The organism is Streptomyces tropicalis, from assembly GCF_029269835.1.
Taxonomy (GTDB): Bacteria; Actinomycetota; Actinomycetes; order Streptomycetales; family Streptomycetaceae; genus Streptomyces; species Streptomyces tropicalis.
Map to the genome: position 1 here is coordinate 1 of NZ_JARJBB010000017.1, position 57,671 is coordinate 57,671.

Annotated in this window: 44 protein-coding genes, 1 tRNA gene and 3 pseudogenes (1 of these 48 running past the window's edge); 22 read left to right on the forward strand and 26 right to left on the reverse strand. The window is 74.0% G+C overall.

Annotated elements, in window-relative coordinates:
- Positions 1–249: 249 nt before the first annotated feature.
- Entirely contained in the window at positions 250–2,760 is a 2,511-nt protein-coding gene (gene pepN, locus P3H78_RS25590; protein WP_276111511.1) for an aminopeptidase N, read from the forward strand.
- Between the two features lie 593 nt (positions 2,761–3,353).
- On the opposite strand, the gene P3H78_RS25595 is transcribed toward pepN, so the two are convergent.
- Positions 3,354–3,971, reverse strand: a complete 618-nt coding sequence (locus P3H78_RS25595) for a GNAT family N-acetyltransferase (RefSeq protein ID WP_276111512.1) — start codon at positions 3,969–3,971, stop codon at positions 3,354–3,356.
- Between the two features lie 165 nt (positions 3,972–4,136).
- Between P3H78_RS25595 and P3H78_RS25600 the strand changes: the two genes are divergently transcribed.
- The 3 genes from P3H78_RS25600 to pyk all read left to right on the forward strand — a co-directional run bounded on the left by P3H78_RS25600 (position 4,137) and on the right by pyk (position 8,791).
- Complete coding sequence (locus P3H78_RS25600; RefSeq protein WP_276111513.1) at positions 4,137–5,501, forward strand: pyridoxal phosphate-dependent decarboxylase family protein; 1,365 nt, start codon at positions 4,137–4,139, stop codon at positions 5,499–5,501.
- Positions 5,498–6,925, forward strand: coding sequence for a lysine N(6)-hydroxylase/L-ornithine N(5)-oxygenase family protein (locus P3H78_RS25605; protein WP_276111514.1), 1,428 nt, complete (start codon positions 5,498–5,500; stop codon positions 6,923–6,925). The genes P3H78_RS25600 and P3H78_RS25605 overlap by 4 nt, the downstream gene beginning before the upstream one ends.
- Positions 6,926–7,354: 429 nt before the next feature.
- The gene (pyk, locus tag P3H78_RS25610; protein WP_276111515.1) at positions 7,355–8,791 is read left to right on the forward strand and encodes a pyruvate kinase; all 1,437 of its coding nucleotides are present in this window, start codon (positions 7,355–7,357) and stop codon (positions 8,789–8,791) included.
- Positions 8,792–8,801: 10 nt separating this feature from the next.
- Here pyk and P3H78_RS25615 read toward each other — a convergent pair whose 3' ends face one another.
- Both P3H78_RS25615 and P3H78_RS25620 read right to left on the reverse strand, forming a co-directional pair.
- Positions 8,802–9,575: a transcriptional regulator gene (locus tag P3H78_RS25615; protein ID WP_276111516.1), complete on the reverse strand. Its 774-nt coding sequence runs from the start codon at positions 9,573–9,575 to the stop codon at positions 8,802–8,804.
- Positions 9,576–9,681: 106 nt separating this feature from the next.
- Positions 9,682–9,756, reverse strand: a tRNA-Leu gene (locus tag P3H78_RS25620).
- 107 nt (positions 9,757–9,863) lie between these two features.
- Between P3H78_RS25620 and P3H78_RS25625 the strand changes: the two genes are divergently transcribed.
- Positions 9,864–10,535: an ANTAR domain-containing response regulator gene (locus P3H78_RS25625; protein WP_276111517.1), complete on the forward strand. Its 672-nt coding sequence runs from the start codon at positions 9,864–9,866 to the stop codon at positions 10,533–10,535.
- Between the two features lie 76 nt (positions 10,536–10,611).
- On the opposite strand, the gene P3H78_RS25630 is transcribed toward P3H78_RS25625, so the two are convergent.
- From P3H78_RS25630 to P3H78_RS25660, 7 genes are all read right to left on the reverse strand, one after another.
- On the reverse strand, positions 10,612–11,328 hold the full coding sequence (locus tag P3H78_RS25630; RefSeq protein WP_276111518.1) for an ABC transporter ATP-binding protein: 717 nt from the start codon (positions 11,326–11,328) through the stop codon (positions 10,612–10,614).
- Positions 11,325–12,275 (reverse strand): ABC transporter ATP-binding protein, encoded by a 951-nt coding sequence (locus tag P3H78_RS25635; protein ID WP_276111519.1) that lies wholly within the window; start codon positions 12,273–12,275, stop codon positions 11,325–11,327. The genes P3H78_RS25630 and P3H78_RS25635 overlap by 4 nt, the downstream gene beginning before the upstream one ends.
- Before the next feature lie 6 nt (positions 12,276–12,281).
- Positions 12,282–14,180, reverse strand: coding sequence for a branched-chain amino acid ABC transporter permease (locus tag P3H78_RS25640; protein ID WP_276111520.1), 1,899 nt, complete (start codon positions 14,178–14,180; stop codon positions 12,282–12,284).
- Positions 14,181–14,184: 4 nt separating this feature from the next.
- Positions 14,185–15,114: a branched-chain amino acid ABC transporter permease gene (locus P3H78_RS25645; protein ID WP_276111521.1), complete on the reverse strand. Its 930-nt coding sequence runs from the start codon at positions 15,112–15,114 to the stop codon at positions 14,185–14,187.
- A gap of 126 nt (positions 15,115–15,240) precedes the next feature.
- Positions 15,241–16,464: a branched-chain amino acid ABC transporter substrate-binding protein gene (locus P3H78_RS25650; protein ID WP_276111600.1), complete on the reverse strand. Its 1,224-nt coding sequence runs from the start codon at positions 16,462–16,464 to the stop codon at positions 15,241–15,243.
- Between the two features lie 708 nt (positions 16,465–17,172).
- Entirely contained in the window at positions 17,173–17,661 is a 489-nt protein-coding gene (locus P3H78_RS25655) for a PaaI family thioesterase (protein WP_276111522.1), read from the reverse strand.
- A 47-nt stretch (positions 17,662–17,708) separates the two neighbouring features.
- A complete protein-coding gene (locus P3H78_RS25660; protein WP_276111523.1) occupies positions 17,709–19,988 on the reverse strand; it encodes an FdhF/YdeP family oxidoreductase in 2,280 nt (759 codons plus the stop codon).
- A gap of 176 nt (positions 19,989–20,164) precedes the next feature.
- Between P3H78_RS25660 and polA the strand changes: the two genes are divergently transcribed.
- Positions 20,165–22,891 (forward strand): DNA polymerase I, encoded by a 2,727-nt coding sequence (gene polA, locus P3H78_RS25665; protein WP_276111524.1) that lies wholly within the window; start codon positions 20,165–20,167, stop codon positions 22,889–22,891.
- A 619-nt stretch (positions 22,892–23,510) separates the two neighbouring features.
- Positions 23,511–23,954: a hypothetical protein gene (locus tag P3H78_RS25670; protein ID WP_276111525.1), complete on the forward strand. Its 444-nt coding sequence runs from the start codon at positions 23,511–23,513 to the stop codon at positions 23,952–23,954.
- Here P3H78_RS25670 and P3H78_RS25675 read toward each other — a convergent pair.
- A pseudogene (locus P3H78_RS25675) lies at positions 23,842–24,728 on the reverse strand (DUF4184 family protein). The gene P3H78_RS25670 and the pseudogene P3H78_RS25675 overlap by 113 nt on opposite strands.
- A gap of 341 nt (positions 24,729–25,069) precedes the next feature.
- Between P3H78_RS25675 and P3H78_RS25680 the strand changes: the two are divergent.
- On the forward strand, positions 25,070–26,842 hold the full coding sequence (locus P3H78_RS25680; protein WP_276111526.1) for a lytic transglycosylase domain-containing protein: 1,773 nt from the start codon (positions 25,070–25,072) through the stop codon (positions 26,840–26,842).
- 58 nt (positions 26,843–26,900) lie between these two features.
- Here the strand turns inward: P3H78_RS25680 and hrpB are convergent, their stop codons facing one another.
- Together hrpB and P3H78_RS25690 are read right to left on the reverse strand one after the other, a co-directional pair.
- Positions 26,901–29,492 (reverse strand): ATP-dependent helicase HrpB, encoded by a 2,592-nt coding sequence (hrpB, locus tag P3H78_RS25685; RefSeq protein ID WP_276111527.1) that lies wholly within the window; start codon positions 29,490–29,492, stop codon positions 26,901–26,903.
- A 399-nt stretch (positions 29,493–29,891) separates the two neighbouring features.
- Positions 29,892–30,722, reverse strand: a complete 831-nt coding sequence (locus tag P3H78_RS25690) for a class I SAM-dependent methyltransferase (RefSeq protein WP_276111601.1) — start codon at positions 30,720–30,722, stop codon at positions 29,892–29,894.
- Positions 30,723–31,086: 364 nt separating this feature from the next.
- On the opposite strand from P3H78_RS25690, the gene rpsA reads away from it, so the two are divergent.
- The 4 genes from rpsA to P3H78_RS25710 all read left to right on the forward strand — a co-directional run bounded on the left by rpsA (position 31,087) and on the right by P3H78_RS25710 (position 34,896).
- Positions 31,087–32,577 carry a 30S ribosomal protein S1 gene (gene rpsA / locus P3H78_RS25695; protein WP_276111528.1) on the forward strand — a complete coding sequence of 497 codons (1,491 nt, stop codon included), beginning with the start codon at positions 31,087–31,089 and terminating at the stop codon, positions 32,575–32,577.
- A gap of 204 nt (positions 32,578–32,781) precedes the next feature.
- Positions 32,782–33,720: a PAC2 family protein gene (locus P3H78_RS25700; RefSeq protein WP_276111529.1), complete on the forward strand. Its 939-nt coding sequence runs from the start codon at positions 32,782–32,784 to the stop codon at positions 33,718–33,720.
- A 109-nt stretch (positions 33,721–33,829) separates the two neighbouring features.
- Positions 33,830–34,465: a dephospho-CoA kinase gene (coaE, locus tag P3H78_RS25705; RefSeq protein WP_276111530.1), complete on the forward strand. Its 636-nt coding sequence runs from the start codon at positions 33,830–33,832 to the stop codon at positions 34,463–34,465.
- A gap of 50 nt (positions 34,466–34,515) precedes the next feature.
- Positions 34,516–34,896, forward strand: a complete 381-nt coding sequence (locus P3H78_RS25710) for a tetratricopeptide repeat protein (protein WP_276111531.1) — start codon at positions 34,516–34,518, stop codon at positions 34,894–34,896.
- A gap of 71 nt (positions 34,897–34,967) precedes the next feature.
- On the opposite strand, the gene P3H78_RS25715 is transcribed toward P3H78_RS25710, so the two are convergent.
- Complete coding sequence (locus P3H78_RS25715) at positions 34,968–35,234, reverse strand: DUF6343 family protein (RefSeq protein WP_276111532.1); 267 nt, start codon at positions 35,232–35,234, stop codon at positions 34,968–34,970.
- A 104-nt stretch (positions 35,235–35,338) separates the two neighbouring features.
- Positions 35,339–35,956, reverse strand: a complete 618-nt coding sequence (locus P3H78_RS25720) for an RNA-binding S4 domain-containing protein (RefSeq protein ID WP_276111533.1) — start codon at positions 35,954–35,956, stop codon at positions 35,339–35,341.
- Positions 35,957–36,194: 238 nt separating this feature from the next.
- Between P3H78_RS25720 and P3H78_RS25725 the strand changes: the two genes are divergently transcribed.
- Positions 36,195–36,974: a uracil-DNA glycosylase gene (locus tag P3H78_RS25725; RefSeq protein WP_276111534.1), complete on the forward strand. Its 780-nt coding sequence runs from the start codon at positions 36,195–36,197 to the stop codon at positions 36,972–36,974.
- Positions 36,975–36,981: 7 nt separating this feature from the next.
- Here the strand turns inward: P3H78_RS25725 and P3H78_RS25730 are convergent, their stop codons facing one another.
- Complete coding sequence (locus P3H78_RS25730) at positions 36,982–37,452, reverse strand: GNAT family N-acetyltransferase (RefSeq protein ID WP_276111535.1); 471 nt, start codon at positions 37,450–37,452, stop codon at positions 36,982–36,984.
- Between the two features lie 397 nt (positions 37,453–37,849).
- Between P3H78_RS25730 and P3H78_RS25735 the strand changes: the two genes are divergently transcribed.
- Entirely contained in the window at positions 37,850–38,626 is a 777-nt protein-coding gene (locus P3H78_RS25735; protein WP_276111536.1) for a nucleotidyltransferase domain-containing protein, read from the forward strand.
- 7 nt (positions 38,627–38,633) lie between these two features.
- Here the strand turns inward: P3H78_RS25735 and P3H78_RS25740 are convergent, their stop codons facing one another.
- The 5 genes from P3H78_RS25740 to P3H78_RS25760 all read right to left on the reverse strand — a co-directional run bounded on the left by P3H78_RS25740 (position 38,634) and on the right by P3H78_RS25760 (position 46,507).
- The gene (locus tag P3H78_RS25740) at positions 38,634–39,893 is read right to left on the reverse strand and encodes a type 2 periplasmic-binding domain-containing protein (protein WP_276111537.1); all 1,260 of its coding nucleotides are present in this window, start codon (positions 39,891–39,893) and stop codon (positions 38,634–38,636) included.
- Positions 39,890–40,849 carry a hypothetical protein gene (locus P3H78_RS25745; RefSeq protein WP_276111538.1) on the reverse strand — a complete coding sequence of 320 codons (960 nt, stop codon included), beginning with the start codon at positions 40,847–40,849 and terminating at the stop codon, positions 39,890–39,892. The genes P3H78_RS25740 and P3H78_RS25745 overlap by 4 nt, the downstream gene beginning before the upstream one ends.
- Complete coding sequence (locus tag P3H78_RS25750; protein WP_276111539.1) at positions 40,846–42,558, reverse strand: VWA domain-containing protein; 1,713 nt, start codon at positions 42,556–42,558, stop codon at positions 40,846–40,848. Before P3H78_RS25750 ends, P3H78_RS25745 begins: the two co-directional genes overlap by 4 nt.
- A gap of 111 nt (positions 42,559–42,669) precedes the next feature.
- The gene (locus P3H78_RS25755; protein ID WP_276111540.1) at positions 42,670–44,799 is read right to left on the reverse strand and encodes a tetratricopeptide repeat protein; all 2,130 of its coding nucleotides are present in this window, start codon (positions 44,797–44,799) and stop codon (positions 42,670–42,672) included.
- A gap of 7 nt (positions 44,800–44,806) precedes the next feature.
- Complete coding sequence (locus tag P3H78_RS25760) at positions 44,807–46,507, reverse strand: trypsin-like serine peptidase (RefSeq protein ID WP_276111541.1); 1,701 nt, start codon at positions 46,505–46,507, stop codon at positions 44,807–44,809.
- A 422-nt stretch (positions 46,508–46,929) separates the two neighbouring features.
- Between P3H78_RS25760 and P3H78_RS25765 the strand changes: the two are divergent.
- The 3 genes and pseudogenes from P3H78_RS25765 to P3H78_RS33675 all read left to right on the forward strand — a co-directional run.
- Positions 46,930–47,185, forward strand: a pseudogene (locus P3H78_RS25765) (FUSC family protein); the annotation flags it as partial.
- Between the two features lie 244 nt (positions 47,186–47,429).
- Positions 47,430–48,116 (forward strand): DUF899 domain-containing protein, encoded by a 687-nt coding sequence (locus P3H78_RS25770; RefSeq protein ID WP_276111542.1) that lies wholly within the window; start codon positions 47,430–47,432, stop codon positions 48,114–48,116.
- Positions 48,117–48,300: 184 nt separating this feature from the next.
- Positions 48,301–48,456 (forward strand): annotated as a pseudogene (locus P3H78_RS33675) (DUF8839 family protein); the annotation flags it as partial.
- Positions 48,457–48,650: 194 nt separating this feature from the next.
- Here the strand turns inward: P3H78_RS33675 and P3H78_RS25780 are convergent.
- Both P3H78_RS25780 and P3H78_RS25785 read right to left on the reverse strand, forming a co-directional pair.
- Entirely contained in the window at positions 48,651–49,109 is a 459-nt protein-coding gene (locus P3H78_RS25780) for a hypothetical protein (protein ID WP_276111543.1), read from the reverse strand.
- A complete protein-coding gene (locus P3H78_RS25785; protein ID WP_276111544.1) occupies positions 49,100–49,726 on the reverse strand; it encodes an ATP-binding protein in 627 nt (208 codons plus the stop codon). Before P3H78_RS25785 ends, P3H78_RS25780 begins: the two co-directional genes overlap by 10 nt.
- A gap of 201 nt (positions 49,727–49,927) precedes the next feature.
- On the opposite strand from P3H78_RS25785, the gene P3H78_RS25790 reads away from it, so the two are divergent.
- Together P3H78_RS25790 and P3H78_RS25795 are read left to right on the forward strand one after the other, a co-directional pair.
- The gene (locus P3H78_RS25790; RefSeq protein ID WP_276111545.1) at positions 49,928–50,788 is read left to right on the forward strand and encodes a Sco1979 family transcriptional regulator; all 861 of its coding nucleotides are present in this window, start codon (positions 49,928–49,930) and stop codon (positions 50,786–50,788) included.
- Positions 50,789–51,064, forward strand: coding sequence for a DUF397 domain-containing protein (locus tag P3H78_RS25795; protein ID WP_276111546.1), 276 nt, complete (start codon positions 50,789–50,791; stop codon positions 51,062–51,064). It abuts the gene before it with no gap.
- A 282-nt stretch (positions 51,065–51,346) separates the two neighbouring features.
- Here P3H78_RS25795 and P3H78_RS25800 read toward each other — a convergent pair whose 3' ends face one another.
- Both P3H78_RS25800 and P3H78_RS25805 read right to left on the reverse strand, forming a co-directional pair.
- Complete coding sequence (locus tag P3H78_RS25800; RefSeq protein WP_276111547.1) at positions 51,347–52,834, reverse strand: glutamate synthase subunit beta; 1,488 nt, start codon at positions 52,832–52,834, stop codon at positions 51,347–51,349.
- A 617-nt stretch (positions 52,835–53,451) separates the two neighbouring features.
- Positions 53,452–54,171 (reverse strand): DUF2293 domain-containing protein, encoded by a 720-nt coding sequence (locus P3H78_RS25805; protein WP_276111548.1) that lies wholly within the window; start codon positions 54,169–54,171, stop codon positions 53,452–53,454.
- A 91-nt stretch (positions 54,172–54,262) separates the two neighbouring features.
- On the opposite strand from P3H78_RS25805, the gene P3H78_RS25810 reads away from it, so the two are divergent.
- The gene (locus P3H78_RS25810; protein ID WP_276111549.1) at positions 54,263–54,910 is read left to right on the forward strand and encodes a nucleoside/nucleotide kinase family protein; all 648 of its coding nucleotides are present in this window, start codon (positions 54,263–54,265) and stop codon (positions 54,908–54,910) included.
- A gap of 86 nt (positions 54,911–54,996) precedes the next feature.
- Here the strand turns inward: P3H78_RS25810 and P3H78_RS25815 are convergent, their stop codons facing one another.
- Positions 54,997–56,124, reverse strand: coding sequence for a magnesium and cobalt transport protein CorA (locus P3H78_RS25815; RefSeq protein ID WP_276111550.1), 1,128 nt, complete (start codon positions 56,122–56,124; stop codon positions 54,997–54,999).
- 445 nt (positions 56,125–56,569) lie between these two features.
- Between P3H78_RS25815 and P3H78_RS25820 the strand changes: the two genes are divergently transcribed.
- Positions 56,570–57,457 carry an MBL fold metallo-hydrolase gene (locus tag P3H78_RS25820; RefSeq protein WP_276111551.1) on the forward strand — a complete coding sequence of 296 codons (888 nt, stop codon included), beginning with the start codon at positions 56,570–56,572 and terminating at the stop codon, positions 57,455–57,457.
- A 34-nt stretch (positions 57,458–57,491) separates the two neighbouring features.
- A protein-coding gene (locus P3H78_RS25825; RefSeq protein ID WP_276111552.1) for a methyltransferase domain-containing protein crosses the window boundary here: on the forward strand, positions 57,492–57,671 show its start. 615 nt of this gene lie beyond the right edge of the window; 180 of the gene's 795 nt are visible here — the first part of the coding sequence; the start codon lies at positions 57,492–57,494; the stop codon falls past the right edge of the window.

Sequence of the window (57,671 nt, forward strand, 5' to 3'; positions counted from 1 at the left end):
GGCACCCCGCACCCCGCCCCCGGCGTCCCCCCGCCCCGCGACGGCCACCGGTCCGCGTCCGCCTAGGCGTATTGACCTGAAGCGTCGTGTATGGACCCGCAGCGTCGTTCGCCCGCAGGGCGGGCGGCGCGACGCAGACGCGACGTTGCGGACATGCCCCGGGTCCCGGCGCCGCGGAGCGGACGGGACTCCGACGACAGGACCCGGCTCCCGATACCCCCTCGTCCCGCCGCGGGGACATCGGGCAGCATGGCGTCCATGTCCGTTCTCACGCGCGACGAAGCGCAGACCCGTGCCCAGCTCCTCGACGTCCACCGCTACACGATCGACCTCGACCTGACCACCGGGGACGAGACGTTCGACTCCGTGACCGTGATCCGGTTCGACGTGCGCCCCGGACTGGACGCCACGGACACCTTCGTCGAGCTCAAGCCCGCCGAACTGCGCTCCGCCACCCTCGACGGACAACCCCTCGACCCCGAGAGCCTGGCCGAGGGCCGACTGCCCCTGAAGAACCTGGCACCGGGCGGGCACGAACTGCGCGTCGACGCCGCCATGCGCTACTCCCGCACCGGCGAGGGCATGCACCGCTTCACCGACCCCACCGACGGCGAGACCTACGTCTACACCCAGATGTTCATGGACGACGTGCAGCGCGTCTTCGCCGCCTTCGACCAGCCCGACCTCAAATCCGTCTTCGAGCTGACCGTCACGGCCCCCGACGGCTGGAGCGTCCTCGCCAACGGCGTCACCGAACACCTCGGCGGCGGACGCTGGACGGCCGCCCCCACCCCGCCGATCTCCACCTACCTCGTCGCCGTCGCCGCCGGCCCCTGGCACTCCGTGCGGACCGAACACGCCGGCCTGCCCTTCGGCATCCACTGCCGCCGCTCCCTCGCCCCCCACCTCGACGCCGACGCCGACGAAATCCTCGACATCACCCGCGCCTGCTTCGACCGCTACCACGAGAAGTTCGAGGAGCCCTACCCCTTCGACTCCTACGACCAGGCCTTCGTCCCCGAGTTCAACGCCGGCGCCATGGAGAACCCGGGCCTGGTCACCTTCCGCGACGAGTTCGTCTACCGCTCCGCCGTCACCGACACCGAACGCCAGACCCGCGCCATGGTCGTCGCCCACGAGATGGCCCACATGTGGTTCGGCGACCTCGTCACCCTGCGCTGGTGGGACGACATCTGGCTCAACGAGTCCTTCGCCGAGTACATGGGCTACCAGACCCTCACCGAGGCGACCCGCTTCACCGACACCTGGACCGACTTCGCCGTCGCCCGCAAGAGCTGGGGCTACGACGCCGACCAGCGCCCCTCCACCCACCCCGTCGCCCCGGACGCCGTCCACGACACCGCCTCCGCCCTGCTCAACTTCGACGGCATCTCCTACGCCAAGGGCGCCTCCGCGCTGCGCCAACTCGTCGCCTGGCTCGGCGAGAAGGACTTCCTGGCCGGCATCAACACCCACTTCGCCCGCCACCGCTTCGGCAACGCCGGCCTCACCGACTTCCTCGACTCCCTCGCCCACCGCACCGACCGCGACGTGCACTCCTGGGCCGAGTCCTGGCTGCGCACCACCGGCGTCGACACCCTCACCGCCGCCGTCGACGCACGCGCCGGCGAATGGACCCTCACCCTCGGCCACGACGGGAGCCGCCCGCACCGCGTCACCGTCGGCGTCTACGACCGCGACCTCAGCGACGGCCGCACCCTCGTCCTGCGCGAACGCTACGAGGCCGACGTCCCGCAGACCGGCACCGCCCCGCGCCCCGGCGCCCGGCCCGCCCTCATCGTGCCCAACGACCTCGACCTCACGTACGCCAAGCTCCGCCTCGACGAGGCATCCCTGGAGACCGCGCTGCGCGGCATGTCCGGCATCCCCGACGGCCTCACCCGCGCCGTCGTCTGGAACACCCTGCGCGACATGGTCCGCGACGGCGACCTCGCCCCCGCCGACTACCTGGCGACCGCCACCGCCCACCTCACCGAGGAGCGGGACCTCGCCGTCGTCCAGGGCGTGCTCGCCTTCGCCTCCGGGCACGTCGCCGACCGGCTGCTGCCCCCCGGCGAGCGGCCCGCCGCCCTCGACGCCCTCACCGACCTGTGCCGCGACCTCATCCGCCGCACCGAGGACGGCGACCACCCCGGCCTGCGACTGACCGCCGTCCGCCACCTCGTCTCCACCGCCACCCGCCCCGGCACCCTCGCCGCCTGGCTCAGCGAGGGCACGGTCTCCGGCGGCCCCGAACTCGACCCCGAACTGCGCTGGCGCATCCTGGCCCGGCTCGCCGTGCTCGGCGCCACCGACGAGGACGCCATCGCCGCCGAACTCGAACGCGACCCGAGCGCCACCGGCCAGGAGGGCGCCGCCCGCTGCCGCGCCGCGCTCCCCGACCCCGGCGCCAAGCAGCGGGCCTGGGACGCGATGTTCGCCGCCGACGAGCGGACCGACCTGTCCAACTACCTGTTCACCGCGACCGCCCAGGGCTTCTGGCAGCCCGAGCAGGCCGACCTCGTCAGCGCGTACGTACCCCGCTACTACGACGAGGCCGTCGCCGTCGCCGCCCGCCGCGGACCCGCCATCGCCGACGCGGCCGGCCGCTGGGCCTTCCCCGCGTACGCCGTGGACGCCGACACCCTCCGCCTCGGCGAGACCTGCCTCCGCGAGTCCGACCCGACCCCGGCCCTGCGCCGCAAGCTCGTCGACCAACTCGACGACCTGTCACGCGCACTGCGCGTCCGCGAAGGCTGACCACCACGCGGCCGCACGTGAGCGGCCCCCGGACGGGACCCGGCCCCCGGACGGGACCCGGCCCCCGGACGGCGGCGCTCGGACGGTGGCGCGCGCCCGGTGGCGCTCGCCCGGCCTCCGCCCCGAGACCGGACGGAGGCCGCCCGGGGCCGTCCGGCCCCGGGCACGTGGCAGGGCCGGCCCCGGGCACACCGCCGGGCGCGGCCGCGCGCCTGTCCGGACGGGCATCACGCCGGCCCCCGGGCCGCCGCGGGCCCCGCCGCCGGACGACGCCTTCGGGCGGTCCCGAGGCGGGTCCCCGGCCCCGGGCGTGCCCCCGCAGGGCTCCCCGGCACCGCCCGAAGGCGTCACGCCGGGACGACGAGAGGCGCGTCCCGGGGACGGCCCGCCCACATCCGGGCGGCCGAAGGCCCCGCCGCTCGGGAGACGCCCCCGAGGCGGCAGCGGGCCCCTCTCCGCCCGGGCGGCACGCATGCCGTCCGGGCGGCACGGAACCGCCTCCCGGGTGGTGCCCGGACGAGCCGCCGGACCCCCACCGCAGGGCCGCGCCGGAGGACGGCCGCCCGCGTCGCACGCCAGGACAGCCCCCTGCATCACCCCGTCCCGCCCTCCCGGAGCAGCTCGGCACGGCGGGGGGCCGTCTCACGGGGACCCGGGCGGCGGTTGCCGGACCGAGGGCCCAGGTCCGACGGGGCGTGCAGAGTGAAACCCAGGCGCTCCAGGAACCGCTCACCGGGACGCCAGCCCGGCGGCACACTCGCCGTCACCCGGGTCACCCCCTCCGCCCGCGCCAGCAGCGCCTCCGCCACCGCCCGGCCCAGACCCCGCCCCCGCGCCCACGGCGCCAGCAGGAACAACCCCACCGCGACGGCCCCCGGCACCGGGTGGTCGCACACCGCGTCCACCACACCCGCCACCACACCGTCCCGCTCCACCACCAGCAGCACCTTGTCCTGCGGACCCGCCCCCTCCGGCAGCGCGTAGTACAGGCTCTGCACGTCACCCGGAGCCGACGGCAGCCCCGTCGCCGCCTCGAACCAGTCCTCGCACTCCTCGAACAGCGTGAGCAGCGCCCCCTCGTCCGCCGGCTCCGGCTCCCGGACCAGCACCCGTTCCCCGGGCACGTCGACCGGCCACCCCGGCCCGCCGGCACCTCCCCGCAACCCGGCCCGTCCCGCAGCGCTCCCACCCGCACCCACCTCGACGTCCATCCGGCACTCCCTTCCGCTCACGTTCGCCGCTCACCACACCCGGTCCCCGCGGAACCCCGCGGAGCAGTACCCACTTTCGGTTCCGATCGTTGGACTTTCCGGGCACGCCGCATCCCATGCCTCCACCCTGGAAGTCCGCGTGCCCAGCGCCCCGGAGGACCGCCGATGAGTACGCCACCCCTCGCCTCGGGCCCCCAGGGCCCCGCCGCCCTGAGACCCCTGCTCGACACCGTGCTCGACGCCCTCGACGGCGGCCGCACCGCCCGCGGGGGACCACTGCCCGCCGGCGGCCCGGCCGCCGTCGCCGCGCGCATGCGCGACGCCCTCGGAGAGACACTCCCCGACGAGGGCGACCCCCACGCCCTCCACACCCTCGTCCACGCCCTCGCCGAAGGATCCGCCGACCCCGCCGACCCGCTCTGCACCGCCCACCTGCACTGCCCGCCGCTCGCCGTGGCCGCCGCCGCCGACCTCGCCGCGAGCGCCCTCAACCCCTCCCTCGACTCCTGGGACCAGGCACCCGCCGCCTCCGCCCTCGAAGCCCTCGTCACCCGCGACCTCGCCCGGGAGGCCGGCCTCGCCGACGCCGTCGTCACCACCGGCGGCACCGAGTCCAACCAGCTCGCCCTCCTCCTCGCCCGCGAGACCCACCCAGGACTCCGCCTCGTCTGCGGCGCCAACGCCCACCACTCCCTGCCCCGCGCCGCCTGGCTGCTCGGCCTGCCCGACCCCGTCGTCGTCCCCGCACCCACCGGCACCCTCGACCCCGCCGCCCTGCACACCGCCCTCACCGGACTCGGCGGCCCCCGCGGCTCCGTCCTCGTCGCCGCGACCGCGGGCACCACCGACGCCGGCCTCATCGACCCCCTCCCCGAGATCGCCGGCCTGTGCGCCGCCCACGGCGCCCGGCTGCACATCGACGCCGCCCACGGCGGAAGCCTCCTGTTCAGCGACCGGCACCGGGACAAGCTCACCGGCCTCGAAGCCGCCCACACCGTCACCCTCGACCTGCACAAACTCGGCTGGCAGCCGCTCGCCGCCGGCATCCTCGCCGTCCGCCACCCCCGCGACCTCGCCGTCCTCGACCGGCGCGCCGACTACCTCAACGCCGACGACGACACCGAAGCCGGCCTGCCCGACCTCCTCGGCCGCTCCCTGCGCACCAGCCGCCGCCCCGACATCCTCAAGATCGCCGTCACCCTCAGAACCCTCGGCCGCCGCGGCCTCGCCACCCTCGTGGACCAGGTCTGCGCCCGCGCCCGCGAGTTCGCCGACCTGATCCACCACCACCCCGGCTTCGACCTGCACGACCGGCCCACCATCAGCACCGTCCTGTTCCGGCCGTCCGGCGCGTGCGACGAGGCCGTCGCCGCCGCACGCCGCACGCTCCTCACCGGCGGCCGCGCCGTCCTCGGCCGCGCCCGCCTCGGCGACCGCCTCTGGCTGAAAGCCACCCTCCTCAACCCCGCCGTCCGGCCCGACGACCTGGCCGCCCTCCTGAAACTGGTGGAAGGAAGCACCCCCCGATGAACCCGATCCCGCACCCCCCGCTGCACGCCCCCGAGACACCCCGCGACCTGGTCGGCATCGGCATCGGACCGTTCAACCTCTCCCTCGCCGCCCTGGCCCACCCCCTCGCCGAGGTCGACGCCGCCTTCTACGACCAGCGGCCCGCCTTCGAATGGCACCCCGGCCTGCTCATCGAGGGCGCCCGCATCCAAGTGCCGTTCCTCGCCGACCTGGTCACCCTCGCCGACCCCGCCAGCCCCTGGTCCTTCCTCAACCACCTCAGACTCCAGGACCGGCTCTTCCCCTTCTACTTCGCCGAGCGCTTCCACATCCAGCGCGCCGAATACGACGCCTACTGCCGCTGGGTGGCCGAGAGCCTGCCCGCACTGCACTTCGGCCACCAGGTCGACGCCGTCCGCTGGAACCCCGAACGCGACGTCTTCGAAGTCGACTTCACCCGGCTCGACGCCGACGGCGAGATCGAGGCCCTCGGCCGCACCTACACCCGCAACGTCGTCCTCGGCATCGGCACCGAACCCCACGTGCCCGAACCGCTCCGCCCCCTCGCCGACGCCCCCGGCGTCCCCGTCGTGCACGCCGCCGACTACCTCGACCACCGCGACGCCCTGCTCGCCGCCCGACACGTCACCGTCGTCGGCTCCGGACAGTCCGGCGCCGAGATCTTCCTCGACCTGCTGCGCCGCCGCCCCGCCGGCCGGGAACAACTCCACTGGATCGGCCGCACCGCCGCCTTCGCCCCCATGGAGTACTCCAAGCTCGGCCTGGAACACTTCACCCCCGACTACACCCGCTACTTCCACGCCCTGACCGAACCGGTCCGCGACCAGCTCGTCACCTCCCAGTGGCAGCTCCACAAGGGCATCGACGCGGACACCCTCGCCGCCATCCACGACGAGCTCTACCGCCGCACCCTGTACGGCGGCTGGCCGGACGCGGTCCTCACCCCGGGCGTCCGCGTCCGCACCGCCGGCCGCGTCGCCGCCACCCAGGTCGAACTGCACCTCGAACACGTCGAGCAGGGCACCCGGTCCCGCCTCACCACCGACGCCGTCGTCCTCGCCACCGGTTACCGCGAACGCCCCCTCGACGGCGTCCTCGCCGGCCTCGACCCCTACCTGCGCCGCGACAGCAGCGAACGACCCCGCGTCGACGAACGCTTCCGCCTCGTCCTCGACCCGTCCGTCACCGCCACCGGATGCCAGATCTACGTCCAGAACGCCGAACTGCACACCCACGGCGTCGGCGCCCCCGACCTCGGCCTCGCCGCCTGGCGCAGCGCGACCATCCTCAACGCCGTCACCGGCAAGGAGCCCTACCCGCTCCCCACCCGCACCGCCTACACCACCTTCGGCCTCGCCCCCCAGCACCGGATCCCGCCCCCCGGCCGCCCCGCGACCGTCACCCCCCTCGTCGATCGCCGCTGACCCGCCCCGGCCGGAAACGGGCCGGCGGCAGGGACACCCACGCCGGGAAGCCCGGAGTGCCGGCCCGCGTCAGCCGCCGCCCCACCGACGCCAAGCCCTCCGGCTTCAGCACCCCCGTCGCGAGCATCCCTGCGCGACCCGGCCGGGTACGCGATGCCGAATGCCGATGCCGCAGACCGGACACCCCGCAGGTTGCGATCCGGTGACCGACCGGTCAAAAAACGCGCCAACGGTGACAGAGTGGGGCGTATGACCTCAGCACCCCGTCGCAGCACACGACCCCCCGCCGCAGCACACGACCCCCCGCACCCACCCGGCGCAGCACACCCGAGCACACTTCAATACTTGTCAACAACACGTCACTCAAAGGTTGTTGAGTAGTCACGCAGCACCGGACTCCTACCAACCGGTAAGGCCTAGGCTCACCTCATGCGCCGAGCAAAGATCGTCTGCACTCTGGGGCCCGCCACCGACACGTACGACCAGATCAAGGCACTGGTCACGGCCGGAATGGACGTCGCCCGACTCAACCTCAGCCACGGCAGCCACGCCGAACACGAGGAGCGCTACCAGCACGTCCGCACGGCCGCCGACGAGACCGGCCACAGCGTCGGCCTCCTCGCCGACCTTCAGGGCCCGAAGATCCGCCTCGGCCGCTTCCGCGAAGGACCCGTACTCCTTGAACGCGGCGACCCCTTCACCATCACCGTCGAGGACGGCGCCGAAGGCGACCGCCACGGCTGCGGCACCACCTACGCCGGCCTCGCCGCCGACGTCACCCCCGGCGAACGCATCCTCGTCGACGACGGCAAGGTCGGCCTCCAGGTCACCGCCGTCGACGGCGACCTGATCCACACCCGGGTCGTCGAGGGCGGCATCGTCTCCGACCACAAGGGCCTCAACCTGCCCGGCGTCGCCGTCTCCGTCCCCGCCCTCTCCAAGAAGGACGAGGACGACCTGCGCTGGGCGCTGCGCACCGGCTTCGACGTCGTCGCCCTCTCCTTCGTCCGCAGCGGACGCGACATCAAGGACGTCCACCGCATCATGGACGAGGAGGGCCGCCGCCTCCCCGTCATCGCCAAGATCGAGAAACCCCAGGCGGTCGAGGCCGTCGACGACATCGTCGCCGCCTTCGACGGCATCATGGTCGCCCGCGGCGACCTCGGCGTCGAAATGCCCCTCGAACAGGTGCCCATCGTGCAGAAGCGGGCGATCACACTCGCCCGGCGCAACGCCAAACCGGTCATCGTCGCCACCCAGATGCTCGACTCCATGATCGAGAACTCCCGCCCCACCCGCGCCGAGGCCAGCGACGTCGCCAACGCCGTCCTCGACGGCACCGACGCCGTGATGCTCTCCGGCGAGACCAGCGTCGGCAAGCACCCCGTCGAGACCGTCCGCACCATGTCCCGCATCGTCGAGGCCGCCGAGGAGGACCTCCTCGCGGGCGGCCTGCCGCCGCTGACCGAGAGCAACAAGCCCCGCACCCAGGGCGGCGCCGTCGCCCGCGCCGCGGCGGAGATGGGTGACTTCCTCGGAGCCAGGTTCCTCGTCGCCTTCACCCAGTCGGGCGACACCGCCCGCCGGCTCTCGCGCTACCGCTCGCCCATCCCGCTCCTCGCCTTCACCCCCGAGCCCTCGACCCGCTCCCAGCTCAGCGCCAGTTGGGGAGTCGAGACCTTCCTCGGACCGCACGTCGACTCCACCGACGCGATGGTCGACCAGGTGGACGACCTGCTCCTGAAGTACGGCCGCTGCCGGAAGGGCGACGTGGTCGTGATCACGGCGGGTTCGCCTCCCGGCGTCTCCGGCTCCACGAACATGGTCCGCGTCCACCACATCGGCGAGGACGACAGCCCGAAGTAGACCGGCGGGATCAGTGCTTCGGGCCGACGTGGAGGTCCATCAGCGCGACGGAGGCTCTGCGGGCGACGGAGATGTTGAACGGGATCCCACCCCGGGTGCACCGCGTCCAGGTGACGCCGAGCCTGTCGAGCGTGTCCGTGTAGAGCCGCCTGATGTCGGCCGAGACATTCGTGAAGAAGTACCGCGGGTACGTGTAGCGCCTCTGTTCCCCGCCGACGAGACGCGTCGTCCGGTTGGTCACGCGGCAGCCGTCGGAGTGGATCAGTCCGCGGACGAATTCCCACGGGTGGGCGTCCACGATGTCCTGCTGCCAGGATTCCAGGGCGATACGGCGCTCGTGCTTCCGGCCCGGACCGTGCTCCGGAAAGAGAAGGGGCCAGTGCCGGGAATAGCTGGTCACCATCGTGCAGCCCTGTTTCCGCGCGCCGTAGACGCCCACCCCCGGAATGACGCTCACGATCGCCTCCCGGCACTCCCGGATGAGTCCGGGCCACGCGTCGGCGCACGCGATCCTGAGGTAGTGGCCGGAGCGCGGGTGTGCGCTGATGCAGCCGTCGCCCAGGTAGAGGCCCAGCAGATAGGCGTAGGACCCGCCGGCGGCGTGCGGATCCGGGTCCGGGGTGGCCGAACGGGGCAGAGGGTGGAGGCGGTGCCGAGGGTGGAGGCGGTGCCGCCGGGAGCGGATGGCGGCGCGGGAGATGCCCGTCTCCCGGCTCACGGAGTTGAGGCTGCGGCCCTGCGCCAGGAGCGCGAGTGCTCGTTCACGCGCGCTGAGGTCGTACATGCGATCACTCTCGGCGCGTTGCTCCGGCGGCACGCAGCAAAAAGCGGAGGTTCACGAGAATGTGGACATCCGCTTTTCGGGTCTGACCTTGGAAATTTAGGAAAAGTGCCCCGGGTCGGATTCGAACCGACACTGTATGGGTTTTGAATCCATTGCCTGCTGCCAATTGGGCTACCGGGGCCCAACGAATCGAAGGTTACCTCTGACCCGCTGCCCGACCACCCTACCGCAGCTGGGTAGGCTCTTGGGAGCAGTAACTGTGCCTGCCCCGGAACAAGGAGCGCCCCCGTGACCGCCGAGTCGCCCCAGCCCGTAGACGTGTCCGACGACGACAAGTCGCACGTGCCTCCGCTGACGACCCGCGTGGTCATCGCCGAGGACGAGGCGCTGATCCGGCTGGATCTGCGGGAGATGCTGGAGGAGGAGGGCTACACGGTCGTCGGGGAGGCCGGGGACGGCGAGCGGGCCGTGGAACTGGCCCGGGAGCACCGGCCCGATCTGGTGATCCTGGACGTGAAGATGCCCAAGCTGGACGGGATCTCGGCGGCGGAGCGGATCGCCGAGGAGCGGATCGCGCCGGTCCTGATGCTGACCGCGTTCTCGCAGCGCGACCTGGTGGAGCGGGCGAGGGACGCGGGTGCGATGGCGTATCTCGTGAAGCCGTTCAGCAAGAGCGACGTGGTGCCGGCGATCGAGATGGCGGTGTCGCGGTTCACGGAGCTGAAGGAGCTGGAGAAGGAGGTCGCCGACCTCACGCTGCGTCTGGAGACCCGGAAGCTGGTCGACCGGGCGAAGTCGATCCTCCAGACCGAGTACGGCCTGACCGAGCCGGCCGCCTTCCGCTGGATCCAGAAGACGTCGATGGACCGGCGCATGTCGATGCAGCAGGTGGCCGAGGCGGTCATCCTGGACAGTGACGAGAAGAAGGCGGGGAAGGGCGGCACGGCCGACAAGGGCTGAGCCCGGCACCCCGTGACGACGAGGCCCGCACCCCGGTGGGGGTGCGGGCCTCGTGCGCTGTGTTCGGTGCGGGGCGTCAGTCCTCGCCGAGGTAGGCCTTGCGGACCGACTCGTCGTGGAGCAGGTGCTGCCCGGTGCCGGACAGGACGATGCTGCCGACCTCCATGACGTGGCCCTGGTCGGCGAGGGAGAGCGCGGCCTGGGCGTTCTGCTCGACGAGCAGGATGGTGGTGCCCTGCGACTTCAGTTCGGCGATGGTCGCCATGATCTTCTGCATCATGATCGGGGACAGGCCCATCGAGGGCTCGTCCAGCATGAGCAGTTTGGGCTGGGACATGAGGGCCCGGCCCATGGCCAGCATCTGCTGTTCGCCGCCGGAGAGGGTGCCGGCCGCCTGCTTGCGCCGTTCCCCGAGGATGGGGAAGAGGTCGTAGGCGCGCTGGATGTCCTTCTCGATGCCCGCCTTGTCCTTGCGGAGGAAGGCGCCGAGCTGCAGGTTCTCGGCGATGGTGAGGCGGGGGAAGATGTGCCGGCCCTCGGGGGAGTGGGCGAGTCCCAGGGCGACGATCTTGTGTGCGGCGACGCCGGTGAGCGGCCGGCCGTCGAACAGGATCTTTCCGGAGGTGGGCTTCAGGAGGCCGGAGAGGGTACGCAGGGTCGTCGTCTTGCCGGCGCCGTTGGTGCCGATGAGGGTGACGACCTGGCCGGCCTCGACGGTGAAGGAGATGCCCTTGACGGCCTCGATCTTGCCGTAGGCGACCCTGAGGTCCTCGACCTCGAGCAGTGCGGTCACGGGGTGTCTCCCTTGGTGCTGGCGGTGCTCTGCGGGCCGGTGCCGTCGGGTTCGGCGGTGTCCGGTCCGGTGTCCTCGCCGGCGGCCGGTGTCTCCGGCGGTGCCGGGGCGGCGTCGGTCTCGTCGGCGGTGTCGGTCTCTTCGGCGGTGGCTGCGGTGCCGGTGTCGTCGGCGGGTTCGCCTTCGAAGGGTTCGCCGAGGTAGGCGGCGACGACGCGTTCGTCGGCCTGGACGACCTCGGAGGTGCCTTCGACCAGCTTCTCGCCCTGGACGAGGACGGCGACGCGGTCGCACAGGTTGAAGATGAACCGCATGTCGTGCTCGATGACGAGGACGGCGATGCCCTGGTCGCGGATGGCGAAGACGAGTTCCTCGGTGGCGCGGGTCTCCTGGGGGTTCATGCCGGCGGTGGGCTCGTCGAGGAGCAGCAGTCCGGGTTCGCTGGCCAGGGCGCGGGCGATCTCCAGCTTGCGCTGCTCGCCGTAGGGGAGGTTGCGGGCGAGGTGGTCGCGCTTGTGGGCGAGGCCGATGAACTCGAGGAGTTCCATGGCGCGTTCCTCGCTGGCGCGTTCGGCCTTCTTGAAGCCGGGGCCGCGCAGCAGGGCGGACCAGAGTCCTTCCTTGGTGCGGGTGTGGCGGCCGACGAGGACGTTCTCCAGGACGGTCATGTTGGCGAAGAGCCGGATGTTCTGGAAGGTGCGGGCGACGCCGGCCTTGGTGACGAGGTGCGGCTTGGGCGGCAGCACCTTGCCCTGGTAGGAGACGGTGCCCTCGGTGGGGACGTAGAGCCCGGTGAGGCAGTTGAAGAAGGTGGTCTTGCCGGCGCCGTTGGGGCCGATGAGGCCGACGATCTCGCCGCTGTTGACGGTGAAGTCGACGGAGCGGACGGCGGTGAGGCCGCCGAAACGCATGGTGACGTCGCGGGCTTCGAGCACGGGTGTGGTCATGGTGGGTTACGCCCCCGCCTTGGTGACGGCCGGTTCGTCGGTCAGCGTCGTCTGTTGTGGTACGTCGAGTTGGCCGGTCTCGTGGAATTCGAGCTGGCGGCGGCGGTTGGCGATGATGCCCTCGGGGCGGAAGCGCATCAGCAGGATGAGTGCGACGCCGAAGGCGAGGAGCGACTTGTCCTGGAGGAAGACGAGCTTCTCGGGGAGGAGGTAGAGCAGGGCGGCGCCGAGGAGGGGGCCGGCCACGGTGCCCATGCCGCCGAGGACGACGGCGGCGAGCAGGAAGGCGGAGTTGGGGGGTGCGGCGCCGGCGAACTGGTAGGGGTTGGGCACGACGCTGTAGGTGACGTGGGCGCTGACGGTGCCGGCGAGGCCGGCGAGGGTGGCGCCGAGGGCGAAGGCGATGAGCTTGACGCGGAAGCCGTTGATGCCCATGGCGGTGGCGGCGGTCTCGTCCTCGCGGATGGCGATCCAGGAGCGGCCGATGCGGGAGTCGGCGGCGCGGGTGTAGACGAGGACGACGATGGCCATGATGAGGACCATCAGCAGGTAGTAGTTGGCGAACCGGCCGATGGTGAAGCCGCCGAGGTCGTGTGCGGTGCCGAAGTTGAAGCCGAAGAAGCTCAGGTCGGGGATGGACGGGATGCCGTTGGGGCCGTTGGTGATGTCGGGGCCTGAGACGCCGTCCATGTTGTTGACGGCGATGCGGAAGATCTCTCCGAAGCCGAGGGTGACGATGGCGAGGTAGTCGCCGCGCAGCCGGAGGGTGGGGGCGCCGATGAGGACGCCGAAGACGAGGGAGGCGGCTGCTCCGGTGAGGGCGGCGGCCCAGAAGGGGAACTGGACGCCGGAGAACTTGGAGAATTCGGAGCCGGAGACGAGGGCCGCGGTGTAGGCGCCGACGCCGAGGAAGGCGACGTAGCCGAGGTCGAGGAGGCCGGCGAGGCCGACGACGATGTTGAGGCCGAGGGCGACGGTGCCGAAGATGAGGATGTTGACGCCGATGTTGGCGTAGTGGTCGTCGGTCTGGGTGAAGGGGAAGAGGATGGCCGCGACGAAGCCCATGGCGAGGGCGAAGCCGCGGTGGGCGGCGACGAGGCGGGAGAACCGGTCGAGGAGGCCGGCGGTGTGCAGGGCCCAGACCGCGAAGACGATCACGACGAGGTAGCCGATGAAGGTCTCGCCCTCTTCGGAGGGGATGTCGATGCCGTAGGAGAAGATTCCGAGGCCGGCCATGGTGACGGCGGTGACGGCGAGCCGCTGGAGCCATCCCGGCACGGTCTGCGGGGCGGCGATGTGGTCGGGCTTGCCGATGTAGGCGTTGAGGAACTTGACGCCGGCGATGGCGAGTCGGAGCCGGGAACGGCCGTGGGCCTTCAGGTAGGCGGTGAACGCTTCCTTCGCCCTGCGGGTCTCGTCGGCGCCGGCCGGCAGGCCGAAGGCACCGATGACCGTGGTGAGGGAGGCGACGGCCGCCACGTAGCCGCCTGGTTCGAGGTTGACGAGTCCGCCGAGTTCCACCGCGATTGCGATGACGGTGTACCAGGTGACGCCGAGAGCACCCAGCGCGGTCAGGACGGCGGGGCCGGTGGGCCCGGCGGGGGCGAGCCATCCGAGGCCGCGGACGCCGTAGCCGGCGAGGGCGAAGAGGGCCACCAGAGCGCCGCCCACCAACGTGAGCCACTGCAGGCCGCCAGGGTATCCGTAGACGGTCAGGTCGCCGGGGAAATCGGCGGTCCAGGTCCAGGCGAGGAACGTTGAGGCAACGGTGGCGATGCCGCCGACGAGAGTGAGGGCGCGGGCCGCAGCGGCCGGAAGTGGGATGAGGCCCTGGCGGTCGGGCGCGATCACGGCGTCCGCTGACGGGGTGCCAGGAGTGTCGGGGGTCTTGGTCGTCTCGGTCATGTGATCACGCCCTGTCCGCGACGCGCTCGCCGAGCAGGCCCTGGGGCCTGAGCAGGAGCACGAGGATGAGGAGACAGAAGGCCCAGACGTTGGCCCAGCTCTGGCCGCCGAGCTGCTGCATGCCGGGGATGTTGTTGATGTAGGTGGCGGCCATGGTCTCGGCGATGCCGAGGACGAGGCCGCCGAGCATGGCGCCGTAGATGTTGCCGATGCCGCCGAGGACGGCGGCGGTGAAGGCCTTGAGGCCCATGAGGAAGCCCATGCGGTAGTCGATGTTGCCGTACTTGAGGCCGTAGGAGACGGCGGCGACGGCGGCGAAGAAGCCGCCGATGGCGAAGGCGACGACGATGATGCGGTTGGTGTCGATGCCCATCAGCTGCGCGGTGTCCGGGTCCTGGGCGGTGGCCTGCATGGCGCGGCCGGTGCGGCTCTTGCGGACGAACCAGGCGAGGGCGGACATGCACACGGCGGCGGCGACGATGAGGAAGATGTCGGCGTCCTTGATGGTGACGGAGCCGAGGTCGTGCGTGGTGTCGAGGCTGGGGAAGGCGCGGGCCTTGTCGGCGCCGGGGTAGAAGTTGCGGACGACTTCCTGGAGTGCCAGCGAGAGGCCGATGGCCGTGATCAGCGGGGCCAGTCGTGGGGCCTGTCGCAGCGGCCGGTAGGCGAATCGTTCCGCTCCGACGGCGACGAGGATGGCGACGATGCCTCCGCCGACCAGCATCAGGGGCACGGCGGCCCACATCGAGGTCCCGCCGGGCAGGATGTAGAAGTAGACCGTGAGGGCGCCGAAGGCCCCGGTCATGAATATCTCGCCGTGGGCGAAGTTGATGAGCTGGACGATGCCGTACACCATCGTGTAGCCGATGGCGATCAGCCCGTACATCGAGCCGAGGAGCAGCCCGTTGGCCAGCTGCTGCGGCAGGGTGTTCACCGCATGGCCTCCATGTCGCTGGTGGTCGTGTGCACTGGTGGAGTGCGGGGTCTGGGTGTGGAAAGGGCCGCGCGGTCGGGGTCCTCCTTCCGCGCGGCCCGTGCAGCGGTGTGCTGGTGGCCGGGATCAGCCGTTGAAGGTGCCGGTCTTCACAGCCTTCCACTTGCCGTTCTCGACCTGGTAGACCGTCAGCTGCTTGTTCTGGGTGTCGCCGTACTGGTCGAAGGAGACCTTTCCGGTGATGCCCTCGAAGTTCGCCTTCTGAACCCCGTCGACGACCTTGGCGCGCAGGCCGTTCTTGATGTCGCTGGGCAGCTTGCCGCCGTTGGCGTCCACGGCGGCCTTCACCGCCTTGATGATGGCGGTGGCGGCGTCGTAGGCGTAGGCGCCGTAGGCCGCGTAGTCGCCCTTGTAGCCCTTCGACTTGTACGTCTGGATGAACTGCTTGGCCGCGGGCAGGGTGTCCGCGGGGACGCCGACGGAGGTGGCGAGGTCGCCCTCGGAGGCCTTGCCGGCGGTCTCGATGTAGGTGGAGGCGAACATTCCGTCGCCGCCGAACAGCGGGATCTTGACGCCGGCGTCCTTGAGCTGCTTGGTGATCAGCGAGGACTCGTCGTACTGGCCGCCGTAGTAGAGGATGTCGGCGCCGGACTTCTTGATCCGGGTGACCAGCGAGCTGAAGTCCTTGTCACCGGTGTTGACGTGGTCCGTGCCGGCGATCTTGCCGCCGAGCTTGGAGAACGAGGCGTTGAAGATCTTCGCCAGGCCGGCGCCGTAGGTCTGCTTGTCGTCGACGACGAACGCCTTCTTCTTCTTGAGACCGTTGTACGCGTAGGTCGCCGCGAATCCGCCCTGGAGGGCGTCGGTGGTGGCGGTGCGGAAGTAGGTCTTGAAGGGGCGCTTCTTGCTGGTCTGCCAGTTCTTGCCCTGGGTCAGCTCGGGGTTGGTGTTCGACGGGGAGATCTCGACCATGTTGGCCGAGGTGAACACCTGCTGCATCGACTGGGCGACGCCGGAGTTCAGCGGGCCGACGGCGCCGATGGTCTTGTCGTCGCCGACCAGGCTGGTGGCGTTGGACTGGCCGGTGGCGGGCTGCGCCTTGTCGTCCAGCGCGTTGACCTTGAATTTCACGCCGGGAACCCAGTTGTTCTTGTTGGCGTCGTCCACGGCGATCTGGACGCCGTACTGGATACCGAGACCGGTGGTGGAGTTCTCGCCGGACAGGGGGGCGTCGACACCGATCGTCAGCGTGTTGCCGGACCCGCTGTCGCCGCTCTTGCCGTTGTCCCGGGAGCCACATGCAGTGAGGGTCAGAGCTCCGGTGGTGAGGACGGAGGTGAGGATCACCAGAGAACGCTGTCGCACAATCAGTCCTTTCCGCGGACCACCCTGTCCCCGTGGGGGACGACGGGCGCCGCGCCGGTACCGAACTCCCGATGGAGCGGTGACTGGCCGTGACTCTAAGCCCGGTATGCGGACATGGGCATCGGCGTGCGAAGGCTTGTGACTTTCTTGTTATGACGTGCTGGGGAATGCGCAGGGGCCACGGAGCCTCTCGGCCGTTTTGGCGGAATTTCCGCTCCGTCCACATTCTGAGAATCCGCACTTCCGCTTGGGCGCGGACCGGCAGGCGCGCAGACCGCGGCCCGGAGGCGGGAACGGAGCGGAACGGGCCGGTGGGGCGCGGGATGCCGAACGGGAATCCGGGGTCCGGCGCTGCGTGCGTGTTACGCAGCGTTACGGCGGAAAAGGCGGGAGCCGCATTCGGGGGGAATCCGGATCAGTCGGATACCGATGTCTCCGCGGCGGTCTCGCGTGTTGTGCCCGCCCGCGACGGGGGAGCGCGACCGGGTGCGGCCCTCGCGGCGGACGTCTGACGTGACGTGACATTTCGTGCGAGGTACGGGAGTTGCGGCGCGAAGGAGCGCGTGTGGGGTGGTGCGGAAGTGGGTGCGGCGGGGGCGTGCGGGAGGCGCTGCGGGGGAGGAGGTGCGCGGGGCGGGCCCGGCCGGGTGCGGTCCGGGCCCGCCCCGCGGGGGTGGCGGAGGGTGCGGTGGCTCAGCCGTCGGTCCGCGCGTGCGCCTCGTCGCCCGCCCGCACGTCGCGCAGCAGGCAGGTGATGCGCGCGCTGCACACCCGCCGCCCCTCCTCGTCACTGATCACGACCTCGTACGTCGCCGTGGACCGGCCGCGGTGCACCGGCGTGGCCACGCCGGTGACCAGGCCCGAGCGGGCCCCGCGGTGGTGCGTGCAGTTCAGGTCCACGCCCACCGCGATCTTCGAGGTGCCGCCGTGCAGCATCGACCCCACGGAGCCGAGGGTCTCGGCGAGGACGGCGGAGGCGCCGCCGTGCAGCAGGCCGTACGGCTGGGTGTTGCCCTCCACCGGCATCGTCCCGACCACGCGCTCCGCCGACGCCTCCAGGATCTGCACGCCCATGCGTGTCCCGAGGTGTCCCGCGGAGAACAGGGCCGGCAGGTCGACGCCCAGCGCGGCGTACTCGTCGATGACCTGCTGCGGGAACGTCACCTGCTGCTGCTCGCCCATGGTCCGGCTCCTGTCGTCGTGATCGGGCACTGCGACTGAGCGAACGCTCAGTCGGTCGCCGATTGTTCCAGACGGACCACCACGGACTTGCTGGCCGGGGTGTTGCTGGTGTCCGCGGTGGCGTCCAGCGGCACCAGGACGTTGGTCTCCGGGTAGTACGACGCCGCGCAGCCCCGGGCGGTCGGGTAGTGCACGACCCGGAAGCCGCCCGCCCGCCGCTCCACCCCGTCCTTCCACTCGCCGACGAGGTCCACGTACGACCCGTCGGCGACGCCGAGCTCCCGCGCGTCCTCCGGGTGCACCAGGACGACCCGGCGGCCGTTCCTGATGCCGCGGTAGCGGTCGTCGAGGCCGTAGATCGTGGTGTTGTACTGGTCGTGGGAGCGCAGGGTCTGCAACAGCAGCCGCCCTGCGGGCAGTTCGGGGTACTCCACCGGCGCGGCCGTGAAGTTCGCCTTCCCGGTGGCCGTCGGGAAGCGGCGCTCGTCGCGCGGCGCGTGCGGCAGGGCGAAGCCGCCGGGGCGGGCCACGCGCGCGTTGAAGTCCTCGAAGCCGGGGACGACCCGGGCGATCCGGTCACGGATCGTGGCGTAGTCCTGCTCGAACTCCTCCCAGGGCACCGTGCTGCCCTCGCCGAGCACCCGGCGCGCCAGCCGGCACACGATGGCCGGCTCGGACAGCAGCTGCGCGCTCGCCGGCTTCAGCCGGCCGTGGGAGGCGTGCACCATCCCCATGGAGTCCTCGACGGTGACGAACTGGTCGCCGCCGCGCTGGGTGTCCCGCTCGGTGCGGCCGAGCGTCGGCAGGATCAGGGCGCGCGCGCCGGTGACCACGTGCGAGCGGTTGAGCTTCGTCGACACGTGCACGGTCAGCCGTGCCCGCCGCATGGCCGCCTCGGTGACGTCCGTGTCCGGGGAGGCCGAGACGAAGTTGCCGCCCATCGCGAAGAAGACCTTCGCGTCGCCGTCGCGCAGGGCGCGGATCGCCCGGACGACGTCGTAGCCGTGCTCGCGGGGCGGGGCGAAGCCGAACTCCGTCTCCAGGGCGTCCAGGAAGGCGGGCGCGGGGCGCTCGAAGATGCCCATGGTGCGGTCGCCCTGCACGTTGGAGTGGCCGCGCACCGGGCAGACGCCGGCGCCCGGACGGCCGATGTTCCCGCGCAGCAGCAGGAAGTTGACGACCTCGCGGATGGTGGGCACCGCGTGCTTGTGCTGGGTGAGGCCCATCGCCCAGCACACGATGGTCCGCTCGGAGGCGAGGACCATCGCCAGCGCCCGCTCGATCTCCTCACGGGTCAGGCCGGTCGCGGCGCGCGTCTCCTCCCAGTCGGCGGCCCGGGCCGCCGCGGCGAACTCCTCGTAGCCGTGGGTGTGCTCGCGGACGAACGCCTCGTCCACCGCGCCGTCCGCCTCCAGGACCAGCTTGTTCAGCAGGCGGAACAGGGCCTGGTCGCCGCCGAGGCGTATCTGCAGGAACAGGTCGGTGAGCGCGGCGCCCGTGGTGAGGCCCTTGGGCGTCTGCGGGTTCTTGAAGCGCTCCAGGCCCGCCTCGGGCAGCGGGTTGACGCTGATGATCCGCGCGCCCGCGGCCTTCGCCTTCTCCAGGGCGGACAGCATGCGCGGGTGGTTGGTGCCCGGGTTCTGCCCGGCCACGATGATCAGGTCGGCCCGGTGGAGGTCCTCCAGCAGCACGCTGCCCTTGCCGACGCCTATGGTCTCCGACAGGGCCGAGCCGGAGGACTCGTGGCACATGTTCGAGCAGTCGGGCAGGTTGTTGGTGCCGAGCTCGCGGGCGAAGAGCTGGTAGAGGAAGGCGGCCTCGTTGCTGGTGCGGCCGGAGGTGTAGAAGACGGCCTCGTCGGGCGAGCCGAGCGCGGCGATCTCCTCGGCGACGATGCCGAAGGCGCGCTCCCAGCTCACCGGCTCGTAGCGGTCCGCGCCCTCCGGCAGGTACATGGGGTGCGTCAGCCGTCCCTGCTGGCCCAGCCAGTACCCGCTGCGGGCCGCGAGGTCGAAGACCGGGTGCGCGGCGAAGAACTCCGGGGTGACCCGGCGCAGGGTGGCCTCCTCGGCGACCGCCTTCGCGCCGTTCTCGCAGAACTCGGCGCGGTGGCGGTCCTCCGCCTCCGGCCAGGCGCAGCCCGGGCAGTCGAAGCCGTCCTTCTGGTTGACCCGGAGCAGGGTCAGCGCGGTGCGCCTCACGCCCATCTGCTGCTGGGCGATGCGCAGGGTGTGGCCGATGGCGGGCAGTCCCGCCGCCGCGTGCTGGGGTTCCGCGACCTGCGGGGCGTCCTGAACGGGATCGGCCTTGGGCGGCTTCGTTGCCATCACGGCGCTCCTTCGCTGGCACGGGTGAGGTCGGCGTCGATCCTCCCACGCGGCACCGGCGCCGATCCGCTCCGGTCGGCGCCGGTCCGGACCGGCGCACGGCGCGGGGGCGGGGGAGGGGCGGCGGGGGCGGTGCGCGGAACCGGGTGTCGGTGCGGCGTGGCAGGATCGGGGGCGTGGCAGAAACAGCAGCGAAGACGACCGACAAGACCCCCGGCGGCGCCCGGCCCCGGCTGATGCTCATGGACGGGCACTCGCTGGCCTACCGCGCGTTCTTCGCGCTGCCCGCGGAGAACTTCACGACCGCGACGGGCCAGCCGACGAACGCGATCTACGGGTTCGCCTCGATGCTGGCCAACACCCTCCGTGACGAGGCGCCCACGCACTTCGCCGTCGCCTTCGACGTGTCCCGCAAGACCTGGCGCTCCGAGGAGTTCACCGAGTACAAGGCGAACCGCTCGAAGACCCCCGACGAGTTCAAGGGCCAGGTCCAGCTGATCGGCGAACTGCTCGACGCGATGCACGCGCCGCGCTTCGCCGTCGACGGGTTCGAGGCCGACGACGTCATCGCCACCATCGCCACCCAGGCCGAGGCCGAGGGCTTCGAGGTGCTGATCGTCACCGGCGACCGGGACTCCTTCCAGCTGGTGTCCGAGCACACCACCGTCCTCTACCCCACGAAGGGCGTCTCGGAGCTGACCCGGTTCACCCCGGAGAAGGTCGTCGAGAAGTACGGGCTGACGCCGGCCCAGTACCCGGACTTCGCCGCGCTGCGCGGCGACCCGTCCGACAACCTCCCGGGCATCCCCGGCGTCGGCGAGAAGACCGCCGCGAAGTGGATCAACCAGTTCGGCTCCTTCGCCGAGCTGGTCGAGCGCGTCGACGAAGTCAAGGGCAAGGCCGGGCAGAACCTGCGCGACCACCTGGAGTCGGTCAAGCTCAACCGCCGGCTCACCGAGCTGGAGCGCCACGTGGAGCTCCCGAAGGGCGTCGCCGACCTCGCCCGCGCGCCGTACGACCGCAAGAGCGTCGCGCTGGTCCTCGACACCCTGGAGATCCGCAACCCCTCGCTGCGCGAGCGGCTCTTCGCCGTCGACCCCGGCGCCGAGGAGGCGGAGACCGCCCCGGTCACGGCGGACGGCGTCGAGCTGGACGGCACGGTGCTCGGCACCGGTGAGCTGGCCCCCTGGCTGGCCGGCCGGGACGGCGAGGTCCTCGGCGTCGCCAGCGTCGGCTCCTGGGCCCTGGGCACCGGCTCGGTCGCCGAGATCGCCCTCGCGGCACCCGGCGGAGCGGCCGCCTGGTTCGACCCCTCCCAGCTCGACGAGGCCGACGAGAGCGCGTTCGCCGCCTGGCTGGCCGACCCGGACCGCCCCAAGGTCTTCCACAACGCCAAGGGCGCCATGCGGGTCTTCGCCGAGCACGGCTGGCGGATCGAGGGCGTCACCATGGACACCGCCCTGGCCGCCTACTTGGTCAAGCCCGGCCGCCGCTCCTTCGACCTCGACGCGCTGTCCCTGGAGTACCTGCACCGGGAGCTGGCGCCGGCCGCCGCGGCCGACGGGCAGCTGGCCTTCGGCGCGGACGACGGCGCGGAGGCCGAGGCCCTGATGATCCAGGCCCGCGCCGTCGTCGACCTCGGCGCGGCCTTCGAGGAGCGCCTCCCGGAGGTCGGCGCCGCGGACCTGCTGCGGGACGTCGAGCTGCCCACCTCCGCCCTGCTCGCCCGGATGGAGCGCCACGGCATCGCCGCGGACCGCAGCCACCTGGAGGCCATGGAGCAGATGTTCGCCGGGGCGGTGCAGCAGGCCGTCAAGGAGGCCCACGCCGCGGCCGGCCACGAGTTCAACCTCGGCTCGCCCAAGCAGCTCCAGGAGGTCCTCTTCGGTGAGCTGGCGCTGCCGAAGACCAAGAAGACCAAGACGGGCTTCACCACCGACGCCGACGCCCTGGCCTGGCTCGCCGGCCAGACGGACAACGAGCTGCCGGTGATCATGCTCCGCCACCGCGAGCAGGCGAAGCTGCGCGTCACCGTCGAGGGCCTGATCAAGACGATCGCCGCGGACGGCCGCATCCACACCACCTTCAACCAGACGGTCGCCGCCACCGGCCGCCTCTCCTCCACGGACCCCAATCTGCAGAACATCCCGGTCCGCACCGACGAGGGGCGGGCGATCCGCCGCGGCTTCGTGGTCGGCGAGGGCTTCGAGTCGCTGATGACGGCGGACTACAGCCAGATCGAGCTGCGGGTGATGGCCCACCTGTCGGAGGACGCGGGCCTGATCGAGGCGTTCACCTCCGGCGAGGACCTGCACACGACCGCCGCCTCCCAGGTGTTCGGCGTCGAACCGTCGGCGGTGGACGCCGAGATGCGCCGGAAGATCAAGGCGATGTCGTACGGCCTGGCGTACGGGCTGTCGGCGTTCGGCCTGTCCCAGCAGCTGAACATCGAGGCGGCCGAGGCCCGCGCCCTGATGGACGCCTACTTCGAGCGCTTCGGCGGCGTGCGGGACTATCTGCGCCGGGTCGTCGACGAGGCCCGCGCGACCGGCTACACCGAGACGCTCTTCGGCCGCCGCCGCTACCTGCCCGACCTGAACAGCGACAACCGCCAGCGCCGTGAGATGGCCGAGCGGATGGCGCTCAACGCCCCGATCCAGGGTACGGCGGCCGACATCGTCAAGATCGCCATGCTCCAGGTGGGGCGGGCCCTGGAGGACGCCGGCCTCACCTCCCGGATGCTGCTCCAGGTCCACGACGAAATCGTCCTGGAGATCGCCCCCGGCGAGCGGGACGCGGTGGAGGAACTGCTGCGCCGCGAGATGAGCGGAGCGGTCCACCTGCGTGCCCCGCTCGACGTCTCCATCGGCGTGGGCCCGGACTGGGAGTCGGCGGCACACTGACGCCGGTCGCCGGCTCGGGGCCTTCCGGGGCCGACCCGGGGCCCCGGCTCGCCGCACGCCCGGGATCCGGTCGCCGGCCCCGGGGCGTGCGCGTCCGGGCGGCGGCCGGGCGGACGTACGGGCCGGTCGGCGGCAGCCGGGTGTGCGGGGGCCTGCTGGGGCAGGCCGTCGGCTCGGGACGTACCGGCCGACCGGGCGGCTTCCCGCGCGTGCCGGGGCTGCGGGGGCCGGTCGGCGGCTTCGGGGCGTGGAGGGGCGCCGGACGGCTTCCGGGCGTGGTGCTCGGGCGGTGGCTTCCGGGGCACGCGGAGGCGGCCGGCGGCTCCGAGACGTTCAGGGCCGGTGGACGGCGTCCGCGCGTGCGGGGCCGGTGGACGGCTCCGGGGCGTACCGGGCCGCTCGGCGGCTCCGGAACCCATGCGGGCCGAGGACCGGCTTCGGGGGGCCGCGGCGTCCCGGATCCGGGCCGGTGGCAGGGGCGGCGCCCCGGGCCGGGGCGGGGCGGGGCCGGAGCGGCGGTGCGTGCGGAGCCGGGCGGCCCCGGGCCGGGCCGTCGCCGTGTCACTCACGTGGCCCCCGCAGAGACGCAGCCGCCCCCGCCGCCCGCCAGGATGCGGGCATGGGTATACGCATGCTCAATCACCGCCCGACGGTGACCCGGGCAGTGGTCGGCACGGTCCCCGCCGCGCCGCTTCCCTCGCTCCCGGCCGTCTCGGAAGACGCAAGCACGGCCCGCATCCCCACCGACCTCGCCGCGACCCTGCGGCGCACGACGGCCGCCCTGCGCCGCCGGCTCGTCCCCGCCGCCCCCGGCCGGACACCACCCCCCTGGCGGCTGTGGGCGGACGTCGCCCGCGGCTACGGCGCACTGCTCCTCACCCGGCTGCCCCGGCCCGGCCCCGTCGGCCCCGCCGGCACCGTCACCGTGTTCGTCGTCGCGGCCCCCGCCGTCAGCGGCGGATCCGCCGCAGCGGCCCCGCACCCGTCCCGGCAGCAGGCGTCCCGGGCCCGGCGGCCGCGACGGCGGAAGGGCCGGGGACCGGAGCCGGACGCCACCGCCTGACCGCCGCCGCATACAGCAGCACCCCGGCCGTCAGCCCCGTCCCCGCGCCGAAGCACACCACCGGGACCACGTCCCCGGGCGTCGCCGGCACCCCGGCCGCCCACTGCCCCAGCACCCGCTGCCCGGCCCCGGCCGCCGCACCGCCGCAGACCACCGCCCCGGCCCGTCACCGCTCCCGGCCCGACAGCCACGGGATCCCCCGCCCCGGGCGCCCGCCGGCGCCCGGGGCGGCGCACGCACCACGAACGAAACGATCACCACCGCGGCCGCCGCGGAACCGCCGTACTGGAGGTACCGGTACAACGGTGTGCCCGCGAGAGGGCGGCCCAGCACCGGGAACAGGCTCATGCCCCACCGGTCGAGATGCGTGAACGCGTCCCACACCACGTGCGTCAGCGCGCCCAGCGCCGCCGGGACGTACCAGCGCAGCGCCGTCGCGGGACACGGCCGCGCGCGGGGCGCTCCGCACCGGGTCAGTGCCGCCAGCCGCGGCTGCCGTCGGAGGGGCAGCAGGGCCACCAGCGGTTCCCGCACCACGAGCCACAGCGCCACCGGCAGCCGGGCGACGAGCACGTCGACGGTGAACGCGCCGGTGAAGGAGTGCGTGACGCTGCCGAACTCCATCGCCCCCGGCACGGCGCTCGCCGCGTAGGAGGTCGCGTCGGGGGCGAAGGACCCGGCCACGAGCACCGCCGGCACCAGCCGCCCCCGCCCGGACCCGTCGTCGCGTGCCGCCGGCAGCACGGCCGCCGCATGACTGAGCGTGAACGGCAACAGGGCTCCTCGCGGGGGAAGTCGGCGGCGCGGACCGGGACGGCGGACCGCCGCTGTTCCCGTATGCGCGAGCCGCCCGGACGGCGGCCCGGACAACAGCACATGGCCAACCGGTGAAAAACGGGCACGAACGGGTCCCGGTACAAAGGAAGTTGTCGTAGGGTCGCCTGGGCCGTTCCGTCCTCCGGCGCGGTCGAACGGATGCACAGCACACGTGCGGGCGAGGACGGGACACCGGGACGGTTCCACCAGGGCAACCAGAACCACGGCTCGACCGTCACACCAGGGCGGACAGACGGACACGGACGGACGCTCGGGCGTCCACGGGAGGGGTTCACTCTATGGCGGCGCATTTCGGCAGGAGGCTGCGCAAGGGAGCGGCGACCACAGCCGTGGCCGCGGCAGCGGTCGCGGCCCTGTCCGCCTCCCAGGCCCCGGACGTCCCGGTCCCGGACAGCGGCAGACACACCGCGGCCGACGCCACGCCCTCTCCCGATCCCGCCTCCGGCGGTGGGGCGACCGGCAACTCGCCCTACTACACGGACCTGCCGCCGCTGCACAGCCCCGACCCCGCGCCCACCGCCGGCCCCACCGCCGGCCCCCTCGCCGGCCACGGCCCGGAGCAGGCCGGCATACCCGCCACCGTGCTCGACGCCTACAAGAAGGCCGAGGCCGAGCTGCGGACGTCCAAGCCGGACTGCCGCCTGCCCTGGCAACTCCTCGCCGCCATCGGCCAGGTCGAGTCGGGCCAGGCCCGCGGCGGCCGCGTCGACGCCTCCGGCACCACCCTCGCCCCGATCCTCGGCCCGGTCCTCGACGGCAACGGCTTCGCCCACATCAGCGACACCGACCACGGCGCCTACGACGGCGACAGCCGCTACGACCGCGCGATCGGCCCGATGCAGTTCATCCCGTCCACCTGGGCCTGGGCGGGCCGCGACGGAAACGGCGACGGCAGGAGCGACCCGAACAACGTCTACGACGCCGCCCTCGCCGCCGGCCACTACCTGTGCCGCAACGGCTGGGACCTGTCCGTCGACGCCGACGTCAAGCGCGCCATCCTCAGCTACAACGCCTCGCAGGACTACCTCAGCACCGTCCTGTCGTGGCTGCAGTTCTACCGCAACGGCACCCACAGCGTCCCGGACGGCACCGGCTCCCTGCCCTCCGGCCGCAGCGACGACACGCCCGGCGCAGGCCCGACGCCGTCGCCGAACGCGTCCGGACACGCCCCGCGGCCCGGGAGGCCCGGCACGCCCGCCCAGCCGCACGGCGGCACCACGGCCACGCCGTCCACGCCGTCCACGCCGACGAAGCCCACCACGCCGACGACACCGTCCGCGCCGCCCACCCCCACCGACACCGTGGACCACCTCAGGAGCACGGACACCGCCGGGCTCACCGCCATGGCCGGCCACTCCTTCGCGCAGCGGATCGGCACCCGCGCCGAGACCAAGGCGGGCAAGGCCGTCGCCAAGGTCAGGATCCGGTTCACCGTCACCGGCGACACCGACGCCGCCTTCGCGGGCGGGGAGAAGGCCGCCACCGTCGTCACCGACTCCAAGGGCGTGGCCGTCGCGCCCGCACTCCAAGCGGGCGAGAAGACGGGCGACTTCACCGTCCGCGCCGTCGTCGTGGGCCGCACGGTCTCCGCCCTCGACTACACCGCCACCGTCACCGAGCGCCTCGCCGACGCCCTCGCCCGCACCGACGACACCACGCCGACCTGCGCCCCGGGCGGGGAGTTCGCCGAGCAGATCCAGGTCCGCGCGACCTACAAGGGCGCCGCCGCCGACAGGGTCGCGGTCACCGCCACCCTGATCACCTCGGCCGACGACCCCACCGAGAACACCGAGGGCCCCTACTTCAAGGACGCCGACGGCAAGCCCGTACGCACCCTGAAGGACCTGGAGACCGACGCCAAGGGCCTGCTGACGCTGCCGAAGCTGTACGCCGACGACACCACCGGCACCTTCCTGCTCCGCCTCCGGAGTGCGGGCGGCGCGACGGTGACCGTGGAGCTGAAGGTCGCGCCGGCCGACTCCTCCGGCGACCCGTCGGGCGCCCCGTCCGGTCAACCGTCCACCAGCCCCTCACCCAGCCCCTCCGCGTAGCCGCCGTCCGGCGCCGGCCCGGGATCCCGCCCCGGCGCCGGCCCCGGGTCGGGAGCCGTCAGCGGCGGAGCCGCGCGCTGGTGTGCCGGGTCGGCTCCGCGCCCGCCGGGTCCTCGGGCCACGGGTGCTTCGGATACCGCCCGCGCAGCTCGGCCCGCACCGCCCGGTAGCCGTCCCGCCAGAACGAGGCGAGGTCGGCGGTGACGGCGGCGGGCCGCCCGGCCGGGGACAGGAGGTGCACCAGCACCGGCACACCGGCCAGGACCGGCGAGGCGTCCAGGCCGAACATCTCCTGGAGCTTCACCGCGAGCACCGGCTGCTCGGGGTGCGCGTAGTCGACCCGGATCCGGGACCCGCTGGGCACGGCCAGCCGCTCCGGCGCGAGTTCGTCCAGCCGGGCGGCCTCGCCGGACGCCCACGGCAGCAGCCGCGCCAGCGCCTGCCCCGCGTCGATCCGGCCCAGGTCCGCCCGCCGCCGGGCCCGCCCCAGCTCGGGCTCCAGCCACTCCTCCGCGCGCGCCAGCAGCGCGTCGTCGCCGACGTCGGGCCAGGGCCGCCCGAGGTGCAGGTGCAGGAAGGCCAGCCGCTGCCGCAGGACCCCGGCGTCCGGGGACCACCGCAGCAGACCCGGCCCCTCCCGCCGCAGCCCGTCGAGCAACGCCCCGCGGACCCGCCCGGGTTCGGGGTCGCTGAGGGGGCGCGCGTCCAGTTCGACCGCCCCCAGGCGTTCGACACGCCGCGCCACCACGTCGCCGTCGCCCCAGCGCACCTCGTCGCGCGTGCCGAGCAGCGCCCCGGCCGCGCGCCGCGCGACGTCCTCGTCCACCACCGCGCCGAGCTGCACGCGCGCGTGCCCCCGGCCCAGCGGCCGGTCCGCCACGGCGACCGCGAGCCAGGGCGCCCCACGCAGCGGGGACCCCTCCGCGATCTCGGCGCGGGTCCCGGACACCATCAGATACGACCCGCCGTCGAGCCGGGCGATCCGCTCCGGGAACGCCAACCCGGCGACCAGCCCCGCCACCGCCTCGTCACCGGCCGGGCCGCCCCCGGTCACTCCGGGCCGGGCTCCGGCCGCACGGGCCCCACCGGCCCCGCCCGTGGCGGTACCGGTCCCGCCCCCGGTCGCCGGACCCTCCGGCTCCGCCGCGTCCCCCGCCGACGACCGCAGCCGCCGCACCTCCGCCGCCCAGCGCCGCGCATACGCATCCCCTCCGCGCCGGGCCCGCCGCAGCGCCGCCGCGAGGTCGTCGCCGTACTCCCGGGGAGCCTCCTCCCCGAGCAGGGCCACGACCTCGGCCGCCCGCTCGGCCCCGACCACCGGCGCCGCGTCCAGCAGGGCCCGCCCCAGCCGGGGGTGCACCCCGAGCCGCGCCAGCCGGGCGCCGCGGTCCGTGGCCCGCCCTGCGGCGTCCACCGCGCCCACGGCCGCGAGGACCTCCCGGGCCGCCGCCATCGCCCCGGCCGGCGGCGGGTCCAGCAGCGCCAGCCCGGACGCGTCCGGATCGCCCCAGCACGCCGCCTGGAGGGCGAACGCCGTCAGATCGGCCACCTTGATCTCCGGCGCCGGGAAGCGCGGCAGCCGCCCGTCCTCCGCCTCCGGCCAGCAGCGGTACACCGTGCCGGGCGCCTCCCGTCCGGCACGGCCCGCCCGCTGGCGGCCCGCGGCCTGAGAGGCCCGCACCGTCGTCAGCGCGCTCAGCCCCCGCGCATGGTCCACCCGCGGCTCCCGGGCCAGCCCGCTGTCCACCACCACCCGCACACCGGGGACCGTCAGCGACGACTCGGCCACCGCCGTGGCCAGCACCACCCGGCGGTGCGCCGCGGGCGACAGCACGGCGTCCTGGACCGCCGCGGGCGCCCGCCCGTGCACCTGGAGCACCTCCACGCCGCGGGTGTCACCGAGCTGCCCCGCCACCCGCGCGATCTCCCCGACGCCCGGCAGGAAGCACAGCACGTCCCCGTCGCGCTCGGCCAGCGCCCGCCGCACCACGGACGCCACGTGCGCCGTCAGCGCCGGATCCACCCGCATCCCGTGCGGCGGCCGGACCGGACGCGCCGGCGGCGCCCACACCACCTCGACCGGGTGCGCGGCCCCCGCCGCCTCGACCACGGGCGCGCCGCCCAGCAACCCCGCCCACCCCTGCGCATCGGTCGTCGCCGACGCGGCCAGCAGGCGCAGCCCGGGCCGCAGCGTCTCCCGCACGTCCCACAGGAACGCGGCCGCCGTGTCGGCGTCCAGATGCCGCTCGTGGCACTCGTCCAGCACCACCACGTCGACCCCGGCCAGCTCCGGGTCCCGCTGCAGCCGTTGCAGCAGCACGCCGGTGGTGACCACCTCCACGCGCGCGCGTCGTCCCACGACGCGTTCGCCGCGCACGGTGAAGCCGACGCTCCGGCCCACCTGCTCGCCCAGCAGCCACGCCATCCGCCGGGCGGCCGCCCGGGCCGCGATGCGCCGCGGCTCCGCCACGACCACCCGGCGCTCCGGGCCGTCGCCGAGCAGGCCCGCCAGCGCGAGCGGGACCAGCGTCGTCTTCCCGGTACCGGGCGGCGCGACGAGCACGGCGGTGCCGTGGCCGTCGAGGGCGTCGCGCAGGGCGGGCAGGGCACCGCGCACGGGCAGCAGGTCCAGGGCGTCGTAGCGGATCACGCCCCCAGTGTCGTACGCCGCCCACCCGGCACGCCGGGCGCACCGGCCGCCGTCCGGTGTCCCCCGCCGGGCGTGCACGCTCCGCGACCCGGCGCACGGGCACGGCCCACGACCAACCCGCCCGGGCCGAACGTGTCGCACCGTCCACGGCGGCCCGCGTCGGACCGCCGGGCCCGCACCGCCCGCAGCAGCCCCGCCCGGTCCCGCGGGTGCGTGCGGCCCGTGGCGGCCCCCGTCAGGTACGGCAGGCCCGCTCCGTCCCGGGTGCCCGTCAGGCCCGGTGCGGCCGCACCGGGCCTGACGGGGCGGCGGCGCGCACGCGCCGCGGGTTTCCGTCCGCGCGGTGCCACGCACGTGCATCGCCCGCACGGCCGCCCGCGGCGCGCCCGCCCGGTGGTTTCAGTCCCTCTCGCACACGAAGACGGCCGTCCCCGGGATCAGGTTCCCGCGCAGCGGGGACCAGCCGCCCCACTCCGAGGTGTTCCACGCCGGCCACTCCGGCTCGACCAGGTCCACCAGGCGGAACCCGCAGGCCACCACGTCGCGGACCCGGTCGCCGAGGGTCCGGTGGTGCTCCACGTACACCGCCCGCCCGTCGTCGCCCTGCTCGACGTACGGCGTCCGGTCGAAGTACGAGGCCGACACCGTCAGCCCCTCCGGGCCCGGCTCGTCGGGGAAGGCCCACCGGATCGGGTGCGTCACCGAGAAGACCAGGCGGCCCCCCGGCCGCAGCACCCGGTGCACGTCGCGCAGCACCAGCCGCGGGTCGGCGACGAACGGCAGCGCCCCGTACGCCGAGCACACCAGGTCGAAGGAGCCGTCCGCGAACGGCAGCGCGCCCGCGTCGGCGCACACCAGCGGGAACGACCCGCCGATGCGCACCGCGTGCTGGAGCTGGCGGTGCGACAGGTCCAGGGCGACCGGCCGCGCCCCCTGCGCGGCCAGCCAGCGCGCGCACTGGGCCGCGCCGGCACCGATCTCCAGCACGTCCCTGCCCTTGAGGTCCTCGGGCGGGCCGAGCAGCTCGGCCTCCACCTCGTCGAGGCCCTCGGGGCCCCACACGAAGCGGTCGTCGCCGAGGAAGGTGCCGTGCTCGACCTGGTAGTCGTCGGCGTTGCGGTCCCACCAGCCCCGGTTGGCCCGGGAGCTCTCCGTGGCACCGGCCTCGCGGCGGGTGGCTTCCGGCTCGAATGCGTCGGGCTCTTGGATGACGGGCTCCCTCGTATTAATGTGCGGGCTCTCCGGTCCGGCCGGGCCGCGGACGTCGCCGACGGGGGCGACCCGGGGTGCGTGTGGCCTCGGGAGACAGAGTTTTGTGCCGGATTTGCGAGGATCGCCCCGGGTGTGCGCGTTCGCGCATTGACCCTGTCCGGCTGCGCCCGTATGCTACAAGTTGCGCTGCGGGCCTGCGCACCTCAGACGTAGCAGGCTGCGCTCGCATCTGTTGTATGTCCCCTCGGTTCTCGAGGCGCCACAGGACACCTGGTGTCCGTGCGTGGCGCTTCCTTGGCTGTCCGGCTTCTGCAGAGCGAAACGGGCTCCCGGCGTAAGCAGTACCTACGACTTCAATGTCCGTACCGGAGCCCTTTCCCACATGACGAGCAGCACCGAGACCACCGCCACCACCCCGCAGGTTGCGGTCAACGACATCGGTAACGAGGAAGCCTTCCTCGCCGCGATCGACGAGACGATCAAGTACTTCAACGACGGCGACATCGTCGACGGCGTCATCGTGAAGGTCGACCGGGACGAGGTCCTGCTCGACATCGGTTACAAGACCGAAGGCGTCATCCCGAGCCGCGAGCTCTCCATCAAGCACGACGTCGACCCCAACGAGGTCGTCGCCGTCGGTGACGAGATCGAGGCCCTGGTTCTCCAGAAGGAGGACAAGGAAGGCCGTCTGATCCTGTCCAAGAAGCGCGCTCAGTACGAGCGTGCCTGGGGCACGATCGAGAAGATCAAGGAAGAGGACGGCATCGTCACCGGTACCGTCATCGAGGTCGTCAAGGGTGGTCTCATCCTCGACATCGGCCTCCGTGGCTTCCTGCCGGCCTCCCTCGTCGAGATGCGTCGTGTCCGCGACCTCCAGCCGTACGTGGGCAAGGAGCTCGAGGCCAAGATCATCGAGCTGGACAAGAACCGCAACAACGTGGTCCTGTCCCGCCGTGCCTGGCTCGAGCAGACCCAGTCCGAGGTCCGCCAGACGTTCCTCACGACCCTGCAGAAGGGTCAGGTCCGCTCCGGCGTCGTGTCCTCCATCGTCAACTTCGGTGCCTTCGTGGACCTGGGTGGCGTCGACGGCCTGGTGCACGTCTCCGAGCTGTCCTGGAAGCACATCGACCACCCGTCCGAGGTTGTCGAGGTCGGCCAGGAAGTCACCGTCGAGGTCCTCGACGTGGACATGGACCGCGAGCGTGTCTCCCTGTCGCTGAAGGCGACGCAGGAGGACCCGTGGCAGCAGTTCGCCCGGACCCACCAGATCGGTCAGGTCGTCCCGGGCAAGGTCACGAAGCTCGTTCCGTTCGGTGCGTTCGTCCGCGTCGACGAGGGCATCGAGGGTCTGGTCCACATCTCCGAGCTGGCCGAGCGCCACGTGGAGATCCCGGAGCAGGTCGTCCAGGTCAACGACGAGATCTTCGTCAAGGTCATCGACATCGACCTCGAGCGCCGCCGCATCAGCCTCTCGCTGAAGCAGGCCAACGAGGCCTTCGGTGCCGACCCGGCCTCGGTCGAGTTCGACCCGACCCTGTACGGCATGGCCGCGTCCTACGACGACCAGGGCAACTACATCTACCCCGAGGGCTTCGACCCCGAGACCAACGACTGGCTCGAGGGCTACGAGAAGCAGCGCGAGGAGTGGGAGCGTCAGTACGCCGACGCGCAGACCCGCTTCGAGCAGCACCAGCAGCAGGTCATCAAGTCCCGCGAGGCGGACGCCGCTGCCGCCGCCGAGGGTGGCGAGACCGCCGCTCCGGCCGCGTCCGGCGGTTCGTACTCCTCCGAGGGCGGCGACAACTCCGGCGCCCTGGCGTCGGACGAGGCGCTGGCTGCCCTGCGCGAGAAGCTCGCCGGCGGCCAGAGCTGACGCTCGCCGCTGCGCGGTAGTCGCCGACGGAGGCCCGCACCCCCACCCGGGGTTGCGGGCCTCCGCCGTGCCCGCACCCCGCACGGTGCACGACAGGACGTCCACGGTCCGCCGCGTGCGGCCCGCGCCGGCCCCGGGCCGCCGCGGGAATGCCGCCGCTCCCAGGGGTGTTGACCGGTACGAACACAAGGAGGAGCGGTCACAGTGCTTGATCCGCAGGGTTTGTACGCATGGGAACCGAAGGGCCTGGCCGTCGTCGACACGGCGCTCGCACAGGAGTCGGCCGGCCTCGTCATGCTCTACCACTTCGACGGATACATCGACGCGGGGGAGACCGGCGACCAGATCGTCGACCGGGTGCTCGACGCGATGCCCCACCAGGTCGTGGCCCGCTTCCACCACGACCGGCTCGTGGACTACCGCGCCCGCCGGCCGCTGCTGACCTTCAAGCGCGACCGGTGGACCGACTACGAGGAGCCCGCCATCGAGGTGCGCCTCGTCCAGGACGCCACCGGCGCGCCGTTCCTGCTGCTGTCCGGGCCCGAGCCCGACGTGGAGTGGGAGCGCTTCACCGCGGCCGTACGGCAGATCGTGCAGCGGCTCGGCGTGCGCCTCTCGGTCAACTTCCACGGCATCCCCATGGGCGTCCCGCACACCCGTCCCGTCGGCCTGACCCCCCACGGCAACCGCAGCGAGCTCGTCCCGGGCCACCGCAGCCCCTTCGAGGAGGCGCAGGTGCCCGGCAGCGTGGAGGCGCTGCTGGAGTACCGCCTGACGGAGGCCGGGCACGACGTCCTGGGGGTCGCCGCGCACGTCCCGCACTACATCGCCCGCTCCCCGTACCCGGACGCCGCGCTGACCGTGCTGGAGGCCATCACCTCCGCCACCGGCCTGGTCCTCCCGGGCATCGCCCACTCGCTGCGCACCGACGCCCACCGCACGCAGACGGAGATCGAGCGGCAGATCCGCGAGGGCGACGAGGAGCTCACCGCCCTAGTCCAGGGCCTGGAGCACCAGTACGACGCCGCCGCGGGCGCGGACACCCGGGGCAACATGCTCGCCGAGCCCGCCGACCTCCCCTCCGCGGACGAGATCGGCCGCGAGTTCGAGCGGTTCCTGGCCGAGCGGGAGGGCGAGGGCTGAGCCCGCGGGCCCGCCGGGCGCACGGGGCCGCACCCGCACGCCGGGCGAGGCAGCCCGACCGCCGGGCCCGCCGGGCACGCCTCAGGGGCGAGGGCCTAAGCTTCCGATCATGCTGAAGGTGGGTCTGACCGGCGGCATCGGCGCCGGCAAGAGTGAGGTGTCACGGCTGCTCGTCGAGCACGGGGCCGTACTGATCGACGCCGACCGCATCGCGCGCGAGGTCGTCGCGCCGGGCACGCCGGGCCTCGCGGCCGTGGCCGAGGCCTTCGGCAGCGAGGTGCTCACCCCGGACGGCGCCCTGGACCGCCCCAGGCTGGGCTCCATCGTGTTCGCCGACCCGGAGAAGCTCGCCGCCCTCAACGCGATCGTGCACCCCCTCGTGGGCGCCCGGTCCCGCGAGCTGGAGTCGGCGGCCGCCGAGGACGCCGTCGTCGTGCACGACGTCCCGCTCCTCGCCGAGAACGGCCTCGCCCCGCTGTACGACGTGGTGATCGTGGTCGACGCGGCCCCCGCGACCCAGCTCGACCGGCTGGTCCGGCTGCGCGGCATGTCCGAGGAGGACGCCCGCGCCCGCATGGCCGCCCAGGCGACACGGGAGGAGCGCCGCGCGATCGCCGACCTCGTCATCGACAACGACGTGCCGCTGGAGCGGCTGCGGGAGCGGGTACGGGAGGTGTGGGACGAACTCGTACGCCGGGCGGCCGCGCCGCAGGGGGACCCGCCGCGCGGGGACGTGCAGGAATAGCGTGACCCCGGCGGGGCGTTGAAGCCCTCCAGCAAGGGAAGGACTCTGCCGTGCCCGACACCAGCGGTTCGACCGGACCCACACCGGAGACGCATGTCATCGACTTCCGTGCCGCCGAGCAGCTGCTCGCCGCGCGGGATCCGCGAGGCGCGGTGAAGCTGCTCGACGGCGTCGTCGCCGCCCATCCGGAGAACACGGCGGCCCGGCTGCTGCGTGCGCGTGCCTTCTTCGCCGCCGCGCAACTGCGGCCCGCGGAGCTGGAGTTCACCATCGTCCTGGAGCGGGAGCCGGACAACGCCTTCGCCCACTTCGCCCTCGCCCGCACCTACGAACGGCAGGGCCGCCACGACCAGGCAAGGCGCCACTTCCGGCTCGCGGCCGCGCTGGACCCCAACCCGGAGTACCTGCAGAGGGCGCGCTTCGACTCCTGAGGACGGCACGCCGGACGGTGCCGTGCCGCCTCGAGCGAGCGCTGCCCCCGCCGATCCCCCCTCCGGCGTCGTCAGGATCGCGGAGGCTCGGGCGGCCAGTACGGCGGGACGTCGCGGCCGGGCTGGTAGTGCGGCCCCTGCCGGATGTGGTGCACGATCACCGCGAGGTCGACCGCGATCACCAGCGACAGCACCCCGCAGGCGGCCGCCCAGCCGGGCCTGCCGACCAGCGCGAAGATCGCCGTGCCGAAGAGGGACCAGGTCAGGCCCCATATGCTCAGCCAGAACCGGGCCCGCAGCGCACTCCGCGCGGTCCTCGGTTCACTGCCGGTACGCATGGCCCGTCACCACTCCCGCTCGCCAACGTACTCCTGACGAGGGCCGTCACCAAGGGCCGCCCGGGACCGCGCCCGCCGGGGCTGGACCCCGGGGCGGCCGGGTCTCACTGCGGTCGGTGCCCGTCGGGGCCGGCGTCCTCGCCGTCCTCGCCGTCCGCGGGGCCGTCGCCGCGCCTGCCGCCCGTGAGGTTCATGCTCCGCAGGCTGCGCAGGCGCTCCATGTCGCGGCGGTCCCGCTTGGTGGGGCGGCCCGCGCCGCGGTCGCGGATGCCGAAGGGGGCGACGGCCTCGCGGGGCGGGGGCGGCGGGGAGTTGTCGACGTAGCACTGGGCGGCGACGGGGGCGCCGACCCGCTTGCGGATCAGCCGCGTGACCACGACGACCCGCTCGCGGCCCTCGTGCCGCAGCCGCACCTCGTCGCCGACGCGCACGCTGTGGGCGGGCTTCACCCGCTCACCGTTCACCCGGACGTGCCCGCCGCGGCAGGCCGTGGCACCGACGGACCGGGTCTTGACCAGGCGCACGGCCCAGATCCAGCTGTCGACCCGCACGCTCTCGCCGCTCCCCGGACCGGCCGCCTCCGCCGCGGCGACGGCAGCGGCGACCTTCGGGTCCACGGGCTGCGCGGCGGGCGCTGCGGCGGACGGCGAGCCGCCGGGGGAGCCCTCCTCCGTCCCTGCGGGGTTCGGTGGCGTCCTGTCCGTGTCGTTCTCCCGAGCCATGCCGTCGAGCCTAGCCGCCCCTGCCCTCGGCGCCGGACGATTTTCCCGCCCGGCCGACGGCCGGCGGCCGACGTCCATCGGCCACTGGCCACCCGGCTGTTCGCCCATGTCCCCCGGGCCACCCGGCGGCGCCGGGCCACCCGGACGTTCGCCCGCCCCCGGGCCGGGCCGGTCCTGCGTCCGGCCCCGGGCCGACGGCCGGGCCGCTCGGCCGTGCGGTGGGGCCTACCGTGAAGGCATGGACCGGAGCAGCCTCGCCGCGCTCGACCGGCGGATCGCGCGGTGCCGGGCCTGCCCGCGCCTGGTCGCCTGGCGCGAGGAGGTCGCCCGCACCAGGCGGCCCGCGTTCGCCGACTGGACGTACTGGGGCCGCCCGGTGCCCGGCTTCGGCCCGCCGGACGCCCGGCTGCTGATCGTCGGGCTCGCGCCGGCCGCGCACGGCGGCAACCGCACCGGCCGCATGTTCACCGGCGACCGTTCCGGCGATGTGCTGTACCGGGCGCTGTACGACGTGGGACTCGCCTCGCAGCCGGACTCGGTCGCCCGGGACGACGGACTGGAGCTGCACGGAGTGCGGGTGACCTCTCCCGTGCACTGCGCGCCCCCGGCCAACAGGCCCACCCCCGCGGAACGGGACGCCTGCCGGCCCTGGTTCGAGCGGGAACTGGTGCTGCTGCGGCCGTCCCTGCGGGCCGTGGTCGTCCTCGGGGCGTTCGGCTGGCAGGCCGCGCTGCCCGCGTTCGCGGCGGCGGGATGGAGGGTGCCCCGCCCCCGGCCCGCCTTCGCCCACGGTGCCCGGGTCCGCCTGGCCGGGCCGGACCCCGCCGGACGGCCCGTCGACGACCCGGGCTCCGCCGGTCCGGACTCCGTCGGCCCGGACGCAGCGGGGCTGGACCTCTTCGGCTGTTTCCACGTCAGCCAGCGCAACACCTTCACCGGCCGGCTCACCCCCGCCATGCTCCGGGAGGTCCTGAGCGCGGCCGCGGCCGCCGCCGGACTGCCCGCGGCGCCGGGCTGACGGGCGATCAGGGCTCCCACACGTACCGGACGTCCGGCTCCCGCTCCTCGTTCCCGGAGCCGTCGGTGCGCTCGACGGCGACGAAGCCGTGCCGCTCGTAGAAACGGTGGGCGGGCGTGTTGACCTGGAAGGTCCACAGGGTCAGCCGGTGTGGGCTGCGCTCCTGGGCGAGGCGGACGAACCGGTCGCCGAGACCCCGTCCGCGCCAGTGCGGGTCCAGGTAGAGCTGGGAGAGCAGGGTGCCGTCGAGCACCATGACGCCCACGATCCCGTCCCCTTCGGCGGCCTCGGCGATCCAGGTCTCCCGGGCCGGTACGACCACGTCGCGGAAGTAGGCGCGGACCGCGTCGTCCGAGTGCGGCCGGACCACCGTGGGCAGCGCGGCGGCGAAGGACCGCAGCCAGACGTCGGCGGCCGCGCGGGCGTCCGGGGCCCCGGCCCGCCGCAGCACGACCCGGGCCTCCGCGTCCGGCGTCATACGGCCACCGCCCGCGAGGCGATGCGCCGGGGCCTTGCGGGGTGGCCGGGGAGGGCGGAGGGGGTGGAGAGGGGCGGGGCTGGACGCAACGGGGCTCCTCGGGCGGGCCGGTACCGGTGCCGGCGGCTGCCTGGATCATCGGCGATGGGGGTGCTCCGGCGCACCCCTGTTTGCGGCCGGCCCCTGGGCCCGAGGGGCCGCGAGGAGGCGAGGAGGCCGGGGACCACGGATCGACGGGCCCGGGCGGCAGGGGGGGCCGATTTCCGTGGCGGTACCGGCGGTGCGGGCATAGGCTCCCTGCGCCGCGCAGCCGATCTCCGGAGCCCCCGTGCCACCGTCCCCCGATTCCACCGATTCCCCCGACTCTCCGGGTTCCCTCGGTCCCCCGGACTCCCTCGTGCCTCTCGATCCCTCCGACCGGGACTTCCTCGACGCCGTCGCCGACCGGCTCGCCGGGCTGCCCGGGGTGCGGGCCGTCGCCCTGGGCGGTTCCCGGGCCGAGGGGACGCACCGGCCCGACAGCGACTGGGACCTCGCCGTCTACTACCGCGGGCACTTCGACCCCGAGGACCTGCGCGCCGTCGGCTGGCCCGGAGAGGTCTCCGAGGTCGGCGGCTGGGGCGGCGGCGTCTTCAACGGCGGGGCCTGGCTGACCGTGGACGGGCGCCGCGTCGACGTGCACTACCGGGATCTCGACGTCGTCGAGCACGAGCTGGCGGAGGCGGAGGCGGGACGCTTCCGGGTGGAGCCGCTGCTGTTCCACCTCGCCGGGATCCCCAGCTACCTGGTGGTCGCGGAGCAGGCCCTGAACCGGGTGCTGCGCGGGGAGCTGCCCCGGCCGGCCGGTTACCCGCCGGAGCTGCGCCGCACCGCCCGTGACCGCTGGTACGGCACGGCGCGCGCGACCCTGGAGTACGCCGAGGCCTACCACGCCCCCGGGGGGCGGCTCACCGAGGTCGCCGGGGCCGTCGCCACCGCCGCGATGCAGGCCGGGCACGCGGTGCTCGCGGCGCGGGGCGAGTGGGTGACCAACGAGAAGCGGCTGCTGGACCGCGCGGGCCTGCGGGAGGTCGACGGCGTCGTCGCCGCGCTGCCCCCGTCGGCCTCCGCGGACGACCTGGTACGAGCCGTCCGCGCCGCCGGAGCGCTCCTCGCGGCGCGGATGCCCTCCTGATGCACCGTCAGGTGGCGGCGCAGAGCCGGTCCGCGCCGACCGGTGATTTCCCGGCCGGCCCCAGCTTCCTCTGGAGCAGGTCGAGTTCGGCGAGGAGCGTCGGCAGGTCCGCCCCCTTCTGCCCGACGTAGGTGAGGACCGCCCGGTAGAAGGCGGCGGACATGTCCGGCGCCATCGCGTCGGCGGCGCCGAAGCACAGGGTGTAGCCGGAATGCGGCCGGAGCAGGTCGGCGATCCGCTGCTGCACGCCCCCGTTGCGGTACCGGGTCACCTCGGCGTTGGCGGAGAAGGCGTAGCCGCCCGGCTGGTCCACCCAGGACTGCTGGGCCCGGCGGCCGGCGAGATAGGTGGCGAGGGCGTCGGCGTTCGGGTTGCCGGTGGTGAACTTGCCGACGAAGTCCGCCGAGACCTCGAGACGCCGCCGGGTGGACGATGGCACGAAATCGTAGGCGCCGTCCTGCACGTCGGCGGGGCCGAAGCCCATCGCGGACAGCGCGCCGTGCGCGAGCGAGCACTGCGGGGGCCGGGTGGTCATGCCCCGGGCGGCCTCGCCGAACCCCTTGGTGGACGCGCCCTGCGCACCGGTGCCGACCAGGCCCCACCAGTCCCGCCACGCCGACTCCGCCCTCGTCCACGGCACGCGGCCCGACAGCCACCGCCGGTAGGGGCCGTCGCCGTCGGCGTTCTGGAGCACGAGGTCGGCGATCCAGTCGGCGCCCGGCCAGCCCGAGGTCGGCCCGGACTCCAGGCCGAGGCACCACAGGCCGGGCCGTCCCGCGGCGAACGACGCCACCGCGGCCGGGTCGCGCGGCCGGCCGGGCAGCGAGGCCCGGAACCAGACGAGGCTCTTGACGTCCACCTTCACCGGCAGCGCGTACACCGTCGTGCCGCCGTTCGTGGTCAGCCCCTGGAAGGGCTGCAGGAAACCGCCGACGGCCGCGCGCAGCGGCTTGAGTCCCTTGTCGCGGTCGGCGTACGTGGAGATCGCGCCGACACTCGGCAGGATCGCGAGGTCGGGCGGCGCGCCCGCCCCGACCGCCGCGTCCAGCTGCTGCGTCAACGCCCGGGTGACCTGCACGTTCACATGGACGCCGGTGTCCTTCTCGAAGGACTTGACCACCGTGTGGAAGGCCGCGAACTCGTCGCCGGACCACGGCACCATGATCGTGACGCTGTCGTCGCGGCGATCACCGCCGCAGGCGCACGCGGTCAGCAGCAGCACCGCCGCGGCGAGGAGGCGGACGAGGCGGGAGAGGGGCGCCCTCACGGCCGGGGGAACCTGTACTCGGCGAGCCGGGGCCGGTAGGCCTGCCAGGTGAGGACGCCGGACGCCGTGAGGAGGAGCAGCGCCACCGCGGTGGTCGCGGGCGCCGCGAAGGGGGTGCGGCTCATCGGGTGCTCCGCGGCGTGCCGGCACAGCACGGCGGTGGTGGCGCCCACGGCGGCGGTGGCCAGCAGCGCACCGGGCAGGAAGGGGCCGACACGGCGCCGGAAGTGACGGGCGACCACCCGGGCCGAGGCCGCCACGCACAGGAGCATCACGAACGCCGGCCCGACCAGCAGGGCCCAGACGTGGGCCGGGTCCAGCCAGTTGGAGTTCTGCTGCCGGAGCAGGGCGGCGCGCTGCTGGTCCTGCAGATCGGCCAGCGACGTCATCAGCCCGCCGGTGTACGGGATCGCGGTGCCCGTCTCCCGGTCGCTCTGGCGGGCGGCCGTCAGTGCCAACCGGGCGGCGTCCAGACCCGCGGGGCCACTGCGGTCGTAGTCGCGGACGGCGGTGTCGGCGAGCTGCACGGACGTCGTCAACTGGCCCTGCACGAACTGGATCTGCATGAGGCCCTGCTGTCCTTCCGCGTTGCCCTGGGCGGCCGAGGTGACGAGGGAGTTCACCCGGGCGGTGGCGTTGGCGAACTCCTTCCCGGTGCCGATCAGGGCGACCTCCCCGGTGTCGGCGGCGTTCTCGAGCGCGGTGTTGGCCTGCGCGGCCTCGGCGCGGGCGTCGCCGAGGTCGTGCACGGCGGCCTCGGTGCGCTTCGCCGCGGCGATCTGCCGCCCGGCCTGCGCCGACACCAGCAGGTACAGCAGGGCGGTGGCCAGCACCATCGCCAGGACCCCGGCCCGCAGCCGGCGCAGCACGGTGGTGGCGTGCGCCGACCGCATCCGCCGGACCCGCCGCACCAGCCGGTCCCGCACCGTCCTCGGGGCCGCGCCGTCCCCGCTCACGACGCGTCCCGCGGTGTCGGCCCCGCCGGGCGACCGCCCCCGGGCACCGCGTCCCGCGGCGCAATGGGGTCGGACGGGCCGTCCTGCGGGGGAGCGGCGCCGGACGGTCCGCCCGGCGGGGGAGCGTCCTGCGACGGCTGGGCGGCGGGGCCGCCGGGCGGGGGAGTGGCGTCGGCGGAGCCGGCGGGCGGCCGGGCGTCGGCCGGCGGCCACGTGTCCGGGGCGGCGTCCTGCGGCGGGCCGCCGGGGCCGGGCTCCTCCGGCCGCGCCCCGGAATCCGGCGCGTCGCCGAAGCGGTGGCCGCACTGCTCGCAGAACCGGGCCGTCGCCACCGCCGCCGTCGTGCCGCAGCGCGGGCAGGAGACCGCCAGGGAGCCGTCACCGGGCGGCAGCGGGAACACGTCGGCCGGTGACGCCGCCGTCCGGGTCGACTCCAGGCCGAGCCGCTGCATCTGCCCGCGGGACACGTCACGGCGCACCCTCGGCCGCCCGTCGGGCCCGGTCACCGCCACCGCCCGCAGCAGCCGCAGCCGGGCCGCGTCCCCCAGCTCCTCGGCGAGTCCGATCGCGAGGCGCAACTCCCGGTCGGCCCGCTCCGTATCGCCCCGCTGCCGTGCGTCCGCGCAGGCCCGCATCGCCATGCCGAGCTCCCGCTCGTTCTCCACCCGGGTGAGGTTCGCCGACCGCGGGATGCCGAACGCGGGCAGGGCGCGGCGCCGCACCACCATCGGCACCGTGTCCGAGCACGGCGCCCGCCGCCCGTCCGCGCCCTCCGCCTGCACGGTGAGACGCGCCGCACGCAGGTTCTCGTCGACGGTCAGGGACGCCGGGTCGAACCGCAGCGACACCTGGTACTGCCGGGCCTCGTCCGGAGACCACGAGCCCAGCGGGACATGGATCTCGTCGTCCCGGTGCTGGCGCGCCGTCAGCTCCGCCTCCACGGGCCGCGTCTGGCGCAGGAAGTCCAGCCGGAACCGGCCGTTGAGCCGCAGGCCCAGATACACCCGGGCCACGGCGATGCGCTGCGCCTGCCGCATCAGCCGAGTGAAGTCGCCGGTGAGGTCGGAGACCGTGACCACCGCCTCGGCGCCGCCGTGCAACGCCTCGGTGATCCGCAGCAGTTCCGCGTAGTTCCAGTCGTCGCCGAGGCCGCGCGCGTCGCACACGAACCGGTCGGTGCACGCCTCCAGGACGGCGCCGAGCTCCTCGGGCGCCTCGTGCTCGTCCTTGCCGTCCGTGTAGAGCACCGCGTGCCGGACGGTGCCGGGGCCGGCCGCCGACGCGAACAGGCGCCCGGCGCACGCCAGCCACTGCCCGATCGCCGTGCCGCCCTCGGCGATCTGGCCCGCCACCAGGGCCTTGGCCGTGTCCCGCGCGGCGGCGTCGACCCGGGCGAGTCCGCCCTCGGGCGGGAACACCACCTCGGCCCGGTGGTTGCCCGCGACGATCCCGAGGAGTGTGCCGTCGCGCAGGGTGTCGACGGCCGCGCACACCGCCCGCTTCGCCTCGTCCAGCTTGCCCCGCCCGGCCATGGACAGCGACCGGTCCATGATGAGGATCTCGGCGGCCTCCGCCTGCACGGCCGGCCCGCCCGCCGGGCGGGCGCGGATCGTGACGAGGGCGTCCGCGCGCGTCTCGTCGTGAGCCAGATCGGCGGGCGCGTCCACGTCCACGGCGAAACCCAGGCCCACGGGCGATCCGTCCCCCACCAGCACCACCCTGACCGCTTCGCTGCGTGTCCCCGCGCGTCCTCGCGCCGGCCCCGTGCCCGGTGCGCCCCGCGCCTCCACCCGTACGGCGCGCATCCGCTGTGTGACGTATCAGGAGCCTAGCGTGCCGGGTGCGCGCCGGAAACGGGATCGACCGAGTCCGGTACGACGCCGTGACCATCCCCGCGTCAGCGGCGGACGCAGCCGGTTCGCCAGATCGACGAGGGCGACGTACCCGGCGGCGGTGGGGGCGTGCGCGCGCAGCGCCCGCACCGCCTCCGACAGCCGCAGCCGGTCCCGGTCGTGCAGGAACTCCGCACAGGCGATCTCGGCGCGCAGCCCGGCGGCCGCCGCGTCGTCGACGTCGAGCCCGGCCGCCGCGGCCCGCGCCCGCTCCAGGTCCTCCGGCGTGGGAGGAGTGCACCCCGGCCCGGTGAGCGCCGTGACGAGCAGCCGCACCGCGGCGACCCGCGCCTGCTGCTCGTGGCGGAACTCCCCGGCCAGCCGCTCGGCCGTGGCGACCGCCTCCGCGCGCCGCCCGGCGAGCAGATCCACCCGGGCCAGGCCGAAGGCCGCCGCGCCGAGCGCGGGCGTGGTGGCGAAGACGGTGCGGTAGTGGGACCGGGCGACCTCCAGGTCGTCCGGCCCGCCGTGGTACTCGGCGCACAGGCCGAGCGCGAGCTGCGGCACCAGTTCCCCCGGCAGGGACCGCCGCACCTCGGCGACATGCCCCGACGCCGTCCGGGCGTCCCCGCGCCCCAGCGCCACCAGCCCCGCGTACCAGCGGTGCAGCCAGTGCCAGTCGGGCAGGCCCGCCCGGGCGAGCGCCCGGTCGGCCGCCGCCGCGTCCCGGCGGCGCAGCGCGAGCCGGCTCTCGGCCAGCGCGGCACCCACCCCGGCGGGGACCGGGTCGTCCGGGTCGGACAGCGGCGCGGGCAGCGCGGCCGCGATGTCCCCCGGCTCCGGCACACCGAACGGCGCGGGCATCGACAGCTCCGCCCCGCCGGTCACCTCCGCACGGATCCAGTGGCCGAGCGGGCGGGCCGCTCCGAGACCACCGTCGAGCGGTTCCGTCATCGACCCGAACAGCGCCGACGCCCGCGTCACCTGACGGTACGTCGGCGGCGCGGCCACGATCTGCCGGACGACGCCGCTGAGCTGCTCCCCGAACTGCCGGGCCGTGACGAACCGCCGCCGCGGCACCGCGGGATCCGTCGCACGCTCCAGCAGCAGCATCAGCGAGTCCACCCCGGGCGCCGCCCGGTCGCCGCCGTGCCGGCGGCACACCTCGCGCAGTGTCATCCCCAGGCCGAACAGGTCGAATCCGGGAGTGGGCCGGGCATGCTCCGGGTCGCCCTCCGGCGGCGCGTAGCCCCGGGTGTACGCGACGACCGGGCCGGTGTCGCGGTCCCGCGAGCGCACCGCGCCGAAATCGATGAGCCGCACCCGGTCCAGCGGCCCCGCCGGCCCCTCCTCCGGGTACCGGATGATGTTCAGCGGCTTGACGTCGCAGTGCAGCAGTCCCCGCGCGTGCAGGTAGTCGAGGGCCTGGAGGACGCGGATGCCGTGCGCCAGCAGGGTCTCCAGCCGGTCCCCGTCCCGCGCCGACAGCGGGGCGCCCGGCACGTACTCCAGGACCAGGTGCGGCCCCTCCGGCTCGTAGCCGAGGATGCGGACGATGCTGTCGTGCCGCAGTCCCACCAGCGCGTTCCGCTCGTTCAGCGCGGTCGCGGCCACCGAACGGTTCAGGGCCTTGAGGACCACGTGCGTGTCGAGGTTCGGGTCGTGCGCCAGGTACGCCGCCCCGTAGGCCCCCGAGCCGAGGACGCGCCGGACGGCGTAGCGTCCCGCGATGGTCAGGCCGTCCGGCTGCGTGAAGTCGAAACGGGTGCCGCAGTGCGTGCAGAACCCGGCGGCCCGGCCGGGCACGCCGTCGTGCCCGCGGCCCACCGGCCGCCCGCACGCCGGGTTCGGGCAGAACCGGTGGTCCTCCGCGACCGGCTCGCCGGGGTGGAACGCCCGGTCCGGCGCCTCCGGGACGTCACCGGAGTCGACCAGGTCCAGCCCGTACCAGGGATCGGGACGCACCGGCGCCACACCCGTGCCGGCACCCGGCGCCGGCACCGCCGGGCGGCCGACGTCCCCCGGCCGGTCCGGCGGCAGCGGCTCCCGGTCGCACTCCGCGCAGAAGCCGCTGCCGTCGATGTCGCCGCGGCCGCAGTCGGGGCGGTTGCACCTCACCAACGCCTCACCCTTCGTCGATCCGCCGGTTCACCTCGTCGACGTAGTCCGCGACCAGCACCCGGGCGGCGGCCAGATCGACCGGCGCCCTCTGCAGGGCGCGGGCCGCGGGCGCGTGCAGCTCGCCCAGCGCACGGTCCTCGTCGCCGAAGTACCGTGCCGCGCGCACCCGGTGCAGCTCCAGACTGGTGCCGAGGTCCTCGTGGGCGGCGATCATGCGCCGCAGCACCCGCTCGTGGTGCCCGACCGCGGCGAGCGCCCGCAGTGCCTCCTCGCGCACGGCGGCCAGTTCCGGGTTCGGCTCCGTGCGCCGGGCCACGGCCAGCCGGACCCGCAGCCGGGGCGCCGTCGCGTGCGGCAGCCGCGGCGCACCGAAGTACTGCCACCCCTGCCGCTCCTGCAGACGCGCCGCTGCCTCCTCCGCGGCCGCGAGCCGGGCGACCGCCGCCTGCGTGTCCGCGGACGACACCGGGCCCGGTGTGACGCCGTGCAGCGGCTCGGGGTCCAGGGACACGTCGTAGGGGAGGTCCGCGGGCGGCCGGTCCACGAACCCGAGGACGAGACGCAGACCGCGTGATGCGGCCCGGGCGGCCAGGGGCGCCAGCAGCTCCCGCACCAGCGCGTCCGGGTCCGCGGCCCGGTCCACGCCGCCCACCACCAGGCAGGCCGGCGGCCGGCGGCGCAGCAACTGCCGCCCCACGTCCCGCACCGGGCCGCCGGGCAGCCCGAACCGGCCCACCAGATAGTCGCGGACCTCCTCCACGGACCGGCCCCGGGCGTCGTAGGCCGCGTCGATGGAGCCGAGACCGAGGACCGTGTCCCCGGGCGCCCCCGCGAAGTCGTCGTCGCCCGCCGTCGCGCGGACCGCCGGGTCGGCCGTGCGCACCAGCCGCACCAGCCACGACGACCCCACCCCGGTCGTGCCGCCCGTGCCGACGACGACGGTGCCCGCCCAGCCGCCGAGCAGCAGCCGCGTCAGCTCCTGCGTCAGCGCCAGCCGCAGCGGACTGCCCAGCACGTTCCCCGGCACCTCCGGCCCGCGCGGCCCGAGTTCGTCGTAGCGGTCGCCGCCGGTGAACTCCCCGATCCGCGGCAGGTACGTCAACGCCGTCTCCGTCGGCAGCATCCAGGCCGCCCGCGCGTCCCCGCTGACGTACTTGGCCACCACCACCCCGATGACCCGCCCGTCGAACTCGCCGCCCCGCGCCACCACCCCCGCACCCGAATACCCCTGCTCCACCCAGGGGTCGCCCGCCCGCAGCCGCTTCAGCAGCACCCGCTCGCCCCGGCGCCCACCGGAACCGGCGAGTTCCGCGTCCGTCCAGATGCCGTACGGCTCACCCTGCGGGAAGCCGTACACCCGGACCCGGCCCCCGGCGATCGGCACCTTCCACAACGTGGTGCGCAGACCGCACGGAGCCGGCTCCTCCAGTTCGAGCAGCGCCACGTCACCGCGCTGCGCGTCGGCGTCGTACACCCACGAGCCCGGCGCCACCCGCGCCGGCAGCCGCCACTCCGGACGGCACGCCACACTGCTGACCCGCACCCTCCCGGCCGCGCCGCCGGGCGCCGCCCCCGCGGCCCGCACGACATGCGCGCACGTCAGGACGTGCCGGTCGTCCAGCAGCACCCCCGCACCGCGAGGACTGCCGGCCTCGTCGTCCACCCTCACCCGCCACGGTTCATCACTGTGGTGATGCAGCGCCATGTCCCCACGGTAGGACAACGCCCGCCCCACGGAGCCACGTTGACGACACGGGATGCCCTCCGGCGCACCCGCTCCCCGCCCCCCCCCGCGAGTCGGACCGTCGGTTCCGGGTGCTCCGCCGCCCCTGCCCGGGCCGCCCACGGCGGGGTCCTCCCGCGACCCCGGCCGATCGTCACACGCCGGAAACCCGCCCGTCCTGCGCCTTCCACGTACGGCACCTCCCGCCGGCGGCACAGCGCACCGCCCGGCCACCGGCGCCCGAAGGCACACCCCGCCGTCGACCGACGCCAGGAGCTCCGTGATCCGCCGCACCACCCTCCGCACCACCCTTCGCCACACACCCGGCCCCGCGGGCTCCCGCCCCGCGCCCGGCCCTCCCACCCCTTCCCACCCGCCGCGTCCCCGCCGCACCGCTCCTCCGCCTCCCCGCCGCCGAACTCCCCGTCCTGGCCCGCCACACCGAGGGCACGGACGACGTGGCCCGCACCCTCGAACACCTCGTCGGCACCGCCGCCACCTGCGCCGTGCACCTCGACGACACGGGCCGGCTCACCCCCCGGCACACCGCGCCTCACCGAACTCCTGCGCGAACTGGAGCGCGGGCGCATCCGAACCGGTCTGCGCGGGCCCCGCACGCCCCCGGCCCCGCCGCACCCCGGGACCGTCCGCACCGCCTGACCGCACCGCCCCTCCACGTCCGTTCGGGAAGAGGGGAGTTGGGGCCGTGCACCGCCCGTCCCGGCCCCCCGGGGAGGTGCCAAAACCTGTTCGCGGCCGGGTGCATCCTGGACCGCGTCGCCTCCGGAAGGGACACAGGGGACGACTCGCGGACGCGGAAGCGCAAAAACTCCCGGCGCCGCGATGAGTTCCCGGCACCCCGCCGGTCACCACACCGGACGGACCGTCGCACAGGAGGGACCCCATGGCGCTTCCGGACATCGTCCCGCGCGAGCAGTGGCGCGCGGCACGGGAGGAGTTGCTGCTCAAGGAGAAGGCGGCCACGCGCGCGCGGGACGCGCTCAACGCAGAGCGGCGCAGACTGCCCATGGTCGAGATCGACACCGAATACGTCTTCGAGGGCGGCGACGGCAAAGCCGTACTCCTGGACCTCTTCGCCGGCCGCGACCAACTCGTCGTCCACCACTTCATGTTCGCCCCCGAATGGGACGCCGGCTGCCGCAGCTGCTCCGCCTTCCTCGACCAGATCGGGCACCTCGCGCACCTGCACGCCCGCGGCACCTCGTTCGCAGCGGTCTCCCGGGCGCCGTACCCGAAACTGCTGCCCTTCAAGGCACGCATGGGCTGGACGGTGCCCTGGTACTCCTCCTGCGGCAGCGACTTCAACCGCGACTTCGGCGCCACGCTGGAACGCGACGGGGAACTCGTCGAACGGCCCGGCCTCAGCTGCTTCCTGAGGGAGCGCGACCGGGTCTTCCACACCTACTCGGCCTACGAGCGCGGCCTCGACGGACTCGGCTCCACCACCAGCCTGCTGGACCTCACCGCGCTGGGCCGGCAGGAGGAGTGGGAGGAGCCCCGCGGACGCGCCTCGGCCCTCGGCGCACCCGCGGGCAGCGACCGCGTCCGCTACCACGACGAGTACGAGTAGGCCGCGGCGGTGGCGCGTGCGCGGGCCGGGACGGAGGGTGCACGAGCGGCCCCGCCCCCGCGGTCCCCGCCCGCGGTCGATGCGGAACCCGTGTCGACTGCGTCTCATTACCGTCACGCCCCGAGCCGTTCACCCCGTCCCGAGCGTTTGACTCAACGAGTACAGCGCTACACGGAGGTGCAGGGTGGACGGGCGAACGGTGATCGAGCGCTTTCCCGCGGGAGGCCCCCGCGGATCCTGGCCGGCGGAGGAGTTCGCCCACGCACGACGGCTGGAGGGCCTGCCCGCCGAGGTCGTGATGGACCTCGCCTCGGACACGTTCCTGGTGATCGTTCGGGGCGCCACGGACGACGCCGCGCGCGCCGACGGCACGGCGGACACCGCGGGCGCCGCGGACCCCGCAGGCACCGCGGTCGCTCCGGTACGGGTCGTGGTGCGACCCGCGTGAGGTGAACCGCCCTCCGTGACGGGCAGCCGTCGCCGTCCGGCGGGCCCGCCGGACGGAACGGCCGGTCAGGCACCGCGGACGCTTCGTCAGGCGCTGATCGGGCGCGTCCAGGACGGGGCCGTCCCCGTCACCCGGCACACGGTGAGATACAGCGGGATCGGCGGCGTGTACGGCACCGTGCCGTCCGGCCGGTGGATGAGCACCGGGGGCCGGGACACGTCGGGATGCAGCGTGCCGGGCGCGTAGCGGACCGGGGCCGGCCAGTGCAGGGCGTAGTCGGAGTCGGACGGGACGACCCACCACCAGTGCGCCGCATCCGCGTAGACGCAGCCCGAACGCGGCAGCCGGGGCAGCACCAGCGGCCCGAGCCGCGCAGGCACGGCCACCGCGTCGCAGCCCAGCGGCGTCGTCATGCCCTCGGGAAGCACCAGCCGCCGCAGCGCCCCCGGCGGCCCGGACCGACCCGGCCCGCGCAGCGCCCGCCCGAGGCGCACCAGGGTGTCCAGGCCGAGCACCTGCCCACCCGAGCCGCCGCTCACCCCCATGCGGCCCCCGCTCCACGGCGTGCCTGCGGCTCGTCGCCGCTCCCGTCCTCCGGCCCACGGGCCGGGCCCTGCTTCGGCCGGGCGCCCCACCCCAGGTCGCCGCGCGGCGCGCAGCCTACGCCCGGTGCGTCCGCCGTGCGCTGCAGCTCCGCCCAGACCAGCAGACCCGGCCCGTGTGCCCGCGTCCCCCACGCCCGGCACAGCGCGTCGACGAGAAGCAGTCCCCTCCCCTGCTCCTCCTCCGGCCTGTGCGGGGCCCGGTGGGGCTCACCCGGTGCGCACCCCTCGTCGCGCACCGCTATCCGTATCCCGTCCTCGCCGTCGCGCAGCTCGCAGACGACGCGGCTGCTCGCGGTGTGCACGATCGCGTTGGTGACCAGCTCGGACACGACCAGCGCCGCGGAGTCGCAGGTGTCCTCGCCCACCGACCAGCGGCTCAGCCGGGCGCGGGCCAGGCGCCTGGCCCGGGCGGGGGACGCCGGATGTGCGGCCACCTCGAAGTGGAACCTGCGTTCGGCGGCGGCCCCGGAGGGGTCCGCTCCCGTGATGGCGCCGGGACCGGAACGGTCCGCGACGGCGTCTGCTCCTAAGGGCGGGGACGGAATCACGCTTGCCACTATCGCCCCGCCGCGAGCACTTGGCAAGCATCACTCTGAAAAATGCAGACTGCTGTGCGACTTGGTGAAGCGGCGTGGCACACTGCTCGCAACAGCAGGTTGAGCGGCGCCAGTTGGGATCGCCGAGGCCCCGCCCGGGTCCTCGAACGGGTCTTCGCATGGCGCCGCAGGGCTGTCAGGATTCCTGGTGAGGGGGTGATGATGAGCGAACCTCGGTCCGCGCCGACCGTCGGGCAGGTCGTACTCGGCAGGCGCCTGATGGACCTCCGTGAGCGCGCCGGCCTCAAACGCGAGGAGGCCGCCCGCGTCCTCCACGTCGCCCCCGCCACCGTCCGCCGCATGGAGACGGCAGAGGTCGCCCTCAAAATCCCGTACGTCCAAATACTGCTGAAGGCGTACGGCGTCTGCGACGAGGAGGCCGACGCCTTCGTCCAGCTCACCGAGGACGCCAACCGGCCCGGCTGGTGGCAGCGCTTCCACGACATCCTCCCCGGCTGGTTCTCCCTGTACGTCAGCCTGGAGGGCGCGGCCGTACTCATCCGCTGCTACGAACCGCACTTCGTCCCCGGCCTCCTGCAGACCGAGGACTACGCACGCGGAGTCCTCGAATCCGGCGCCGTCGGACACATCCACCCCGACGACACCGAACGCCACGTCGCACTCCGCATGCAGCGCCAGTCACTGCTCACCCGCCCCGACGCGCCCCGCTTCTGGGTCGTGCTGGACGAAACCGCACTGCGCCGCCCCGTCGGCGGCCCGGAGGTGATGCGTGCTCAGATCGACTCATTGCTCGAGGCCACGAAGCTGCCCAACGTGACCCTGCAGATAGCCCCTTTCTCGTCCGGGCCGCACCCCGGCACGTACGGGCCCTTCGTGCTGTTCCGATTCGCCATGCCCGAACTCCCGGACATGGTCTACAGCGAGTACCTGACCGGCGCCGTCTACCTCGACGCGCGCCACGAGGTGGCCACCCACCTCGAGGTCATGGACCGCATGGCGGCGCAGGCCGCTACGGCACAACGCACGAAGGAGATCCTCCGGGATCTCCGCAAGGAGCTGTGAATGGATCGCATGACGTCCCCCTCCGCACCGCGGAACCGCGGCGAGCGGATCTACAACGGCATGCCCGCCCGCGACCTCGGCAGCGAGGGCTGGCACAAACCGTGGAGCGGCGGCAACGGCGGCAACTGCCTGGAGGCGATGAAACTGGCCGACGGCCGCATAGCCGTACGCCAGTCCACCGACCCGGACGGCCCCGCCCTCATCTACACCTCCGACGAGATGACCGCCTTCATCCGCGGCGCCAAGGCCGGAGAGGCCGACTTCCTGCTGACCTGAGCCGAGCCGCACGACGCGCCTGGCCCGTCCGACCGGCCTGTCCGGCCTGGCCGAGTCGGTCGACCTGTCCGACCTGACCGAGACGGCCGACCCGGCTGACGCACCCGAGCCGGTTCGGCGGGGCCGGACCGGGTCCCGGTCGCCGGGGAGCACGGGTGCCGGGCCGACGGGGCCCGCCGGGACCGCCGGAGGCCCGTGCCGGGAGAGCGAGCCGGGACCGCCGGAACCCCGGACCGGAAAGCGAGCCGGGGAGCAGCCCCGTCGACGGGGCGCCCGGCGCCGCTACACCGTCATCGGCCGGTCGTACGGCCCTATCGGCGCCGGCAACTGCGAACTCCCCGTCAGATGACGGTCCACCGCCGCCGCCACCGCACGGCCCTCCGCGATCGCCCACACGATCAGCGACTGACCGCGCGCCGCGTCCCCGGCCGCGAACACCCCCGGCACGTTCGTCGCGAAACCCGCGTCCCTCGCGATCGTCCCCCGCGGCGTCAACGCCACCCCCAGCTGGTCGACGAGCCCGTCCGTCCGGTCGGGCCCGGAGAAGCCCAGCGCCAGCAGCACCAGATCCGCCGGCACTGACCGCCCCGTACCGGGCACCGGCTGCCGGGCCGCATCCACCTCGACCAGATGCAGCGACCGCACATGACCGTCCGCATCGCCCTCGAAACGCAGCGTCGACGCCGCGAACAGCCGCGCGTCCGCATCCGCGGCCGGCGCCGTCCGCAGATCCCGCGCCTCCTCGTGCGCCGCCGACAGCCGGTAGATCTTCGGATACGTCGGCCAGGGCTCCGCATCCTCGTCCCGCGCGGCCTCCGGCTGCGCGTAGATGTCCAACTGGGTCACCGACGCGGCACGCTCCCGCACGGCCGTACCCAGACAGTCGGCACCGGTGTCCCCGCCGCCGACGATGACGACATGACGGTCCACCGCGGACAGCGGATTGCTCTCCAGATCCCCCTCACGCACCCGGTTGGCCAGCGGCAGATACACCATCGCCTGGTGAATGCCGGCCAACTCCCGCCCCGGCACCTCCAGTTCCCGCCACGCCGTCGCCCCCGTGGCGATCACCACCGCGTCGTAGCGCGTCCGCAGCTCCGCCGCCCCGACGTCCCGCCCGACCACCGTCGACGTACGGAACTTCGTCCCCTCGGCCCGCATCTGCTCCAGCCGCCGCTCCAGATGACGCTTCTCCATCTTGAACTCGGGAATCCCGTACCGCATCAGCCCGCCGAGCCGGTCGTCCCGCTCGTACACCGCGACCGTGTGCCCCGCCCGGGTCAGCTGCTGCGCCGCCGCGAGCCCCGTCGGACCCGACCCGATCACCGCGACCGTCCGCCCCGACAACCGCTCCGGCGGCCGCGGCGGCACGAACCCCTCCTCCCACGCCCGGTCGCCGATCGCGCACTCCACGTTCTTGATCGTGACCGCCGGCTGGTTGATCGCGAGCACACAGCCCGCCTCGCACGGCGCCGGACACAACCGGCCGGTGAACTCGGGGAAGTTGTTCGTCGCGTGCAACCGGTCGCTCGCCGCCCGCCAGTCCTCCCGGGACACCAGGTCGTTCCACTCCGGGATCAGGTTCCCCAGCGGACAGGCGTCGTGACAGAAGGGGACGCCGCAGTCCATGCAGCGGTCGGCCTGCGCACTGATGATCGGCAACAGGGCGCCCGGCACATAGACCTCGTCCCAGTCCCGGGCCCGTTCCTCCACGGGCCTGCGGGGCCACTCCCGGCGGGGCGTGGTCATGAAACCCTTGGGATCGGCCATGGCCGTCTCCCTTGCGAACGCGGACGGCGCGCCGTGCGACATCGGGCGGCACTCTTCCGGCCACGATACGTCCCACCGACCCGGCACGCAGGGCCTGCGACGGCACCTTCGCAGGGGATCGGCGAGGGGATCAGAAGGGGGTCGGCGGAGGACGGCCGCCCGGCCGCCCGGTTCTCCGGCCGGAGCGCCTCGTCCGTCCTCGCCGCCGGCCCGACGGCCCGGTTCCTCCCCGGTCGGGTGCTCGGCTCCGGTGCGTCTGTGGTGGGTCTGACGGGTCCGGTTCGTCCCCGGTCGGGTGCTCGGCTCCGGTGCGTCTGTGGTGGGTCTGACGGGTCCGGTTCGTCCCCGGTCGGGTGCTCGGCTCCGGTGCGTCTGCGGTGGGTCCGACGGTCCGGTTCGTCCCCGGTCGGGTGCTCGGCTCCGGTGCGTCTGTGGTGGGTCTGACGGGTCCGGTTCGTCCCCGGTCGGGTGCTTGGCTCCCGGTGCGTCTGCGACCGAGTGCTCGGCTCCGGTGTGTCCGCGGCCGGGTGCCCGGGTCCCGGTGCGTCAGCGGTTCGGCTCCGCTCCGGGTGGGGCCCCCTCCCCCCTACCCCCACCCACCGCCCCACCCCGCCCCGTCACGTGTCCGGTCGTGCCGGGTCCTCGCCGTCGTCGGCCCTGGTCTCCCGCCACGTCCGCAGCACGCCCTCCACTCCCGGCGCGATCCGCCGCCGCGCCTCGTACCGCACGACGCCGTCCATGAGGAGCCGGTCGTACGCCGTGTCCAGATGCCGTACGGAGGCCACGACCGCCGAGATCACCGCACCCTCGGACAGGGCGCGCCCGGCCGCGCTGCGCCCGACCCGGCCGCTTCCCCGGAGGGAGGCGTGCCCGGCGATGTCCCGGGCCCGCTCCTCGGGGCAGCCCGGGAACAGCCTCCGGATCTCCCCGGTGAACGCCTCCGCGAACCGGACGTCCTCCGCGTCCCGCCGCCGGGCGTCCCGGGCCCGCCGGCGGCGTCGGGCTTCCGCGTCCGCCAGGCACCGGGCCTCGGCCCGCGCGAGCGCCGCCTCCTCGACGAGCACGCCCTGCCGCTCGTACCGGCCCCGGCGCCGGTTGAAGCGCACCACCACCGCCGACAGCACGCTCTCCTCCCGGGACCGGCGGGTCAGCGCGGTGTCGCCGCGCGGCAGGAACACCAGGTGGCCCAGGTCGGCGCAGTCCAGGCACCGCGGCACGCCCTCCTCCAGGACCAGCAGCGGCAGTGGCCCCCGACGGCACGCGGCGCAGTGCTTGCGCCGGACCGGCTGGACGACGAGAAGTCCCCCACGGGCGAGGGTGATTGCCGGAGCTGCCATGGCTCCTTCATTCCCCGTCCACGGTCCGGGGCACCCCGGGGCCGGTGGCCCTGCCTCCCTGTCTTCGGCGAGGCGGCGGCCCCGCGGCATCATGGGCCCTGTGCGATTCGAAGCGATCACCTGGGAACGGCTCGGGGACCTCCTCGCCGAGCGCCTGCTCGACCTGGCGCCGGGCGACGGCGGGACCCGGCCGCGCGTCGCCGTCGACGGTGCGCCCGCCGCCCGTCCAGGTGAGCTCGCCGTGCGTGTCCGGGACGCCCTGCGCACCCGCGGCCGCCCCGCGCTCGTCGTGAGCACCGAGGACTTCCTCCGCCCCGCCTCCCTCCGCTTCGAGTACGGCCACCAGGACGTCGACGCCTACTACGACGGCTGGTTCGACACCGGCGCCCTGTGGCGGGAGGTCTTCGGCCCCCTCGAACAGGGCGGTGACGGCCGTGTCCTGCCCGACCTGTGGGACCCGGTCGCCGACCGTGCCACCCGCAGCCCCTACGTCCACCTCCCGCCCGGGGGAGTGCTGTTGCTGCACGGCCCCCTCCTTCTGCGTCACTGGTTCCCCTTCGATCTGACCGTGCACGTCTCCCTGTCCGAGGGCGCCCTGCGCCGGCGCACTCGGGAGACCGAGCACTGGATGCTGCCCGCCTTCGAGCGCTACGCCGCGGAGACGGACCCCGCCGGCACGGCCGACGTCCTCGTCCGCGCCGACGACCCCCGCCATCCCGCCTGGAGCGGCGGGCGCTGACGCCGCCGCACCCGGCCGGCGGCCCGGTGCGGTGTCCCGCCCGGCGGTGGTCCCCGCTCCCGCGCGGACTCGCCGCCATCGGCCCCTCAGAGCCAGCCGTTGCGCCGGAAGCCGCGGTACAGGACCAGGCAGGCGACCGAGATCACGCCGATGACCAGCGGATACCCGAACCGCCAGTGCAGCTCCGGCATGTTGTCGAAGTTCATGCCGTAGACCCCGCACACCATGGTCGGGACGGCGATCACCGCGGCCCACGCCGTGATCTTCCGCATGTCCTCGTTCTGCGCGACGGTCACCTGTGCGAGGTGCGCCTGCAGGATCGAGTTCAACAGTTCGTCGAAGGAGGCGATCTGGTCCTTGGCCCGCATCAGATGGTCGAGGACGTCCCGGAAGTAGGCCTGTATCTCGGGGTCGACCACGCGGATCGAACGGGTGGCGAGGTCCTCCACCGGGCGGCCCAGCGGCACCACCGCCCGCTTCAGCTCCAGCAGTTCGCGCTTGAGCTGGTAGATCCGGCCCGGGTCGACGCGTGCGCCGTTCTCCGCGAAGACCTCCGTCTCGACGAGGTCGATGTCTGCCTGGACGGAGTCGGTGACGCTCAGGTAGTCGTCCACCACGTGGTCCGCGATCGCGTGCAGCACCGCGGCCGGCCCCTTGGCGAGCTGCTGCGGATCGGACTCCAGCTCCTCGCGCAGCGGGCCGAGCGAGCCGTGCCGCCCGTGCCGGACGGTGATGACGAAGTCCCGGCCGACGAAGACCATGATCTCGCCGGTGTTCACCACTTCACTGGTCGCGGTGAGCTGCTCGTGCTCCACGTAGCAGACCGACTTGAAGACGGTGAACAGCGTGTCCCCGTACCGCTCCAGCTTGGGGCGCTGGTGGGCCTCGATCGCGTCCTCGACCGCGAGCGGGTGCAGGTCGAACAGCTCGGCGATGTCCGCGAACTCCTCGTCCGTCGGCTCGTGCAGCCCGAGCCACACGAATCCGTCCCCGGCCTTGCGGACCCGCGCCACCGCGTCCACGAGATCGCCGGCGTCGGCCACCCGGACGCCGTCCCGGTACGTCACGCACTTCACCACCGAGGAGCCCAGGGGCGATCGGGCGGGATGACTCAGGTCGACCCGGAGGCGTCGCCGGGCGAGCCGTGCCACCTTGCGGAGGCCACCGACCCTGTCGAGGCCCGTCACCTTCCGCAGATTCCCTGCCATGGACATGTGGATCTCCTTGCGTGGATCTCCTCGCGCCGCGCTGGTTGCGCCTTGGCGCGCCAGTCTGCCAGCCCCGCGTGAGCGCCGGGTAAGCCTGTGGAAACCGGGAGTTCCACTTCGACCGCACCTGTGGACGACGGCCGCCGGCCGGCGGACGGCCGGCGGGGGAGCGACGAAAGCCGCAGGCAGAGGGGCCGTCGGGAGCCCGAATCGGGTTTGCGAGGACGGGCGGGTGCCCGTGCGCGGCGCGGACGACCGCGGACCGGGGACCGCGACGCGCCGGGGCCAGGTGTGCCATACCCCACGGCGTCTCCCGGAGCGGTGCGTGTGGCGCGAAGAGCAGCACGGGACCGCGATGACAAGATCCGAGTGCCCTTCCCCCGGGGGGCCGCTCCGGGTTACCCCTGAGGTGGGCGCCCGATCGGCGGGCGCACGGTGAAAGGAACCGATCATGGGTGAGGAGCGTTTACCGGACGGCTGGTTGGTCGACGAGCGCTGCACCAACTGCGACGTCGCCCGTCAGCTGGCCCCCGGGCTGATCGGCGAGGCCGACGGCCGCTCGGTCGTGCTGCGCGATCCGCAGAGCGCGGATGAGGAACGGCAGATGCAGGCCGCCGCCCACGCCTGCCCCAGCCGGTCGATCCGCCCGCCGAGCGGGCGGCTGGACGCGGCCCGGGACCCCTTCCCGCTGGCCCTGGACGACAGCGTGCTCCTGTGCGGTCACAACTCCCCGCGCACCGCGGGCGCGAATTCCTACCTCCTGCGCCGCCCCGACGGCACCGCGATGATGGTGGACACGCCGCGCTGGAGCACCCCGCTCGCCGCGCGCTACGGGAGGCTCGGCACCGTCACCGATGTCCTGCTCACCCATCGCGACCATGCGGCGCACGGCCGCCGCTGGGCCGACTCCTTCGGCGCCCGGCTGTGGATCCACGAGGGCGACCTCGACGCCGCCCCGGACGCCGACCGCGTGCTCCGCGGCACCGGGCCGGCACCGATCGCCGACGGCGTGACCGCCTTCCCCCTGCCCGGGCACACCAGGGGCAGCGTGGTCTACCAGGCCGACGAGCGGTACTGCTTCAGCGGCGACAGCTTCTACTGGTCCCGCACGACGGGTGACGTCGAGGTGGCGGACAGTGTCACCTGGTACTCCATCGAGGAGCTGGCCGCTTCCCTGGCCCGCACCGTCGGCCGGCTGCGCTTCGAGTGGCTGCTGCCGGGGCACGGCGACCGTCGGCGCCTCCCGTCCGACGACATGGCACGCCGCCTGCGACGCCTGACCGAACGCACCCGGACCCTCGCCCCCCGCCCGGTCGATTTCACCGCGGTGCGCTGGTGACCCCCCCTCCCGGGCCGGCTGCGATGATCCCGGTATGACAGACGGCGACGGGTATCTCCTCGACAACCGGCAGACCGAGGCGGGCGAGCGCTTCGACGCCTTTGCCGACCTCTTCGACCCCACGACCTTCCGGCACCTCGACTCCCTCGGCGCCGGTCCCGGCCTGCGGGTCTGGGAGGTCGGCGCGGGCGGCACCTCCGTGGTGTCCTGGCTG

Excerpts from the sequence above, each read along its gene's own strand:
- P3H78_RS25760 (WP_276111541.1), bottom strand. The coding sequence starts at position 46,507 with ATGGCGCTGCATCACCACAGTGATGAACCGTGGCGGGTGAGGGTGGAC.
- P3H78_RS25795 (WP_276111546.1), top strand. The coding sequence starts at position 50,789 with ATGGATCGCATGACGTCCCCCTCCGCACCGCGGAACCGCGGCGAGCGG.
- P3H78_RS25770 (WP_276111542.1), top strand. The coding sequence starts at position 47,430 with ATGGCGCTTCCGGACATCGTCCCGCGCGAGCAGTGGCGCGCGGCACGG.
- P3H78_RS25635 (WP_276111519.1), bottom strand. The coding sequence starts at position 12,275 with ATGACCACACCCGTGCTCGAAGCCCGCGACGTCACCATGCGTTTCGGC.
- P3H78_RS25655 (WP_276111522.1), bottom strand. The coding sequence starts at position 17,661 with ATGGGCGAGCAGCAGCAGGTGACGTTCCCGCAGCAGGTCATCGACGAG.
- P3H78_RS25810 (WP_276111549.1), top strand. The coding sequence starts at position 54,263 with ATGGGCCCTGTGCGATTCGAAGCGATCACCTGGGAACGGCTCGGGGAC.
- P3H78_RS25660 (WP_276111523.1), bottom strand. The coding sequence starts at position 19,988 with ATGGCAACGAAGCCGCCCAAGGCCGATCCCGTTCAGGACGCCCCGCAG.
- coaE (WP_276111530.1), top strand. The coding sequence starts at position 33,830 with ATGCTGAAGGTGGGTCTGACCGGCGGCATCGGCGCCGGCAAGAGTGAG.
- P3H78_RS25720 (WP_276111533.1), bottom strand. The coding sequence starts at position 35,956 with ATGGCTCGGGAGAACGACACGGACAGGACGCCACCGAACCCCGCAGGG.
- P3H78_RS25600 (WP_276111513.1), top strand. The coding sequence starts at position 4,137 with ATGAGTACGCCACCCCTCGCCTCGGGCCCCCAGGGCCCCGCCGCCCTG.
- P3H78_RS25725 (WP_276111534.1), top strand. The coding sequence starts at position 36,195 with ATGGACCGGAGCAGCCTCGCCGCGCTCGACCGGCGGATCGCGCGGTGC.
- pyk (WP_276111515.1), top strand. The coding sequence starts at position 7,355 with ATGCGCCGAGCAAAGATCGTCTGCACTCTGGGGCCCGCCACCGACACG.
- P3H78_RS25615 (WP_276111516.1), bottom strand. The coding sequence starts at position 9,575 with ATGTACGACCTCAGCGCGCGTGAACGAGCACTCGCGCTCCTGGCGCAG.
- rpsA (WP_276111528.1), top strand. The coding sequence starts at position 31,087 with ATGACGAGCAGCACCGAGACCACCGCCACCACCCCGCAGGTTGCGGTC.
- P3H78_RS25815 (WP_276111550.1), bottom strand. The coding sequence starts at position 56,124 with ATGTCCATGGCAGGGAATCTGCGGAAGGTGACGGGCCTCGACAGGGTC.
- P3H78_RS25820 (WP_276111551.1), top strand. The coding sequence starts at position 56,570 with ATGGGTGAGGAGCGTTTACCGGACGGCTGGTTGGTCGACGAGCGCTGC.
- pepN (WP_276111511.1), top strand. The coding sequence starts at position 250 with ATGGCGTCCATGTCCGTTCTCACGCGCGACGAAGCGCAGACCCGTGCC.
- P3H78_RS25640 (WP_276111520.1), bottom strand. The coding sequence starts at position 14,180 with ATGACCGAGACGACCAAGACCCCCGACACTCCTGGCACCCCGTCAGCG.
- P3H78_RS25670 (WP_276111525.1), top strand. The coding sequence starts at position 23,511 with ATGGGTATACGCATGCTCAATCACCGCCCGACGGTGACCCGGGCAGTG.
- P3H78_RS25805 (WP_276111548.1), bottom strand. The coding sequence starts at position 54,171 with ATGGCAGCTCCGGCAATCACCCTCGCCCGTGGGGGACTTCTCGTCGTC.
- P3H78_RS25605 (WP_276111514.1), top strand. The coding sequence starts at position 5,498 with ATGAACCCGATCCCGCACCCCCCGCTGCACGCCCCCGAGACACCCCGC.
- P3H78_RS25715 (WP_276111532.1), bottom strand. The coding sequence starts at position 35,234 with ATGCGTACCGGCAGTGAACCGAGGACCGCGCGGAGTGCGCTGCGGGCC.
- P3H78_RS25595 (WP_276111512.1), bottom strand. The coding sequence starts at position 3,971 with ATGGACGTCGAGGTGGGTGCGGGTGGGAGCGCTGCGGGACGGGCCGGG.
- P3H78_RS25800 (WP_276111547.1), bottom strand. The coding sequence starts at position 52,834 with ATGGCCGATCCCAAGGGTTTCATGACCACGCCCCGCCGGGAGTGGCCC.
- P3H78_RS25790 (WP_276111545.1), top strand. The coding sequence starts at position 49,928 with ATGAGCGAACCTCGGTCCGCGCCGACCGTCGGGCAGGTCGTACTCGGC.
- P3H78_RS25680 (WP_276111526.1), top strand. The coding sequence starts at position 25,070 with ATGGCGGCGCATTTCGGCAGGAGGCTGCGCAAGGGAGCGGCGACCACA.
- P3H78_RS25730 (WP_276111535.1), bottom strand. The coding sequence starts at position 37,452 with ATGACGCCGGACGCGGAGGCCCGGGTCGTGCTGCGGCGGGCCGGGGCC.
- P3H78_RS25780 (WP_276111543.1), bottom strand. The coding sequence starts at position 49,109 with ATGGGGGTGAGCGGCGGCTCGGGTGGGCAGGTGCTCGGCCTGGACACC.